Raw genomic sequence first — 57,671 nt, 5'->3', positions numbered from 1 at the left:
AATATCAATTTATATACGAAACAAAAAGCTGATAAATTAAAGCCTGTTACTGGCACTGCCATTACAGGTATAGTCACCCACAAAGAAACCCAACGCCCTATTCCAGGAGTCAGAGTCAGTATTGTTGATTCTTATGTAACCACCACAACCGATGATGAAGGCCGATTTATTTTAAGCCACCATGTACCAGAGGGTCCCGTAATGCTCAAAATATCCAAAGCTGATTTTACTACTAAAACCTATCCTTTATTTGTCAGTCTTGGAAAAATAGCCCATGTTGACGGCATCACTTTAGGCGGTGAGCTTTTCCAGCTTCAAAATCAAATTATAAACACCTTTGCAGAAGATCAACTTCACACGGACTATAATACCTTAACCAATAATTCAAGCTTCTATCAAGCCTCAAACGCAACATTTTTAAGAACAGCAGCTTACCAGTTTGGATCCGCGTTCTTTAAAGCACGTGCTCAAGACTACTCAGAAAGTAACGTCATGATAAACGGGGTGCCCTACAATTCACCGTTGAGCGGTGCAGCCGATTGGAATGGCTTTGGAGGAATTAGCCAAACCCTTGAAAACAACAAACTAGACTACGGTTTATCATTTTCAAAATACCAGGTAAACGGTAACTTAGGAACCTTAAATACCAATACTAGGGCCTCAGCTCAGCACGAGGGCGGACAAATAGCTTACCTATCTTCAAATCAGCGTTATCGTCATGGCATCCTGGCTTCTTATGCGACAGGAATATCACCAAGAGGGTTTTCTTTAGCCATATCTGCAAGCAAACGAACGGCCTTTAACTCCGGATATTTCGATGGTACAGATTATGACTCCAACGCCTTTCTAATAAGTGCTGAAACGCGTTTAAACAGTAACAACATTATCAATTTTAGCGGTTTTTTCAACAGTACGAATCGCGGTGGTAGGTCGGCGAATACTAATGAAGTCTTTGATCTTAAAAACTATAAATACAATAGTTATTGGGGAACGCTAAATGGAGACGATGTCAATGCCAGAACGCAAACGGTTTCAAATCCCTTTTTAATGTTGAACTATTATTTGAATTGGGGGGCTTATGTTAAAATTCAGACCAATATCGCTTACAATTTTGGTTCTAGCACCCGAAGTATGATAGATTTTCAAGGGGTGGAATTAGATAATTCTGGACAGATGACTAATTCTATTGGTGAGAATCCAGACCCCAGTCATTACACCAAACTGCCGAGTTATTTCCTGGCAGACGCCCAAAATCCAGATTATGAACATGCCTATCTGGCACAAGAAGCTTTTAAAAACAACGGACAAATTGATTGGACGAATTTGTTTAACACCAATATAAACAGTGGTTTAACCAGTGCCGCGTATGCGCTTTACAACCATGTTGTCAATCATGCTAAATTCGACATCAACAACATCGCCGAAATAAAATTAAATAGCAAGTTCGATTTAAATACAGCTATTGGTTATTCACATTTTGAGTCGAGTCATTATGCTCAAATGGATGATTTGCTAGGTGCCCAAAATTACCTCGATGTGAATTTTTTGGATGGTGACGGCGATAGCGCGCAGTCAAACTTACTAACACCAAACAGATTGGTTTCTAATGATGATATTTTCAGATATCAATATGACCTAAACCGTAGTGCCATAAACGGATCTGTTCAATTGCGTTATACCAACGAAGGGCTGCAAATGTTTTTAGGCATACAACTGAATCATTCCAACCAATTCAGAGTTGGAAAATACCAAAATGGACGCTCACCAAAGCTATCCTACGGAGCTGGGCGACATTATAGCTTTTTAGATTATAGTTTTAAAGGCGGATTTGATTATCAAATACATCCGAAGCACCAATTAGGAATACGCGCTTTGTTTGGCAGGCAGGCACCTACCCTTAATAACATCTTTTTAAATCCGTTTGAAAGCGATAACCCAAGTGATTTTCAAAACGTAACTACGGTATTCGAATTAGATCAGGCGCCAGAAATAATCCCTATTGAAGCCGCCCATAATTTTTCAACAGAATTAAATTACAGCTATCAATCTTCTGCTTTTGAAGCAACCATCACGGGATTCTTCACCTCACAAACAAAAGGTATTTCTAATAAACGATTTGTTGGAGACAGCGTCAACGGTCAAGCTTCCTCAACCATACAGGAAGTCATGAGTGACATTGATAAAAGATACATGGGACTCGAAATAGGGGCTTCTTATGAATTTTTTGATGGCTTAAAGCTTAAAACGGCAGTAGCCTTAGGTGATTTTATATACACCAACAACCCAGAATTACATTATGTCATTTCAGAAAGCGAGGTCATAAATCTGGGTGAGGTAGCGCTTCAAAACTACCACCTTTCCAACACGCCTTCACAAGTGTATGCCATCGGATTTGAATATCGAGATAAACACCAGTATTGGTTTGAGGTCACTGGAAATTACTTTGCTAATCACTACATCGATATCAATCCGTATTACAGAACTGCGGATTTTTTCCTAGACACTAGTGGTAGCGTTTTCCCAGATTACAAACCAGAATATGCCAGTTACCTATTGCAGCAAGACCGTTTAAACAACTACCTCAACATCAATCTGTTTGGCGGTAAATACTGGAAGTTAAAAGCTGACATTATAGGTTTTAAAGCAGGTGTTAATAATGTTTTAGGACAAAACTATGATCTAGCTGGATTTGAAACACCCGGACCATTAAAATACGATGCGCTTCTCGAAGATGCTACGCGCGAAAAACCTTTATATGGCAACCGTTTCTGGAAAGGCTACGGTGCCACTTACTTTCTAAACCTTTACTATAGATTTTAAATACATATAAACATGAAAAACAACCTATTAAAACCACTTGTTGTACTAAGTTTTTTAATCGCTCTGCTGTCTTGCGGCGATGACGACCTTATGGTTCCCGAATTAAACCTTGATGATCAAGAAAATGAAGAGATTACCGAAAACACGGTAGATGAAGATATAGACATCAGACATTTTACTACAACCTCTCTTTCCGACATTGAAAAACTGTATAACGGCGAGATTCTAGAATTTGCCACGTCATCTTTAGAAGCTCATGAACTTCTTACTAGTGGATACGTGATTTCCAGCGATGCAAGTCAAAACATCACACAACAAATTTTTATTCAAGATCAGGCCGAAAACCCTACCATGGGTGTTGTAATCCATGTGGCTTCCGAGCATATTTACAGGCAACACCAAATAGGCGTTGGTCATGAAATTCAACTCAAACTTCATGGTTTAGGACTTCAAAAAATTAACAATATTTATCACATAGGAAAATATACCAACGGTGCCCTTTCGGCCATTCCAGATGAAGAATTTGAAAATTACATTTTAAAAACCATCCAATCCCAAACCATCATTCCTAAACTGGTAACCATAGCCGAAATTTTACAAAGTTTAGATCCTGAAAGCACTAACAAACCGTTCCCCGCCATATTGGTAAGCCTAGATAATATTCAATTAGTGGAGGACGATTTAGGAAGTTTTTACGGTCAAAACGCCCAAAACAGTACAAACTTTAATCAAGTTATAAAAACTTTAACAGACTGTACCGACAATCTCAAACTAAGTCTACAAACCAATAGCAATTCAAGCTTTAGTGAGCACATCTTTCCTGAACTTAACGGTAGCATTACTGGTATTCTCTACGGAAATAGATTAATTATAAGAGATACCAATGATATCGATTTTACCCAAGAACGCTGCCAAACAGCATCTCAAAGTACAGAAGAAGGCATTGTATTCTCAGAAAATTTCGAATCGATTAGCACCCAAGAGGAACTCATCGCTTTAGAAGGCTGGAAAAACATTAATACCGCTCAGGACATTCCAGTTTATTGGTTAGCAAATGCTTATAACGATAACGTATATGCTGAAATTAGAAAAGGTGGCGAAAACGAAGCCTATGAATCATGGTTAATTACAAAACCCATAGAAATTGGAAGCAACAGACAATTAAAGCTATCTTTAGATATCAATATTAGGAACAGAAATAGTGATAATTTGGATATTTTTATTGTTGATGACGTCACTGACACTGAAATTCTATACAGTCTTGAAAACAACATCAATATGGTACCGCAAACGGAAAACGCAGCGTATGAATTCAGTACCATTGCATCTGTAATCAACATCCCAGAGAATCTAACGACTTTTAGAATAGGCTTTCGCTATAAAAAAATACTCTATCCAACATTAACCGCAACTACAGCATACAAAATCGATAATATTTTAATCACGGAAGAATAGAATAACGAAAACGAAAACAAGATGATTTAAAACCTTTTATAGATTACCAATAGCGTCCAAAACGCTTAAAAAGAGAAAGGGATTTTGTATCTCAAAATATTATTTTTGAGTTGCACAACAAAAAACAACCTTTCTCCATGACAAATATAACATTGTTCTCTCAGATAATCTCCAAATTAGACCGTTCTAGTTTTTCTAAACTTGTAAAAGCCAAGGGAATAGATAAACATCAAAAAGGATTTAATAGTTGGACACATTTAGTCTCCATGTTGTTTTGTCAATTTGCAAAAAGTCAATCCGTCCGAGATATAAGTAATGGACTTCGCTCTGCCACAGGAAACCTTAATCATTTAGGCATACAGAAAGCACCTTCTAAATCAACGATAAGCTATCAAAACAAACATCGAGACTGGACGCTTTATCGAGATTACTACTATGTTCTTTTAAAAAGTTTTGGACAGCACCCTCACTTAAAACGTGTTAAATTCAAAATTAAATCCAAGATATTTCTATTAGATTCTACAACGATAAGTCTATGTTTAAGTCTCTTTGATTGGGCAAAATACAAAACCCACAAAGGAGCTGTAAAAATGCACACCTTGCTTGATTATGATGGTAATTTACCGCACTATGTAAATATTAGCGATGGTAAAACAGCAGATAATAAAGGAGCTTACGATATTCCTTTGATTAGCCGTTCGGTTATTGTCGCAGATCGATTTTATAATGATTTTTCGTTACTTAACGTTTGGGACAGCAACCAAGTGTTTTTTGTAATTAGGCACAAAGAAAACATCCAATTTAAGAGTATTAAAGAAAAAGAATTGCCAGAAAATAGACATCATCATGTTTTAAAAGATGAAATCATTGAGCTAACAGGGGCTAAATCAAAAACAAAATACCCAAAGAAGCTACGTAGAATAGCTGTATGGGACGATAAAAATAACCAGGAAATAGAACTTATTACCAACCAAATGTCTTGGACAGCAAACACAATTAGCCAACTCTACAAAGCTAGATGGGATATTGAGATATTCTTTAGAGACATCAAACAACAGCTACATATTAAATCGTTTATAGGAACTTCTGAAAATGCCGTAATGATACAAATATGGACGGCTCTTATTACTATACTCATCCTAAAAGCCTTAAAAGCAAATGCAAAATATAATTGGTACTTGTCCAATTTAGTAGCTTTTATAAGACTTAACCTTTTTGTCAAAGTGGATTTGCAAAAATGGATTGATAGCCCTTTTAACGAGCAGCCTCCCCCAAACAAAATTATACACAAGGGGTTCTTTTTTGAAAAAGATAAAAAACATGGCTAATTACCAGTAAAATCGTTGACTTTTGATTAGATCAAAAATGTTTAGGACAGGATTGATAGATTACACTGAAAGGGTGACTATAAAAGGTTTCTTCATTAAAAATCATCCTTAAATAGCAATTAAGGGTAAAAGTTAAATTTTAAATATTAGAAGTGAAAATTGGTTGTTGGTTGTTGGTTACTGGTTATTAGCAAAACGCCTAAACCCAGACCATGTCACCCTGAGCTTGTCGATGGGCAATTAAGGGTAAAAGTTAAATTTTAAATATTAGAAGTGAAAATTGGTTGTTGGTTACTGGTTATTGGCTTAAAGCGTACGGCCTAAAGCAATAAACCTCTATGTTACAACAACTTCTTAGGGTAGAGATTCTTCAGTCGTTCCTCCTTCTGAATGACAGCATAACGCCTATTGCATACAGCTTAATACGTACCGCCCTGAGCCCACACCATGTCACCCTGAGCTTGTCGAAGGGCAATTAAGGATAAAAGTTAAATTTTAGATATTAGAACGAAAAAGAAAAACAATCATAGTTACAAAATTAAACAGTTGAACAACAACTTTAACTAAGACACGAATTACGCAAACTGACGGCCTCGTGAATGATTTACGGCATGATTTCGCACAATAGATAACAAATTAAAAATCGAGTAAAAAATCCTCAAGGATTTCTTTAAGTTCAAATATGGCGTGGTCAGTCCACAGTATTCTATAACCACTTTTCATAAATACCTTTCACATTTGAGTGAGAAGTTAATTCTCCTTTATTAGCATCTTGAATTCCTTTTTCAATTGATTTTTTTTCATCAGCTGAAATTTCGTTCCACCAATCGGTTTTTTCTTTATTCCTTAACTCCATAAGCTTGTCAATCAACATTTTGTCATTCAAAGTTGACAACCACTGAATTAGTTCTATTTTTTTATTTTCTAAACTTAAATCCATAATATCAAAGTTACAAATTTATTTTATCATTTAATTTTTGAACGATAGTTTTACTGTTTCACAGCATGAATACATGGCATATAGCATACAGCTTAAAGCATAACGCCTAAACCCAGCCCATGTCACCCTGAGCTTGTCGAAGGGCTATCAAAGTTAAAAGTTAAATTTTAGATATTAGAAGTGAAAATTGGTTATTGGTTGTTAGTTACTGGTTATTGACGTAAAGCGTACGGCCTAAAGCAATAAACCTCTACGTTACAACAACTTCTTAGGGTAGAGATTCTTCAGTCGTAACTCCTTCTGAATGACAGCTTAAAGCATAAAGCATAAAAATACAAAACAAAAAACAGCAGTTAAGCACAGCTCTTCAAAAGAGAACATGGCTAAAACTGCTGCTAAGATTATTACTTGTGTTTGACTTAAACCTAAATGTTTACCTGCAAATGAGTTAAAAAATTAAGGATTATAACCTCCTTGACCACCTCCACCTCTATTCAACGGTCCTACAGGGATATTTTCATTATCACCAAAAAAGTTCAAATTTAGAACACTGGCTTTAACTGTATTTTCATATCCTGTAGGCGCGATAAATAAGGTGTTTTGGCCTTCTTTTTCTGGATAAGCGGCTAAGTAAACACGAATACCGTTCATGTTGTAACCTTTGTCTTTGGCTTCTTGTTCGGCGTAGTCTAAATAATTACGTATATCTTCTAACGACCACCAAAACGATTGGTGTTGCTCACTAAACTTACTAGAGCCCGCTTTATTAAATAAGGTGGCATTTTTATCTTGCCAAGCCTGATGTAAATCTTGTGCTTCGTTTATAGTAATAACACCCTCTGGCTTGTAAAAAGAAGTGTTACCAGAGTTTTCGCTGTCATCTTTAGAACAGTTAAATGCCAAAAAGCCAAACACCGTAATAAGTACGATGCGCTTTAAATAAATTAGTTGTTTCATAATAAAATGTTGATATTTTTTACAAACATAATCAATTTTACTTACAGTTAGCTATTTCCTTTTTTCGCGGTCTACAATATATTAAAGCAAAGGTGAACATGCCGTACATGAATAGGTTGGCAAGAAGGTAAATGGTTCTTCTTAAAATAGCATAATCTTCATCTCTGTAAGAGCTTCCTATTTCATAGACAAAATAGACATCATAAAAGGTTAACGGGGTAACAACGATCCACCATAAAAAAATGGTAACGCTAATGTAAAAATTCAAATCCTTATAAAAATATAATAGTTTATCACTTTTTAAAATTTCAATAAAATACAATGAACTACAAAGGATAATAACAAATGCCCCAGCAAGTACAATACTATCATAAAACTCCGTAAAGAATATATCATTATTGACTATAATATAAATTATGGAAAAAACTAAAAAGCATACACCTGCTACCGTTAAAATAGTTTTATACACCTGGGTAACTAAAACTTTTCTAAAATAAAAAACATAAAATAGAACAGCCCCTATATCCCAAGTAATTGTTGTTTGCCAATGGTTCTTTTCCAAAACAGTTCCAACAAAAAAATATAAATATTTATCAGGATGAACCAATCCAGTATATCTCGATAAAGTTTCCATTAAGGCCACATAAATTAAGAAAATTGCAAAGTATTTAGCAGCAGTATATTTGTAGTTTTTATATAATATAACTACAGTTAAAACTACAAAATACTCTACAATTAGGCTAATTGAAAGAAAATTATTGTTTAAAAAATTTACCACAAATAATTATGAATTACGGATTGTAACCTCCTGACCCGCCTCCAGACCGATTCAACGGATCCACAGGAATATCATCATCATCACCACGTAAACTCAAATTCAAAGCGCTAGCGGTTGCTTTTGATTTTTTCCCTGTTGGTACGATAAACATGGTTGATAAATTCTTTTTAGCTTGGCCTTGGTTTTCACCATACACCCCTAAATACACACGTACGCCTGTCATGTCGTAACCTAAACTATCGGCTTGGTTTTTAGCATAAGCGATGTAGTTTTCAATTTCGTCTAAATCCCAAGAAGTAGAACGGGTGTCTTTTTTTCTACCTTGTTTTGCCGCTGCAGAGTCTACGGCTTTTTCTCTGTGCTTGGTCCAATTGTTATTTAATGTTTTGGCTTCATCAATAGTAATTAAACCTTTTGGTTTTACAATCTTTTGCTCAGCCACCTCTTCTTGAAGCGGTCTTGGACAAAAATAATAAGTAATAACGGCTCCTAAAATAAAGCCTAATACAAGTAGTACTAATTTTTTCATGTGTAATGGTTGTTGGTTTGATTAATAATGCCTAAATGTACTAAAAAGATTCTATTATGTAAGATTTTGATTGTTATGGATGGATGTGGTTTGTTTATATGTTTAATCGTGGGTTTGTTTAATTGAAAAGTGAAATGTGAAACGTCAATGGTTTCTTATTTTGTTAAATCGTTTAACTGAGACGTGAAACGTCAACTGTCAATGGTCAATGGTTTTTTATTTAGTTTAATCGTTGATTTGTTGATTTGTTTAATCGTTTAGGCGTTTAACTGAAAACTGCAACTGAAAACTAAAACCGAGACTGAAACCGAAACTTGTATAACTTCTACGAAAATCGTAACATTACCGTTACAAAATCACCTTCATGCAAGACGACAAAAATATTTCTGAATTTGAAGCCCAAGGGCAGCATATTATAGAAAACAAAGCCCTAAATTTTACTGCAGCCCTAATTCCTGTTCTGGTTTTAATGAGTTTTTTAGCCTACAACATTTTTTTTGCTAACGGCGAAATGTTTGGCGCATATTCTAATCAAATTATTTTATTAATTGGTGCGGCTACAGCTGCTGTAGTAGGTTTTTTAAACAAAGTATCCTACCAACTCATGTTGCAAGAAATATGGGAGAATTTAAAAAGTGTTTTTGTTCCTATTATGATTTTGTTTTTAGTAGGAGCCTTAGCCGGAACATGGCTTATTAGCGGCGTTATTCCTGCTATGGTTTACTACGGTTTACAGGTTTTAAGTCCGCAAATATTCCTACCCGCCTCTGTGGTTATCGCAGCGGTTATTTCTATAGCTACGGGCAGTTCTTGGACCACCTCGGCTACTGTAGGTATTGCTCTTGTGGGGATTGGTACGGCCTTAGGGCTTCATCCTGGTATGATTGCTGGTGCTGTTATTTCTGGGGCCTACTTTGGTGATAAAATGTCACCATTAAGTGATACCACCAACCTAGCACCTGCTATGGCGGGCACCGATTTGTTTACACACATTAGGTATATGGCCATTACAACGGTACCTACCATTGTGATCACCTTAATTGTTTTTGGAATTTTAAGTGCAACCACCGAAACTTCGGGAAATGCCGATGTTAGCGATTTACTACAAACCATAAAAACCACCTTTAACATCACCCCTTGGTTATTCGCGGTTCCTGTGGTGGTGGTTGGTCTCATATTACTAAAAACCAAACCTTTGGCCGCTTTATTGGCCGGGGTATTATTAGCTGCTATTTTTGCTTTTGTGTTTCAACCGGAAATTTTAAACGGCCTAGGAGATTCCAAACTTAACGCGGTAATCACTTCCATTTTAACAGACACCCAAATAAGCACCGATAACGAGAAACTCAATGAACTTTTTGCTTCTGGCGGCATGAAAGGCATGTTATGGACCATCTTTTTAATTATTTGCGCCATGATTTTTGGTGGTGTGATGGATGGTATTGGAGCATTAGCTCGTATTACTCAGGCTTTATTAGCCGTCGCGAGTTCTGTATTTGGCTTGTTTGCTAGTACGGTAATTAGCTGTTTGGGATTAAACATTATTGCTTCCGATCAATACTTAGCCATTGTGATTCCTGGGAAAATGTTTAAACAAGCTTACGCCGATAAACAATTAGCTCCAGAAAATTTAAGTAGAACCCTTGAAGATTCGGGTACCGTAACCTCGGTACTTATTCCTTGGAACACCTGTGGGGCTTATCAATCGGGCGTTTTAGGTGTTGGTGTTGGCGAGTACTTTATCTATGCCATTTTTAATTGGTTGAGTCCGTTTACCACCTTATTATTCGCTGCTTTAAACTTAAAAATAAAGCAACGTATACCATTTTAACCATATAATATCGCATATAATTTGTTTCTTTTTCGCCCATATTTCAATATAAAATAAAACCGTAGCTAAGGCTATGCTTGGATTTTCTATTTTATCTGAACAAAAAATAATTCAAATTAAGAATACAACATTATACAATTAAATTGGCATTCCCTCTAAATAACTGAAAACTATTCAGTTTAAATTTCACTATAACAAAAATCTATAGTTTGATAAATTTTTAGGATTTAATTATTCTAAAAAATCTATATTCTATACTACATTTGCAGAAGAAAATAATTAATAACTTAAAAACAAAAATATGTCATTAGTAGGAAAAAAATTCCCAGATTTAAACGTAGACGCCATGAACGAAATGGGTGATACTTTTAAAGTAAACGTTTTAGAAGCAGCAAGAGATAACAAGAAAAAAGTTGTTTTATTTTGGTATCCAAAAGACTTCACATTTGTTTGCCCTACAGAATTACACGCTTTCCAAGCGGCATTACCAGAATTTGAAAGACGTAACACCGTAGTTATTGGAGCTTCTTGTGATACGCCAGAAGTTCATTTCGCATGGTTAAGCACGCCAAAAGATAACGGAGGTATTGAAGGTGTTACTTACCCAATCCTAGCTGATAGCAACCGTAACTTATCTAGCATTTTAGGTATTTTAGATATTACTAACGAAACTTTTGACGAAGCTACTGGAACCGTACAAGTTGAAGGCGATAACGTAACATACAGAGCGACTTACATTATTGACGAAGAAGGTACTGTACAACACGAAAGTATAAACAACATGCCATTAGGAAGAAATGTTGGTGAATACATTCGTTTAGTTGATGCCTTAACACACGTGCAAGAAAAAGGAGAAGTTTGTCCTGCAAACTGGGAAGAAGGAAAAGATGCTATGCAAGCTAACGCTAAAGGTACCGCTGAATATTTAGCTTCACACTAAAAACACAAAACTCATGGTTCAAGAATTAGATAAAGACAATTTAGGCGAATTAGTTTCAAACAACGACATAGTTGTAGTACAATACTCTGCAACATGGTGCGGTAACTGCCGAATTATGAAACCTAAATTTAAAAAGTTAGCCACCGAAAACGAAAACATTACTTTCGTTATCGCTGATGCTGAAAAATTCCCAGAATCAAGAAAATTAGCTAATGTTGATAATTTACCAACCTTTGCTACTTTTAAAAATGGGAACTTTTTAAACCAAGTGCAAACCAATAAATTTGATCCTTTAAAAGATTTAGTCGATGAAGTTACCAGTAATTAAACATCTTACTCAATTTATTGAGGAGAATGACGAGGATTTCGTAATTGAAACCATCGAAACGCTAGAAGCTTTAACCGAATTATCGTCTTTAAAAGATGAAGAATTGGATGTTATTGGCGAGCTTATTTCTAACATGTATGGAGCCGTTGAAGTTAACAAAATGATCAAAGATGGCACGCCTAAAAAAGAAGCATTAAATGCCTTTATGAAGCGTGTTATGGGATCGATAGATAATTAATTTGAAGTGAAACGGTAGAAGTTAAAAGGGATTCGTAGAACGTGATTATTCTCTCGTGAAGCGTATCACCCTATAACCTCCAAACCTTAGATTTAAATTAGTTTTCCAAAACAAATCAAACATTTATAAAACAGTCTGGAATTTTATTCTAGGCTGTTTTTTTTGAGCTAGATTTTGGTTGTTGGGTAAGAAAATTGACTATTTATTATTGATTATTAACCCTCCTCTGAAACTTTGCACTACGGTGTCACACTGAGCTTGTCGAAGTGCAGCTAAATCAATATAGATTAGCTTCAATTTAAACGAAGTTACAAGCCTTCAGCATAAAGCGTACAGCCTATAGCCCAAAAAAATTGATTATTGATTATAGAATATTAACCCTCCACTGAAACTATGCACTACGATGTCACACTGAGCTTGTCGAAGTGCAGCTAATCAGCATAGACAGCTTCAATTTAAACGAAGTTACAAGCCTTCAGCATAAAGCGTACAGCCTATAGCCCCAAAAAATTGATTATTGATTATTGATTATTAACCTAGCATTGAAACCTGGTCCCAACTTGTCACACCACGCTTGTTGAAGAGTCTTCAAAGGTAAAAATTAAATTGTAGATATTAGAAGTGAAAATTAGTTGTTGGTTACTGGCATAAAGCATACGACCTAAGGCAAAAAACCATCATGAATCTATGTTTTACGACAAGTTATTGACGTAATGATTCTTCAGTCTTACCGCCTTCTGAATGTCACCACCTTTTTAACGCTGTAACCTTGTAACTTAACTTCTCGACTCCGCTCGAAGACCGTAGATAAAACCATGTCATAAGTATTCAGCATAAAGCCAAAAAAAATTGATTATTTATTATTGATTATTAACTTACTACTGAAACGTGGTCCCAACTTGTCACTCTGAGCTTGTCGAAGAGTCTTCAAAGGTAAAAGTTAAATTGTAGATATTAGAAGTGAAAATTTGTTGTTGGTTACTGGCATAAAACATACACCTAAGGCAAAAAACCTTCATGAATCTATGTTTTACAACAAGTTATTGAGCTAAAGATTCTTCAGTCGTTCCTCCTTCTGAATGACACCACCTTTTTAACGCTGTAACCTTGTAACCTTGTAACTTAACTTCTCGACTCCGCTCGAAGACCGTAGATAAAACCATGTCATAAGTATTCAGCATAAAGCCAAAAAAAATTGAATATTTATTATTGATTATTAACTTACTACTGAAACGTGGTCCCAACTTGTCACTCTGAGCTTGTCGAAGAGTCTTCAAAGGTAAAAGTTAAATTGTAGATATTAGAAGTGATAATTAGTTGTTGGTTATTGGTATTAAACATACATCCTAAGGCAAAAAACCTTCATGAATCTCTGTTTTACGACAAGCTATTGAGCTAAAGATTCTTCAGTCGTTCCTCCTTCTGAATGACACCACCTTTTTAACGCTGTAACCTTGTAACCTTGTAACTTAACTTCTCGACTCCGCTCGAAGACCGTAGATAAAACAATTGACTATTTATTATTGACTATTGATTATTAACCTACTACTGAAACGTGGTCCCAACTTGTCACTCTGAGCATTCTAAGTTAAAAACAAACTTTTAAGCAAATAATTTTACAAAAGGTTCCTCTCTTTTGGCTTCTGCAAATATTCTTAATACAAGTTTATTAGCTACAGCATTAATTACGCTCATAGCGACTGTAAACTATTTTGTGTTTTTGCTGTTAGTTAGTTTAAAAATGATTTTGAAATTCATAGGCAAAAAATTTACTTTTAAATTTTTATTTTATGAACTCAGACTTAGAAAAACAATTAGACGCCTTGATCGGCAAAATCAGCAACAAGGAGGACTTTGACCAGGTCAAGGAACAGTTGCTTAAACGTGGTATTGAATCACTTTTAAAAGCAGAAATGACTGCCCACTTAGGGTTTCAAAAAGGAGGTTCTGTAATTGAGAACAACCAGCGCAATGGTTTCTCAGAGAAAACTATCAAGACTCATAACGGCGAACAACGCATCAAAATCCCCAGAGATCGTCAAGCGAGCTTTGAGCCTGTTATTGTCCCCAAACATCAATCGATTAGTCAAGAATTAGAAGATTGTATTCAACTGCTTTACGCCAAAGGTATGAGCAATAGCGATATTATTGATTTTATTGAAAGTACCTATGGAGTGCAGTATTCCACATCACAGGTATCCATTATCACCAATCAATTATTGGAAGACATCAAACAATGGCAGAATAGACCTTTAGAAGACGTATATCCCATTGTCTGGATAGATGCTATTCATTATAAAATACGTCAAGAAGGCAAGGTAATATCTAAAGCCTGTATGATAGTTTTAGGGGTGAATACCGAAGGGCAACAAGATATTTTGAGCATGAGTATTGTGGAGACAGAAAAGGCAGCTGCTTGGATGTCCATTTTAGACGATCTGCGCTCTAGAGGCGTAAAAGATATCTTCTTTCTGTGTTCGGATAACCTCTCTGGATTAGATAAAGCTGTAGAAGCTATTTTTCCAGGTAGTATACGTCAAATATGTATCGTACATCAAATTAGAAACTCTTTAAAATATGTGAGCTATAAGGACCGTAAATCAATAATGGTCGATATTAAAGCTATTTATCAAGCCGATAATGAGAAATTCGCTTTAGAGGCTTTCGAAGTCTTTAAACAAAATTGGGAAGATAAATACCTCTCTGCCGTACAGTCTTGGGAAAACAATTGGGATAATTTGACCGCGTTTTTAAACTACCCAAAAGAGATTAGAAAACTTATATATACTACCAATATCATTGAGAGTTTTAATGCCAGTTTAAGAAAATATACACGCAACAAAAAAGTCTTTCCTCATGATGATGCAGCACTGAAATCCATATATTTAGCAGCTCAAAGCATCAGCAAAAAATGGAAGAAAACACGATTTAAATGGGGCCAAATTTACAATCAATTGTATATTTGTTTTCCAAACAGGTTATAATCTATATTATTTTAACCTATGAATTTTGAAATTATTTTTCAAAAACACAAAATTTTGGATAAACTCTGTCGAACCCATGTTGCATTAATATAAAAAATGAAAACCCTGTATAAGAATACTTCTTTTACAGGGTTTTATTTTTAGAGCGATTTAATAGTACCTATATAGGATTTACTATACATTTAAAATTAAGACCTCTTAAATTTTAATTTTTGTTTCTGTGAATCTACCTCCAGAACCTAGGACTATTTTATAGGTACCGTGTCCGTTTTCGGCTAATTTATAAACCTTTTCAATTTTACTGTCACCAGTTAGTATTTCAGAAACCAATAGTTCTTGGTTCATACTATTACCTTTAGTATAGTAAATGTTAACAGTTAAGTTTTTGTTATCAAGGTTCAATTTATTAATGTAAACCAAATCATCGGACACTCTTAAATAAGGCTTATAAAACAGTTTTTCTTGGCTCTTATTAAAATGAGCTACACCATTATTTAATGTAAAAGGAATTTCTTCAAACTCTAGATCTTTATCTACTTCAAATAGATAATTTCCGTCAGGTAAGAATGATAAATCAAAGTTTTTATTGTATTTACCTGTAGTTGAAATAGTTTCACTGTAAAGCACAGCACCATAACTATCTTTAATGGATACAGCGCTACCTTTTTTAGCATAATCTAAGGTTAAAGTTGTATTTGTTCCCTCAACATTTATACCACCAACTGGCCCTTCAGCAAAACTTAGCATAGTACCAAATAAAGCGAGCATTAAAAATCCTTTTTTCATGTTTTTGAAAGTATTATTCATAATATTAAAATTTATTTTTTCAATAGATTACGGTTTTTAAAAGCCTACAATGTTTAATATATTTTAAACAACATACTGGCATAAAAATCATAATTTATTATAATTATACTACAAATGTACGTGAACCATAAAGCTTAAATAGCGACATGACATGTCCGAATTTCACCACAGGCACTAACGATAAGGTAAATTGCTCTTTTGAAGTCTAAAATTCTCAATCCTGTACACTATTAAAGTAGTACAAACGATATAAAAGCGAAAACCCTGCGAAAAAATAGCTCCACAGGGTTTTTCTATATATAATGATTTACTTGGGTCTACTTAAATTTTCATAAACTCTTGCTAAAATAAAGATTAACTGCTGTAGGTAACCACACCTACAGCAGCCCATTAATCTTTAAAACCAAACTAAACTAACTTTATGAAAAAAATGTAATTACTTCTAATTACACTACAAATTTACAGAAGATTTAAGTCGTTTAGGGCGACATGGCGTGTCATCAATAAAATATTAAGCCACAACAGCTACTTCGCTAATACCGCTACTCTTTTTTGTGATTTGTATTTGCGCTGGGATACGTTCCTTTAAATTCTCTACATGCGAAATAATACCAATTAATTTCCCTTGCGATTGCAGTGATTCTAAAGTTGAAATCACGGTTTCTAGGCTGTTATTATCTAATGTTCCAAAACCTTCATCAATAAATAAAGAATCGATTTTCACATTTTTACTAGCCAAATCAGACAAGCCCAATGCTAAGGCTAAACTGATGATAAATTTTTCACCACCACTAGAAGTATCGACCAAACGTGCCTGATCGGTTTGGTAGTGGTCAATTAAATTAAAGTTTAACTCCTCTTTAGGCTTATAGGCGGCTTCCAACTGTAAAGAATAGCGTTTATTTAAATGAAATAAATGCACATTAGCAAGGTCGAGCAGCTGCTTTAAAGTTAAGCGCTGTACATAAACATTAAAGGCATCTTTGGAATTTCCTATTATTTTAAACAATTCTTTCCAAACGCTGCAAACAGACTCTTGTGCCTTAATACGCTTATAAACCTCCTGATTTCTATTTCGTATTTCTTCATCCTTTCGAAACGCTTCTTTAATTTCACCTTTTTCGGCTAGTAAGGTTTTATAGTTTTCATTAAAACCTAATAACTGTTGGTTACATTCAGCCTCACTAATGTTGAATTTTTTAGCGTTAAGTTGCGCCGTTTTGGCTTGTGCATTTTTAAGCTTTAAAGCCTCTAATTCAATAACACGCTTTTCTATGCTATGCTTAATCTGTTTAAATTCTCGCTTATTTGGCTCACTTAGCAATGCTTTTTCAAGCGCTTCTCTGGTATTAAACACACTTGCTTCCAGAACTTTACATAATGAGGTATTTAAGACCTCTAGTTCTGCCTTAAGCCTTTTTTGCTGCTTCATATTAGCTGCTGATAGTGTTTTTAATTCAGCTTCCTCCTTTTGCAGTTTTAGGAGCTGCTCTTTGCTTGTGTTTTCCTTTTTTTTAAGCTCATCAATATGAAGCTGCAACTGATGGCGTTTTTTTTCAATTGATATATCTAGCGGTAAAATTGACTCGCGACGTAGTTTTAGAGAAACATATGCTTCATTTAAACGCTTTAAGGCCTTATGTTTGGTATTTTTATTTTCTTCAATTTGGCTCCATATTTTTTTATTACCCAACAAGCGATCGTTTAAGCCTACCAGGTTAGCCTTTAACTTTTCTAATCGTGAATTTGTAATGGTGTACGTTGTAATTTGAGCTTCAATATTTTTAATAAACAACGCACTCTCCGAAATTACGGGCCATTTATAGTGGAACTTATTTAACTTATGTTTCAAATTATTTTCAAGGATCTCGCAAGTATCTTGAATTTTAATAATGGCTTTTTCTGAAGTAGTTATTTCTAATCTCGTATTTTTTCCTTTTTCATCTAATGCCGAAATTTCAGCATTTAACTTGCCTACTTCCTTTTCATGATTATTACTAATGGTCATGCACTCATCAAGACGTTTTTGTAAATCTTGCGCTGCTTTTATTTCATCACTTAAAGCTAGTAATTGTGAACTAAACGCTTGCAGTTTAGCTTTTATATCCTTTAAACCAAGCCCATCAGCTTCAATATTTAGTGATTTTATTTGAGAATTAACACGGTCGATCTCCGCTTTTTTTGATGCAATATGTTTTGAATTGCCATCCATTGCAGCTACAATTTTGGCATGCTTTATTTTTAATTGCGATTGACTCTCGCTAAGTTGTTTTAGAGTTTCTTTTCGGTTATTTAGTTCTAATTGCGCCTCAGAAACGCCTTTGGCTTCAAGATGTACGGTATAAGGATGCTCTAAAGAACCACATAATCCGCAGGGCTCACCAGCTTTTAAATGTGCGCGATCATTTTCATATTTAGAGATGCTTTTTTCTAAATCTAAGATTTTTTCAGCATCCTTAATAGCCACTTCTTGATGTTTTAATTTGTCATCAAGAACAAGTAATTCATCTTTTATAATTTTTAATTGCGAGGTATCACCTTTCTGTTCCTCTATAAGTTTTTTAAGCTCCTCCTCGTTCGTTTTAAGGTCTTGCGAAAACCTATTGAGTTCTTTCCACGTCCCTTCAATTTGAGTCACCTTCTTTTGTTCATCCAACAAAACAGACAGACTCTTTTTTTCTAACTGGTCTTTAATATGAATGATTTCCTTAGTAAAACCTTCTCCCGTTTCGAGCTTCGTTTTTAAGATTTTACTTTTTTCATCGTATTTAATTTGGGCTTCTTTGAGCTCCTTCTTTTTAAGAGCAAGATCCTGCTGTTTTTCCGATAAATCGGATTTATACACCTTTAAGGTTGCAAACTCCGAGCTCCAATTAGAAATTTCGAGCGCAACTTCAGAAAGAAATTTATTTTTTGATAAATAATCCGTGTCGTCTTTAATTTGACCTTCTGTTTGCGATATTTTCGCCTTTATTTCCTGGGCTTCAGCAGTAGATTTTACTGTATCCTTTTCCAGTGCTTTGAGTTCCTCACTTAACTTTAATGCATTCCCTGAAGCATGTTTGAGCTCGCTATCCAGTTTCCCCACTTCATCTAATCGGGGTTGCCAAGTAGAAAACTCCTGCATTGCCCGCTCTAAGTTTTCGGTTTCCTTTTTTGAAAGTGCTTCTAACTGTTTAATTTCAGGAGATATTGTAGACAATTTATCAGCAAGTGTTTTTAGCTCTGTAATATTTTCATTTAAACTTTTAGTATTCAAATTAATACTCCCAATAAGCTCACGATGGGGTTCTGCCTTTTCATTGAGTTCTAGTGCTTGAAATTTTAAAACATGCTTTTCTTTATGCTGCTGAATGATTTTTTCGTTTTCCTCCAACTTTAGCGTTTCCAATTGGAGTTTTTGCATGTTAAGATACCAATTAGCAATGGTTTCCATCGCCTCAATACGTTTTTTAGATGCTTCAATGTGCTTGTCTAGCTCCTTATTTTTTGTAATTAGCTCTGTTTTTCTTTCTTCAGAAATAATATCGGCATCATTAATTTCGGCTTGAATATCTCTTAATTTATTATCCTCCTTAGATTTACGGTCTAAAATACCCTGACCTATTTTTTTATAAATCCCCTCGCCCGTAATTTGTTCTAACAAACGCCCCTTATCGGCACCTTTAGCAGTTAAAAACGCCGCAAATTCACCTTGAGCAAGCATAACCGATCTTAAAAACTGATCGTAATTTAATTGAGTGACCTCGCACACCGTTGTAATAACCGCTCGTTTTTGGGAGGCCAAAATTTTATTGGTGCTTAGGTTTTTCAAACAAACTTCTTCCTGCGGATTAACGAGCTTTTTGCCATTACTACTCGCTAATCTAATGGCCCATGAGGCCTCGTAAACATAGCCTTCATTCTCAAAAACCACCCTACTAAAAGCATCATGTGCGCCATAGCTCACCACGTCGATTAAGGCCCCTTTGGTTCCCTTAAATCTTGGTACGTTATGGTACAAGGCAATAGTGATAGCATCTAAAATGGTTGTTTTTCCTGCGCCTGTAGATCCTGTAATGGCATACAAACCAACATCTTTAAACTGTTCGCTTTCAAAATCGATAACCACAGGAGTTTCCGATTTTAATGAATTGATATTTTGCAGTGTTATTTTTAATATCTTCATAACTCCCTCCTAATTTAATGTCCTTTAACCTCTTGAAAAATTTCATTAAACGCATCCCAAACTTCTGGGTTTTCATCTAAATTATACCCCAACTCTTCACATTTAAGCTTAAAAACGTTTGTTGGCACCAATTCTTTAATAGTTTTTGTGTTTTCTAGGAGTTCCTCAATACCTTTTACCATACGCTGATTTTTTAAAGAGATTTTTAGTATCTCGAAATCATATTTTTTAGCTGCACTCTTTATGCTATCGGTATTTACTGTGTGGTCTTCATCTAAAATCAACTCTACCCAAGACGTTAAGTCATAGCTGCTAGTAACCACGTTAGGGAACTGATTTATACATGTTGCGACACTTCCTTTTATTCGGTAAAACATTCTAAAATTAGGAATAACTACATCAGTTACTTCTGTAATTTTATTATCAGAAATATTTAAAACAACCACCTTTTTATCATATCCAACTTCGCTAAAACTTAAAACATTTGGGGAACCAGAGTACCTCACTTTAGGATTGCCTCCAATAATTTGTGGCCGGTGTAAGTGTCCTAAAGCGATATAATCGAATTCTTTAGGAAAATCTTCGGCACCTATATGTCCCAGAGTTCCAACATAAATTTGCTGTTCGCTTTCTGAAATAGACCCACCAACGGCAAATAAATGCCCCATGGCAATCATCGGGGCGTTGGCTTGATTTATATCTTTACAATGTGCTGCGGCTTGGTGGTAGTGATTTATAAGTGCGGTTTTATACTTATCGGTAAGGTCTTCAAATGATTCTCCTGCTACGGCCCGCCTAATATCACCATCTCTTAAATAAGGGATTGCAGCCACAATAAGGTGCTCGTTATTAATACAAATATTGAAAACCTCATCTTCAATATGTTCTGTAGCCTTGCCAACCACTTTTATAGATAACGCGTTTAATATGTGCTTCGGGGCGTTTAAAGTGCCAGGAGAATCGTGGTTTCCACCCGTAATTACAATCGATTTACAGCAGCTACCATTTAACTTGATCAAAAAATTATAGTACATTTCCAAACTTTGGTTTGATGGGGCGCCGGTATCAAACACATCTCCAGAAACCAGTAAAACATCAATACTATTATCAATAATATAACCCTCTAACCAATCTAAAAACAAGGATTGCTCTTCCATTTGAGATTGCTCGTGAAGGCGATGCCCTAAATGCCAATCGGCCGTATGTAATATTTTCATATCGTACTTTTAAGTTCTAAATTTAACGCTGTAATTTGTTCTATCACATCAAAAATATAGGTTTCAACGCAATTGCTATTCAAAAAGCGGTAAAATTACTGGCGGAGGTTAGCCTACTTAGAAAGACTAAAAAGATGATATACTCAACTATTGATTTATAAGCTAGGGTGTTTCTATGAAATTCAATTATATGGCCTACTTATTGGCTGCTTTAAACGTGATGCCTTATAAAAAAGTGATGCCCTTTAACATACTATGCATTTACGAATCGTTATTAAAACCGAAAACCCTGAGAATGTTACTATTCTCAGGGTTTTACTATATATAATGGTGTTATTGGGTCTTTTTTTAAGTTTCCATTTGATAAAGATTAACCGCCGTAGGGAACCACCCCTACAGCGGCTTAGTTAATCTCTAAAAACCAAACTAAACTAACTTATGAAAAAAGTAATTATTACTAATTACACTACAAATTTACAGCGATTGGAAGCCTTTTTATACGACATAAAATGTCATACCTGGATTTACAGTTTCTTAAGCTCGTTAATTTATGGTTTCGTAGAAAATTTTGTGATCAAGTCTTTAAAAGGTCCTTTTTAAATGAAGTTATTCCAGCGTTTAATCACTTGTAAGATACTCCATAGCAATGTCATAGTCGGTGAAAAACTTCATTTTACTACCCGTATAATTCACATATACTTTCATGAGTAAAGACACCAAGCCAACGGTTCCTACCATAACCGATTTTTTCACTTTTGGTTGTCCTTTTTTACCATACTCTTTAAGGACACGCATGGTAGAAGGCTTTATTTTAATCGATTTTACATCTGCAAAAACACGAACACTTTTGTCTGGTCTTTGCAAAACAAGATCTAACGTATCTGCAAAAAAATTAATAACCATTTCATCTGAAGACAGCTTTGAAAAATCCATATTAATGTACTCAACATTATTATGATGTTTCCATGTTGGTGGAGCATATGTTGAATCTGGTATGTTTTCTTTCAAGCGATCGAGTTTTTAAAAATCGATATCTAATATAAAACAAATTTTTATTTATAATGATACCGACCTGCTTGAACTAATGGTATTGTTTTCTATATACTAAGAGTGAAAAGTTTAATAAAAGCAATATTCTTGATGTTTTATAGCGAAAAGAAGCTTTTTAGCATGCATTAAATTGTCTGGTATTCTAAAAAAATTCACCTACTATAATGAACAATCTTACAGCAGGTGAATCTTTAAAAACCAAACTAAACTAACCATATGAAAACGTAATTACTTCTAATTACACTACAAATTTACAGCGGTTCAAGTTTTTTATTTACGACATGACATGTCCTAATTGTCTTTACTTAATCCTTAGTATGTCAATTTATGGTTAAATAGAAAAATTTGGTCCTGCAGTTTTTAGAAAGTTCATTTTAAAATAAGATAATCCAAACTTTTAATCCCTTTTATGTTACGCCTTAGCCTTAGCCTACTAATCAAAAAGAGCAACCACTCGTGCAGGAGCCGCCGAAGCGCCCACTATTTTTAAAGGAAAAACAGCTATTTTAAAACCTTCATACGGCAGGGCGTCTAAATTCACAAGCTGTTCCATGTGGCAATATTCTTTATCCCTACCTACTAAATGAGCCTCCCAAAACAGTTCAGAATTGTTAGTTTCCTTTGCTTTTTTCAGCATATGGGGCAAGGGCAAATCCCCCCCCCCAAGCATCAATACCCATTACCTTTATTCCTTGATCGATTAACCAAGCCGTGGCTTCGGCAGACATGCCCGTTCCTATTTTATGAAAATCTTTGGTGCCATTAAATTTATCCCGTCCCGTTTTAATCAAAACAATCATTCCGGGTTTAACCGTTAAATTATTTTGCTTTAAAAAATCTTCAATATCCTTTTGGGTAATAGGGTCGAAATCAGCTTTATGGGTCATATCGATAACTAATCCGTCACCAAAACACCACTCTAGCGGAACCTCATCTATAGTTTTCGATTTCTTACCATTTGTAGTTGGCGAATAATGCCAAGGTGCATCGATATGTGTGGTTGCATGAACGCCCATTTTTTCGATGATATCATCGGCCCAACCATTAAAATGTTTCGGAAACAATTTAAGCGGAAGCCCTAAAAAACGAATTAGTAATTTCGATTTTCGGTGTGGTTTATGTTTTATTTTAACTTTCATAAACCATGGGTCCGACTTATTGTACTGAATAGGTTTCGATAAATCTATAATTTTCATAGGAATTTTTTACTGCTTAATTGATTTCTTACCAATCCTGTCCTAAACATTTTTGATCTAATCAAAAGTCAACGATTTTACTGGTAATTAGCCATGTTTTTTATCTTTTTCAAAAAAGAACCCCTTGTGTATAATTTTGTTTGGGGGGAGGCTGCTCGTTAAAAGGGCTATCAATCCATTTTTGCAAATCCACTTTGACAAAAAGGTTAAGTCTTATAAAAGCTACTAAATTGGACAAGTACCAATTATATTTTGCATTTGCTTTTAAGGCTTTTAGGATGAGTATAGTAATAAGAGCCGTCCATATTTGTATCATTACGGCATTTTCAGAAGTTCCTATAAACGATTTAATATGTAGCTGTTGTTTGATGTCTCTAAAGAATATCTCAATATCCCATCTAGCTTTGTAGAGTTGGCTAATTGTGTTTGCTGTCCAAGACATTTGGTTGGTAATAAGTTCTATTTCCTGGTTATTTTTATCGTCCCATACAGCTATTCTACGTAGCTTCTTTGGGTATTTTGTTTTTGATTTAGCCCCTGTTAGCTCAATGATTTCATCTTTTAAAACATGATGATGTCTATTTTCTGGCAATTCTTTTTCTTTAATACTCTTAAATTGGATGTTTTCTTTGTGCCTAATTACAAAAAACACTTGGTTGCTGTCCCAAACGTTAAGTAACGAAAAATCATTATAAAATCGATCTGCGACAATAACCGAACGGCTAATCAAAGGAATATCGTAAGCTCCTTTATTATCTGCTGTTTTACCATCGCTAATATTTACATAGTGCGGTAAATTACCATCATAATCAAGCAAGGTGTGCATTTTTACAGCTCCTTTGTGGGTTTTGTATTTTGCCCAATCAAAGAGACTTAAACATAGACTTATCGTTGTAGAATCTAATAGAAATATCTTGGATTTAATTTTGAATTTAACACGTTTTAAGTGAGGGTGCTGTCCAAAACTTTTTAAAAGAACATAGTAGTAATCTCGATAAAGCGTCCAGTCTCGATGTTTGTTTTGATAGCTTATCGTTGATTTAGAAGGTGCTTTCTGTATGCCTAAATGATTAAGGTTTCCTGTGGCAGAGCGAAGTCCATTACTTATATCTCGGACGGATTGACTTTTTGCAAATTGACAAAACAACATGGAGACTAAATGTGTCCAACTATTAAATCCTTTTTGATGTTTATCTGTTCCCTTGGCTTTTACAAGTTTAGAAAAACTAGAACGGTCTAATTTGGAGATTATCTGAGAGAACAATGTTATATTTGTCATGGAGAAAGGTTATTTTTTGTTGTGCAACTCAAAAATAATATTTTGAGATACAAAATCCCTTTCTCTTTTTAAGCGTTTTGGACGCTATTGATTTCTTACTAACAATGCTATTTCCTTTAGCATAAAAAAATAAGTAAAGGATTAAATATATCGCTTTCATATTTACTAAAAAAATGGGAGCTATGCTTTGAGTCACCATTACTTACACATACTCAACATGTGATGTTTCACATCTGTTTTTCCATTTTTCCTTGTGCAGCTTAGTAGACCTGAATCAAACTCAAAACTTTAAACCTTCATTTCCGGTATCTTTTACAGACCTTTCAGGTTTTAAAAACCTGAAAGGTCTTTTACGAAAACACTTCTTTGAGTCGCAATCCTCAACTCCCGATAGCGCGGACTTTTAGTCCGTGCCAAAACCCACACCTCAATAACACTCATTTAACCCCAAACACCCTTCAAAGCTTAAAAGTAAATCGAACTATTAAAGTCAACTAAAAAAACATCAATTTGGAGATTATAAAAAATGTAACTCAGCATTGAGTCACCATTATTTACACATACTCAACATATGGTTTTTTACTTCTGCTTTTCCATTTTTCTTTTTGCAGCATGGGTTGTCTGCCATAATCGGTAGCGGGTTTACCTATACACATGTAGCCTAGACTTTTCCATGCTTTAGGCACATCAAAGAGCTTTTCAAATTTTGAATAATCTAAAATAGAAACCCAGCCTGCCCCAAAACCTTGTTCGGTAAGTGATAGCCAAAGGTTTTGAACCGCACAGGCACAACTCCACTCTAAAGTGCTTGTGTTTCCAATGGTGCCAATTGTAAAATTATCTAAGGTGCTACTATCGCAAAATATGGCAATGCCAAGAGGTGTTTCTTCAATAGCCTCAAGCTTAAACGTATTATAAAGTGTAGACTGGTTTTTATCGGTTATTCCCAGTTTAGCCTGTTCGTTCGAAGCATTAAACAAGGCTTTAATTTCTTTTTTCCTTGCAGTAGATTGAACAACAACAAAGCGCCACGGTTCTGAAAGCCCTACCGAAGGCGCTGCATGAGCCGCATCTAAGGCTTTAAGTAGTACCGCTTCCGGAACCTCAGCTTCTGTAAAATGCCGCGTATCTCTACGTTTATAAATACAATCGTATAAGTCCATAGTATCCTTTTTATAAAATCAAAATTTCATCTAAAGGTAAGACCTTTTTGAGCTTTCAAAAATTGATTTATATGAATTTTAAGGAACAACTTTTAACGCTTTCTATTGCGATAGAATAACATTAACAAGCGCTATAAAAATTTGCTATTCGTTTTGAATACTCTCAAGTAAAATTCTTGTTAAGTCAACTTCCTCTTTATTGGTTGCATAAAGATTGTTGAAACCCGTTGTGCATTTTAAATAATGTTAATTTTAATATTATTAATGTTTCTCCCAAAAATAAACTTATTGATATACTGAATAGTTGTTAAAGCAGTTATCTTAGCTACGATTCTTGTTTTAAAACCTTCAAAAGTTTTAGCATAATTGCGTCTTATCATAAATTGGTCACAAAGTTGTGAAAATAATGTTTCTATCCTTTTCCTCTTTTTTCTAAATACATAAGGCTGTACTTTGTAATTTTTTTGATTGCTTCTCATAGGTGTATTTAGCGTTATATTACAGGTTTCAAACAAGTTAAGCTGTATTTCTGTTGATAAATAGCCTTTATCACCAATTAATGTACAATCGCTTATTTGCATCTTAATATCTTTAAGATAATTAATATCGTGTACAGATGCTGGACTCAAATCGATACTTTGAAAGACACCATTTACAGAACAAACAGCGTGCAGTTTATAACCGTAATAATTAGAACTTTGAGCTGCACAATAACCTTTATCTGGAAATGCATAAGTGTTTTCTTTACAAATCTTTGAACGAGAACTGCGTGATAATTTACAAACTTCTAAAGGCATACTATCTACTACAAAATAATCTTCAAATTCATTAAAATGGGAAGCTAAGCTTAACCTGATACTGTTGAGCTTATTAACTAGTTTTCGTCTTCTTCTATTGTAGACACTTCTCTCTATTTTTGATAATAGGGAATCTGGAAGTTTTCTAAAAAGGTCATTTTCACTATCTATTCCCATAAATTCGGCAGTAAGACTCAAGCTGATAAGTTCTAAATCACTAAGCTTTGGTTGTCGTCTTTGATAACTTAAAAGTTGTTCTTTCGATATTTTTCTTAATACTTCCAATATTCTTTCGTAATTTGCACTCAAGTTGTTCATTATTAATGATTTGTGATTAAATCAATTTACTGATTTTCAGTAAGATGAACAACTTTTTTCTTTTAAATCATAATGCACAACGGGTTGTTGAAATAATATATGCTTAGATATATAAGCCAAGCTTTATTTATTTACAAGCTGTTTGTGGAACATATCTGCCAATCGTATTTCTATGTATTTAATAATTACAGCATCCGATTTTCCGCTTTTATGCATATTGAAAACTTTGGATGCATAACGTTTTTTTAAGGTTTTAACGGCTCCCTCTGGATTTTCCATATCCTCAAGCTGAAGATCCCGCGCTGTTAAGGATTCTAATAATTTTGTATGCGCCTCATTTCGCTTTTCTAGAATGGCTTGTTGTTTTAAATCTTGCAGATTTTTTTCATCAGCACTATTAATCTTTGCTGTTAAATTGACATATTCATATTTAATTTGACTGTCCATTTCTTTAGCTTCCAATACTAATTTTTGATACGAGCTAAAAAGCATCTCGTTATAAAATGCTGCAAATTCAAAATACTTATCTAGTGCTTTCAAGTAAGCCAAAGCAATTTCCTTATAGACTTTTTTGTCTTTACGCTCGGTCTCTTTTAATTGAGTTGCGAGTTTATTTAATTGATGTGTCTCTCCTTTTATAATATCTGTAAAACCTTCTTTTTCGGGTAATTCTAGTAATTGAGGAGTTATTTCTATGGGTAACCCAAAGAAATCATATTTACGATATCGAATACGTATGGAATCGTTTTCTTTTTTATCCCTTTTATTAATTTTAAATTTTGGTTTCTCGAGTCCGAATGCGTAATTATAGCTAATCGTTGCTGTAAACTCACTAAGGTTACCGTTGTTTCCACCATTTCTAAAAAGTTGAATGATGTTAAGATTTAAATTATGTCGTTCTTTAAGCGTGTAGCTTAAAGCACCTCTTAAATTCACAACATTTGTTTTTGCAGATATACTGTTAGAATTATTATATCCTACAGAAACCCTGGAATTAAGTGTTTTATCAAGAAAATATTTAGCAACACTCAACGTTGGTCCCCAGGTAGTTGCTTCTTCTCTACCAATGGTGTTGTAAGTACCATTAACAGATGTATTTACACTTAAATTTTGTTCTGTAAAATTAATGCTATGTGTGGCATTTAAATTATGAAATGTAGAAGCATCGCCAATACGTACAATCCCGCCTTGCTCATTCGCCACATCATTTAAAGCATAATTTAAACTGAGGTTTTGTCTGGATGTTTTTTTGTTGGATACTATGTAGTTGATATTAGCATTAGCACTTTGAGAGAGTTGCCTAAAATCTAAATTCTCCAATTCTTCGTCTAATAAATTGCCATCATTAATATCATCAAACTGGTTTGGTTTAACATTGGTAAAGGTTGAAAAATTGGAATAAGAGCCACCTATCGTTAATCGCTCCGATAGATTTAGATTGGCATTTATAGAACCTACCGTTCTATTGGTGTTGTTTGCTTTAAGATTATCTAAATCGTCACGCTGGTACCCAATGTTAATCGCCAAGGTTAGCTTATCGCCAAAAAATGAATTGGAAGCATCTAAGGTTATGTTTTCAAAATCGTTATTAAAAAAATACGCGCCTAAGGTTTCGTATCCAGGATCAATACGTTCGTAGCCTACACCTAAGTTAACTCTACCAACAGCATAGCCCAAACGTGATTTTACGGCACTATAATATTCTGTAGAAGCGCGGTTATTAAAAAAAGGCGCTATAGGTGAAAATGCCGTGTTATTTGTTTTTTCTGCACGTAAATCTCTTGTTATTACTGTGGAGGCATATTCTGCTTGTAGGCTAAAATTATTACCTAGCTTTATTTCACCTTCTATACTCAATACCAAGTTTTCTTCTGGTAGTACGCTCTTTACTTCGGGAATAGCATCGATAGAGTTGGGATCGTCCTTGGCATAAAACCCAATTAACCCTATTTTAAAACGCGCTTTCTCTAAATTGGTTTTAATACCATAGCCCATCCTATTATAAGCAGGGATGGTTCTAGGGTCACCATCATCGTTGGTAGCTCGTAGTAATCTTCCAGACATCGCGCTTATTTTAAAAGGGCCCGAAGGTGTCAAATCTACACCTGCTCCTGTAAATTGATGCCCGTTTAAGGTATAGGGCGAAAAGGTCATGCTTATATTTCCCACATGTCCTGCAATCCATTTGTATTTGGGATGCAAACTAATTCTATTAAAATCGAAAGGTAGTTGGTAGCCTAAATCTTGACCCTGATTAGAAATACTATAAGATATGGGAATAAAAAAACTATAAATATTTACGTTTAATGCCCCCTGTAAAAAGTAAGTGAAAGGAGCTCTGTTATTATTCTGGTTAGAATTATAATACACCCCACTGGCAGATACCTGACCACTTACCTTAATAGGCTTGCTGGTGGTTATGGTTTCGTAATCCAGTGTTTGACCTAAGGTTAGTAAAGGAAACAGTAATAAAAAAGGTAATATTTTTTTCAAATACCTTGCATTAGTAGGTTCATAATAGTTGGTTTGTGGGGGTAACAGGGACTGTAAACTATTTTGTGTTTTTGCTGTTAGTTAGTTTAAAAATGATTTTGAAATTCATAGGCAAAAAATTTACTTTTAAATTTTTATTTTATGAACTCAGACTTAGAAAAACAATTAGACGCCTTGATCGGCAAAATCAGCAACAAGGAGGACTTTGACCAGGTCAAGGAACAGTTGCTTAAACGTGGTATTGAATCACTTTTAAAAGCAGAAATGACTGCCCACTTAGGGTTTCAAAAAGGAGGTTCTGTAATTGAGAACAACCAGCGCAATGGTTTCTCAGAGAAAACTATCAAGACTCATAACGGCGAACAACGCATCAAAATCCCCAGAGATCGTCAAGCGAGCTTTGAGCCTGTTATTGTCCCCAAACATCAATCGATTAGTCAAGAATTAGAAGATTGTATTCAACTGCTTTACGCCAAAGGTATGAGCAATAGCGATATTATTGATTTTATTGAAAGTACCTATGGAGTGCAGTATTCCACATCACAGGTATCCATTATCACCAATCAATTATTGGAAGACATCAAACAATGGCAGAATAGACCTTTAGAAGACGTATATCCCATTGTCTGGATAGATGCTATTCATTATAAAATACGTCAAGAAGGCAAGGTAATATCTAAAGCCTGTATGATAGTTTTAGGGGTGAATACCGAAGGGCAACAAGATATTTTGAGCATGAGTATTGTGGAGACAGAAAAGGCAGCTGCTTGGATGTCCATTTTAGACGATCTGCGCTCTAGAGGCGTAAAAGATATCTTCTTTCTGTGTTCGGATAACCTCTCTGGATTAGATAAAGCTGTAGAAGCTATTTTTCCAGGTAGTATACGTCAAATATGTATCGTACATCAAATTAGAAACTCTTTAAAATATGTGAGCTATAAGGACCGTAAATCAATAATGGTCGATATTAAAGCTATTTATCAAGCCGATAATGAGAAATTCGCTTTAGAGGCTTTCGAAGTCTTTAAACAAAATTGGGAAGATAAATACCTCTCTGCCGTACAGTCTTGGGAAAACAATTGGGATAATTTGACCGCGTTTTTAAACTACCCAAAAGAGATTAGAAAACTTATATATACTACCAATATCATTGAGAGTTTTAATGCCAGTTTAAGAAAATATACACGCAACAAAAAAGTCTTTCCTCATGATGATGCAGCACTGAAATCCATATATTTAGCAGCTCAAAGCATCAGCAAAAAATGGAAGAAAACACGATTTAAATGGGGCCAAATTTACAATCAATTGTATATTTGTTTTCCAAACAGGTTATAATCTATATTATTTTAACCTATGAATTTTGAAATTATTTTTCAAAAACACAAAATTTTGGATAAACTCGGGTAACAAGTAATCATTCTTTATATAATAATTGTGTAATAAATTTTAGATGAAAAATCTAAATTATTTTTTGTTCTTATGCGCTCTTAGCGGTTTGTTTTATTTCTTATTAGGTATGATTTCACTCTCAAATACCGTTAGCGTTACAGCTTTTTTTAGTAACAACTTTATGACTCCATCATTCCTTTATGCATACCTTGATTGTCTGTTTTCATTACAGTTTCGTAATCTGCATAGTTCCTTGTACTACTATATTTCCAATCTATAAGATTAGTAACAAAACCTTGTTCTACAGGGTTGTTATGAATGTAATCCAACTTTTGTTTTATTACCTCAATAGGTTTGTTATACTGTTGCAAAAACTGTTTTTTTACTCACATTACTTTTTTTATTATCTGCTCTTTCCAACCCTTCGGCTTCGCTCAGGACAGGCTTCCACAATAGCCATTCTTTTCTGCTTTCTTCTGGATTTTCTTCTATTGCCTTTATTTTTTTAGCAGTAAATCCTTTAAAATCTCTTAGCATACCAGAAGGGTCATTATTTTTAGATCTAAAAACAAAATGGCAATGACTCGGCATAAAACAATACGCAAAAACTTCCATGCCCTTTTCTTTTCTGCAATACGTTACTGCCTGCTCTAAGATTGTAAAATAAGCTTGTCTTGTAAAAACATCTAACCAATACACGGTTGCAAAACTTACAAAGCAAGCTGCGGTTGTGATATGGAATTTATATTTTCTACTCATTTGTTTTACTTAACCTTATTGTTTTTCTCCTTTCTTATTACTCTACAGTCACGAACATTTATAGTTGTTATAATATATTACATCCTTCCCTAACTGTTAGCGTCACTAGCAAAACGCTCGCGCTAGCGGGGGCAGTTGTATTGCTCGGACTACAAGTCCGCGCTATCGGGAAACGCTGTTTGATTTGATTGATACGTATATTAGAGATGCTAAAACTAGACAGGCTTATGCTGGATGATTTGTTAGCGTCTCCTTTTTCATCTCTTCATATAAAGATATCACCTCTTTGAAAATTTCTTTAAGAATTTCATAGGTGTTAAACGAAGGCTTTTTCACTAATCCGTCAGATTTTATTCCTCTACTATATTCTATGGACTCACAAATAAGAGAAGCAGGGCCTCCGAACACTAAATTTGTACTATTATTTTTGCCTCCTAAAATAACTTCAACCACTCCATATTTAATAGATAAATGAAGGTTGAAGTCCCAATCGCTTACTGTGTCGGCAATACGGTAAAACTGTCCTTTAGATACAAAATTTGATTCATAACCCAATTCTCTAAGAGTATTTAAGACTACTTTTTTTTCTGTTTTTTCAAGTCTTTCTTCAATTTTTCTGGTCTCGTTACTCAGACTCTTATAACGCTCATAAAAATTGATACTACTAAATATTTTTACACCTATATTTTCCATTATTCTATCTTAAATCTTAAAGTGATATTTTTACTACTAGCTAAATTGATATAGTCTTGAATGTTACTTAAACTTTGATTATTAGATGGAATTTCTAAAAACATTTGACCTTGTAGTGTCTGACCATCAAGATATGGGCTGTACTTTGGAGAATTAATAGCTATCCCAGGACTATATTTAGAAACCATTTCATTCAAGTAGCTTTCAAATGTTGACAATTTAATATCTCCTAAGTCTGTAGCTTTCCTTGAAATAATCTCTCCAGGGTTTCCATTTGCTGGAGGTTTATATGAATCTACACGTTTTCCATTTCCTAAATGCACTTCATTATATGGATACCAATCATTATCAACTGCTTTCTTATTAAAAGCATTACCTCTCGCTAAAGGGGAGTCATTTAACCAATAATCTCTTACTTCTTTCCATTCTAGCCTTTGTCTTGGAACTTTTCCTGAATTAGTTTTTCTTGTTACATAAGCTAAATAATCAGCTTCAAGTATATCATCAATGAATTTACCAGAAGCATCTAACACATCATCCACCGACTTAGCCAACTTCCAACTAATAAACCCACCAGCTTTAATAATTTCCTGTGTTAATTCATTAACAGATTTATTTGTGGAATTTAAATAATCACTAACAATTTTTAGGTTTTCGGTGGATTGTCTTATTTCCTTTGAGCTATTTGATTGAGACAGGACGACCCAAGAGTCTGTGCCATGATCATCTATAAAATTTCTAATGCTTTCAAAGTCATTAACAAAGTTAGCTGAAGAACATTGTGAAAACCCGTTTAAAACACTTAGAATTAAGCTAAGTACGAATATAATTTTTTGCATTTTACTCCCTATTTTTTACTTATAAATTTCCCAAAAGGATCATTCTCACCTGCCTTTACCTCCTTTATTGCTTCATTCCAATAATCTAAAAAAGAGGAATCCAAAGGTTTTCCGTCTTTCCAATACTGGGCACCACTCAAAATATCTGTTATATCTTTATTTTTGGTAAGTTTATACCAATTCTTTAAAAACTGAAGCATAACTTCGTAGCTTTCTTTTTTGTTTAAGTCCATAATATATTTATTTACAAGAAAATTGAAATCTTGGCTTTATATTTATTCCAGCGCCTTTTATATTCCCTTTATATGTGTACACGTATATTTCCTTCTCTCCATCCCCGATAGCGCGGACTTGTAGTCCGTGCCTAAATCCACTCATTTAACCCCAAACACCCTTCAAAACTTAAGAGTAAATAGAGCTATTAAATTCAACTAAAAAACACCTTACTTACTTATGACTATCGTAGTTAATGAAAAAAATTACTTCTTTGTTAAAACTTCCTTGGTTATTACTTATTAGAAGGGGCACGGACTACTCAAGTCCGTGCTAGCGGGTTTATTGGGGAAAATTAATACAACCTTTTACTGATTAAGTGCTATGATTTCTTTTAGTTTTTCTTCTAAATCTCTTGAAAAGTTAGAATATTGAGTAATAGCAAATGAAGTTCTCAAATGTTCTTTCGCATCTTTTTCATTATTCAAAATACTTAGTCTTATTTTTTCAAAATACTCGTAACTTGAATAACCTTTATTTTTTAAATCTTCTATGAAAGCTTTTAACTTTTCATCTAATAATTTATTTCCTTTTTCATTATTTTGATTTAACGAACTTTCATTCTTATCACAATATTCTTTAAATTTAAATTGATATTCTTTCAGCTCAATATCTGTACAAGGCCTCAAGTATTTCTTATCTAAATAGCTCAGTTTAGCTCCGTCAAAATGCTCAAAATTCCATAACTCTAAGTTATAATAATCTCCTTCATCCATATCTAAAATAATTGCGAAAGTTCCTTTTTTATAATCTAAAATATTATTATTCAGTATACACAAATCAAATCTTTTCATATATTTATCTATTTAATCCAATCAACAAAAGGGGACGACAACAATAATTCATTTTTATTATCATTTTTTATTACCCGATAGCGCGGACTTGTAGTCCGTGCCTAAATCCACTCCTTTATTACACTCATTTAACCCCAAACACCCTTCAAAACTTAAGAGTAAATAGAGCTATGAAATTCAACTAAAAAACACCTTACTTTCTTATGACTATCGTAGTTAATGAAAAAATTACTTCTTTGTTAAAACTTCCTTGGTTATTACTTATTATTACGGGCACGGACTACAAGTCCATGATATCGGGGATATTTTTATTCCCTCTAAAAATATATTTTTTCTTCCCTAATTTGGTGAAATCAGAATAATTATCTGCCAATTTCCAGCAATTCTGTACTCGAATAATCATTTAGAAAACTAATTACAGTTTCTAACTTTTTTATGTCTTCTTCATTCTGCCAATTTTTCTTTTTAAACAAATTTCTATAAACGCTGATTAAATTTTGATAATCAGGATTATTTACTAATTTTGCTAAAATTAAACCATGATACCCACTTAAAGGATTTTCCGGATTTTCATTGATTAACTTATCTAATTGTTTCAAATTAGAGATAGCTATGAGTTCTGGAAACCCAGTAGTTTCAAAGTATTTTATTGTTTCATTTAAAGAATCATAAAGTTCATTCTCATTTGTAATTTTGTATTCTAAATTGGGATACCTACCTTCTTCAAATAATTGAATTTGATGAAAAGCCATGGTCAATGCATATTTATTTTCAGGAATATTATATTCTTCGGGAAATAATAGTCTACAAATTTTAGTAACTGTCTTATTTCCGATGCCATAAGAGAAATTTGAAGGAAATATATCATTATAGTCATAAATTGTGAACATAAAGGAATAATAGAAATCATCTTTTTTATTAAGATATCTATATTTCCACCTTTTAAAACCTATTTTAGAAAGTCTACTATCCAAAACAATACTTTTAATTTTTTCTAATTTTTTTTTATTCATTAATTCAATAATATTTTATAAATATTGTAATCTTTAATTTTATTGTCATTAACTAAAAACTCAATTTTAGGATCAATTTTTATATTTTTAGGTATAATGGGAGAATTAGGATTTAATAACTCAAAATAATCAGAAGCATTACTTCCTTTAGGTGTTATGTTTTCTACATTTCCTTCCCTAATAGCCTTGTAAAAAATTTTTTGGTTTTTTGTGCTTCTAATAGTAGATAGGTTATTAACATTTTGCTTACTTAAGTCAACTTTAAGACTACTTTTAGCATCAATTATTTTAAATTTACCACCACCAATATCAATAAGATTGTCTAGTCTACAACGCACAGGTTCCTGAATACCTTTGATTTTGATATCAACAGTTATTTGCCTACCAACTTTAGTGTATCCATAAGTTTTACGCAAATAATTTGTTACATTAACTTCATGATTCTGCCAGAATTTTTTTGCTTCAGTACTAATATCATTGTTGGTCGCTAGGATTTCAGCTTCATTTTCTGGAAAATCTTTAGCTTTTACGTTTACATCATCAAAGGAGTTATTAATTTTACCTTCAATATCAATTTTTTCTACAGTAGAGGAACCTCTATTATTTGGATTCTCGTCCCCATAGCCGGTAAACTCTAAATCTCCACCTCCATTGGCCTTAATTTTGTTTCTTAGCCTTTGTAAAAAGCTATTAATTTGGTTTGGGGAAATTCCTATTTCTTTAAAAATACCGTAAGCTAAACTCTTAAACGCTTCCTGTTGATCCTTGCCCAAGTCTTTAAAAACTCTTGCCCATCCATTTACAAATGCTTGCGGATTCTCATTAGCTAATGTCCTAAGTGTTTTAAAAAACTGCCCTCCCTGATGCAATCCGATTTTTGTAGCAGCACTAATAAATACTCCGTTAATACAAGATTTAGTTTCAAAAGTAAATTCATACTCTTCAGGATTTATTATTCCTTCGCTCAATTTTGTACCATTATAAACACAATCGACTGACAGTTCTACCAAGAATGGAGACTGAATTAAGCCTTTTACACCCTCATACGCAACATTCACAGGATTTACTCCAAGAATTGATTTACCGATATCTGCCTGTTGTTCAGGAGTACCAATCCAGTAATATATAATTCCAGCTTCAATTATGGTGGTCGCTGCCATTGCCTTGGAGGCATTAACCCCTCTTTCAACACTAATGACCTCAATGAGGGAAGGAATAACAAATTCTGCTGCTACTGGTGCTAGGATGGCAACATACAATGGAGTGACTATCATCATTTCTAGTTCTTCCATCCATTTGGACTTTGTATAATCTATGGGTCCCAATTTACCCATATCACGAAGAATACAAGGATTACGTCTTAGTACAGGCTCCAAAATTCTACTTTCCAATAAAGGTGAATATTCGGCTAATTTTAAAAGATCACCGCAATCTTCTTTATACTCATTCGGTGGTGGTATGTCGAGGCTAAAGTACTCTTGCAAAGTGATTACTTGCTTGGCTATCTTTTTTTGAAGTTCATCACTTCCAAAAGAAACTTGCTTATTGTAGAGATCTTTGAAAGCTTGATAATTGAATCGTTTTTCACGCTTACCAATATGCATGGAAATAGCCCATTTTTGATCCGTTGTAATCTCGTCTTTTTGATTGTAAATTATCCGGGTAGTCTTATGAGAAAAAGGCATAATATGATTAGGCTTCTCAGAAATTTTAGACATGTTTGAACTAGCATAGATTTCTTTGATTTTTTTTAAAAAATCGCGATTATATGTACCTAATTCCTTTTTTGCCCTTTCTAAATCTAATCCAGGATATGATTTGGCAGAGTTATTTATAAGACTATCGATAAAAACACGCCCTTTATTAAAAGTATTTATCTTCTTCGGCGCTAAGGGCTGAACAATTTCTCTGTCGGCTCCAATGAAGGCAACATAAATTTCAAGTTTACTACTTTGATTAATAAGAACAAGATAATCGTTTAGGATTTTAAGGTAATTCTTGTCGATTTCTACACCTTCTGTTAGAATGTTCTCAAACCCATCATAATTACGATTTATTTTGGAGATGTAAGATTGAAGATAATCTTTATCTTCTCCTATAAAATAAATATACCAATTCTTCCGAAAATTATCTTTTTCAATGTTGCTTTTGTTATAATCAATCAAATAATCTAACTGTTCAACACAACCTTCAATTACTGGGTCAATAGTTTCTGCATTAGCATTTTCCGTTAACAAAATAATAAAATTTAAAATGATCAGGGTTTTAAACATCAGTTTAATCATAATGGTTATATTTTGAAGGTATTCTTAATTAATCTATAAATCCATCTTAAAAATGGGATGGCAACCAAGACATGCACCACTATGGCGACATATCTCCCACTGGGTATTTTGGTAGCGATGCTTTGTATAAGCACTTTATATAATTTTGTTTTTGATGTTTCGTAATAATCAATATCTGTAAAATAGTCATAGTTGAACGCTAATTCATACGCTATCCAAATAGAAGCCAATGGAATTACAGATAAAACCAGAAGACCTATAAAAAAAGTTTTATAGTCTATACAGTCATCATCTTTCATTTTTGGGTGCTGCTCTTTCAAATCTTATAATTAATTAATATGGATTTATAACTTTCAATCAGTTTTTCTTTGATGTGTGCGATAATAACTTCATCAGATTGTGCAGACATTTCATTAATTTCCTTAATCAAATCAATACCAATCTCTTTAGATTTTTCTATTAGTGCTTGTATTGTTTCTTCATTTTCACTTTCCTCCAAAACCTGGGAAAATAAAGTAGAAAGTAAATCAATTTCAGATTGATAGAACTCCTTTATCTGATTACTAACAGTAGCTCCCTGGGTATTTTTGATATCTACAAAATCAATAAAAATTATATCTTCCTCATTGACGTATTCACCTATAACTTCATTGTAATTTTTAGTGTATTTACTCAAAAGCAACACCTCTTTTTCTTTTCCTTCCCGATATAATTCTTTTATTGCCTTTTTAATTATCCCCCTTACTTCTTTCTTGAGTTTTTCAACTTCTTCATTAGCAATATTTAAATTCCTTTGTGCATCTTTAAAAGAGGCACTGGCGTTCTCCATCTTTTCTTCCGCAGCTTCTTTTTCATCATATGTTTTGGCTTTATCATACTCCTCTTTCGCTACGTCATAACTTTGCTTCATCTCTTCAAGTTGATTTGAAGCTACTTCAATTTTAGTCGCTAATTGTTTAGGTAAATTTCCTTCTTTTACTAAATTTATAATGACATCTGTAAGCTTATTGATATTTTTCATCGTATCAGAATCTATATCGAGAGTTAAGGCTTGCTTGACTACATCTGTAAGACTTCCCAGTACGGCCACCTCATCACCAACATCATTAACGCCACCCCAATTTTTATCGTAATCTGTAAAAACCACACCTTCTGTGAGTTGGTAATCACTATTAATTTTTATGCGGTTAAAATTTACTTTAATCTTGGTGTTTTCTAGATAGGGTACGGTTATATAACCCCAGCCTGAGAAGAAGCCCCCTCCGCCTGCGGCACCTCCCCCAGAAGGGGAGGATTCTACGTTTCCAAAGGATACTTCCTTTACCGTTACTGGAAAATCGCCTGCAGTAAAAACATCATTAATAACAAGGGCTTCTAAAGGTTTTTTATTGGTAATAACTATTTCTGGCGTAATACCACAGGTATAGCTTGGGGTATCGCTAGCGGCTATCATGGTGGTAAACTCGTTAACTTGCGAATAGGTAAAACCTGTGTTTTCTTTACACATACCTCCAACTCGATACTCGTAGGTGGTACCAGGTTCTAAATTGTAAATAGAGGTTTGTTCACTGTATGCGTTATTCTCAAACCAAACAGCCCCCTCCCAACCTCCCCCTGAGGGTGAGGTGTAGTTCTTTTTACGGTATTGTACTTTATATTGTTGATGCTCGGCACCCTGCCATAATATTTTTTGGGTAGTTGGGTTTTGCGCTTCTGCTAGTAAAAAGCTTGGAGCATCGCAGGCGCCAGTGTAGGTAAAGTAATAAATCTCGCTATAGCCATCGTTTTTAAATACGGCGGTTTCGCTAATGCCATCTGTTACGATGGCGCGTACTCGCCAGCCATAATTTTTGTCTGGCAACAAGGCGGTTTCTGCAGGCCCATAAAGCAAGGTATTGGCATATGTCGTGGTTTGATACAGAGGCCTACTGGCTAAAAATGCAGCTTGAGGATCCATGCCAGTATCCCAAATTTCGGCTAATGTAAATTCGTACTGTACGTTGGTGGCATTTAAATGTCTAGGTGTCCACTGAAACACGATGTTTTGGGGGTCTCGTTGTGGAATTTGTTCCCCACGATTGGGTAGGTTTAAAAAAGGAGGAGCATTGAGTACCAAATAAGCTGTTGCGCAACTTTTTCGGGATAAGGGTTGCCCAGAGCGTTCATCGAAGACTTCAAAACAAAAACGATATAAGCCTTCTGGTAAAGTTTTATTGTATTGTTGTGGGGCAATGCCACTTAGATTTTGTAATGAAAAATAAGGTTGCAGGTCTAAATTGGTAAGCCGTAGCGGCATACCTCCATCTAGAATAATGGGATGAGCGCCTATAACAACTTCTGTACTTTGAATAGAAAGTCCCGCATTATTTTCGATATAGATTTTTAAAGTGACCCTACGGTTGGAATCTGCCACATCGGTTAATAACATATTAACAATTACGCGCTCTGATTGTGCCGTGCCGTATTCTGATAATTTAAGACTATAGGGCGGAATCATTTGCGGGTTAACCTGAACAGGAAAAACCTGAGCATGAAGCTGGAAGTGGCATAGCATCCATAATAAGATGATATAACCACTTTTGCTTATTTTACCTGTAAATTGCTTCATTGTTGGGGTTTCATGTTTTGAATTACTAAAATGCAAAACTTTAAACATAAAGTCTGCATTTTAGTTTATCTACTTTTTTACTATTATTGTTTTTCCAAATAGTATTTATAAGCTTTAAGTCCTGTAGACTCTTCTACAAAATATCTATAAGATAAAGTCACAATGCCAAGGTGCATCAAAATATCATCATCGGCATCGTCATCGAATTTTAGAAGATAATTTCCATCCATTTCGTCCTCATCCCATGTTCCTGTCAATTCTAAATCTAAATCACAATCATTTGTTTGTTCATTTAGGATCATTAGTGTCCGATAAAAGATTTAAAAAGCGGGATTTCCAAGATAGGATTTCCCGCTTATTTTGTATCTTGAAGTTATCACACATCCAAGATATGAATAAAAGTAAAAACTTTAGCGGACACCCCATAATCAAACAGGTATTAAATTTCATTTTGCCCAAAGATGTTCATCGGACAGCCAAAAAGCACAACAGCGATCGCTATACCAAAAAGTTTACCACCTATGAGCATTTGGCCACTATGGTATTTACCGTGATCAGTGGCTGTAGCTCACTTCGTGAGGTTTCCAGTATTATGCTTGCCTGCGAGGGAAAGATCAACCATCTAGGACTCACGGACTTTCCAAAACGCAGTACCTTGTCAGATGCTAACAGGAGAAGAAGCTCTGAAGTATTTGCCGATATTTATCATTTACTCTACAAACGTTACCATCGCTTTTTATCGGACAGCAGACCCTTAGAACCTGCAGTGAAGAACCTTAAAATCGTTGATTCCTCGACCATACCCCTATTTAGCGACATTCTTAAAGGTGTAGGAAGGAACCCGCTCAACGGCAAAAAGAAAGGAGGTATCAAGATGCATACTATGATAAACGCCATGGAAGACGTTCCTTGTCTGATTAAGTTTTCAAGCGCGGCCACCCACGACCACACCTTTTTAAAAGACCTGGAACTCAAGAAGGGCTCTTATGTGGTTTTTGACAAAGGGTATGTGGATTATGAGCAATACCAAAAATGGACACTGGAAGATGTTTACTTTGTGACTCGGCAAAAGGACAATGCTCGCTATACAAGCCTTGAAGAGTTTGATATCTCCAATAAAGTGGACGATGCTGTCCTAAAGGACGAAAAAATAGGGCTTACGGACAAAAACGGCAATGCTTTTTCCCTGAGGAGAATCGCTTTTTGGCACGAAAAGCACCAAAAAGTTTATGAGTTCATCACTAATAATTATGATCTTGACGCAGACAAAATAGCCGACATCTATAAAAATAGGTGGCAGATTGAGACGATGTTCAAGCGGCTTAAACAGAACTTTCCGCTAAAGTATTTTTTGGGAGACAATCAAAATGCCATCGAAATACAAATCTGGGTCAGTTTGATAATCCAGCTCATTATGCTTGTGATCCAAAGAAAAGCCCAAAGAAACTGGGCTTATTCCAATATGATGTCCGTCATACGATACCATTTGATGACATATATCGATTTGTTCAAATTCCTGAAAAACCCAGAAGCTAATTGGGAAGAGATTACAACCAAAAACATTGGGCAATTAAGCCTTTTTGACCCATAAGGAGGTTCTGTTTTCAAAATAAAGAGTACGATCAATAAAAAAGGCCAACACCAAAGCTTTTTTAGCTAATTCTGTTTTTTATCGGACAACAATATAAAAAAATGTAAAAAAAATACAGACGAATACTTTGAACAAGTATTTAACATCTAAAATTATGGCTAAACAATCAAATATTACACCTCAAGGAAAACCAACAAACAATCCGAACAGCACTCCCAATCCGAAAAGTAATAATAGTATGCCACGTTATCAGTCTCCACCAGATCCTCCTCCAAAAAAAGAATGATTAATGTTAATTTTTACCAACAATACATACTTCCTTAAAATTTTTACTTCTATATCCCAAAAAGTATATTTTTGGAAGACTTATGTCATTTTTTCGGTTTATGGTTATTCCTATGATTTAAATGGATGGTTAAAACGTATTTTGAATTATAGGTTTTCAATAGTACAAACACTTAAGGGATTAAGTCCATATTCAAAAATTCATCCTAAGAAATACTATTCATTGTAGTACTACTTTCATTTACTTTTTTAACTTTAAGGTTTCTTTAAGATTAAGCCACTAAAGTTTTCAGAAAACTAAAATAACCCCTTATTGGGAAGTAACAGACATTACCTCAAAATGACTAAAAAAACAACGAAAGCCGATATAAATTTCGAACAGGAATTATGGAAGGCTGCAAATGAACTACGCGGAGCCGTTGCTGAAAACCAGTATAAAGATTTCCGTATTCAAGAACTTAACGCAACAAATCTAAATTAATAGATTTGTAATTATGGTACGAAAAAAAACAGGTAGACTTACCCTTAAAGAAAGAATACAGATTGAGACTCTTTTAACTGAAAAAAAGAATAAATCATACATCGCTATAACCATTAACAGAGCTCGATCTACGGTTACAAGAGAAGTTAATAAATGGGTGCAAACAGATAGAGATAAATACTCAGCAGAACTAGCTCATTGGTGCGCCAAAGATGATTACCTAAACAAAAGAAATATTGATAAAATATCTAAGTACCCTAGACTTCGAATTTATGTCTATAGGGGCTTATTATCACAATGGACTCCTGAACAAATTGCTGGAAGACTAAAAGAAGAATTCCCAAATGATCCTATAATGTCTATTTCTCACGAATCAATTTATAGGTACATATATGCAAAGCCTCAAGCTAGTTTAAATAAAAAACTAATTAAACTCCTCGTACGCAAAAAAACAAGACGTAGACCCTCTAAAAAAAGACGCAGAACAGGATCTAAAATATTAAACCAAGTCAGTATAGACCTAAGGCCCGAGCATATTAACCTAAGAAATGAAATCGGACACTGGGAAGGAGATTTAATGATTGGGAAGGATCAAAAATCGGCTATTGGAACTATCGTAGAACGCAAATCTAGATATACATTAATTATCAAACTAAAAGCCAGGAACTCTAAGGAAATTGCTAAAATGTTTTCTAAAGAACTTAACAAACTAGATCCCATATTCAAAAAATCTATGACCTACGATAATGGAATTGAAATGGCAAGACACGAAACAATTACCAAGAAAACAGGTATGAAAATTTACTTTGCACACCCCTATTCTTCTTGGGAAAGAGGTACCAATGAAAACACTAACGGACTCATCAGAAGGTACCTCCCAAAAGGAACAGATTTTAACAAAATTGACTTAAATACATTCATCGAAATTCAAGAAAAATTAAACAATAGACCTCGTAAAATTATTGGATTTAAAACCCCTAATGAAGTTATGATAAAAGAACTAAAAATTGTAGCTTAGACTCATACAAAAAAAAGCAACGTTTGTTGCGTTAGAACCTTGAATGCAGCATTTCATTTTACCACTTATATTCCTAAAGCATATCTCTGAGCGCTATGAACTAAGACGTGACACGTTAACTCTGATGCTTAATGATCCTAAATCGGATTACTACACTCAAGACACAGAAGAACAACGCTATGTTTTAGAAGACTCAGACGAATACCTTTCTAAGAACACCTACATCATTCCTGAAAAAGCAACATGGCAATTTCTACAGGATAATGCTGAGCAGGACAATATTAAAGTTCTGGTTGACGATGCCTTCGATTTACTAGATGATACTCTAGCGACATACAGGCCAGACTTAAAAGGGATTCTCCCAAGAATATTTGTTAAAAGCCAGCTAACAGCGAAGCAGGTTGCTGGTTTAATAAACTTATTGGCTAATCCCAAACTTTCCGAAAAGGAAAACCCAGACAGTGACATTTTGGGTAGAGTGTACGAATACTACATTGGAAAGTTTGCCATCGCCGAGGGTTCTGGTGCGGGGCAATTCTTTACTCCAGGGAGTATAGTACGCTTGTTAGTCGAAATGATAGAGCCTTACGAAGGCAAAATATTTGATGCCGCCTGTGGTTCGGGAGGAATGTTTGTTCAGTCCTTAAAATTCCTGAAGGCTCATAATGGAGACAAAAAGAATATTTCAATCTACGGACAGGAGCGCTATGATGGTACACTTCGTTTATGTAAAATGAATCTTGCTTTACGTGATTTATCTTTCGATGTCCGTTTAGGAGACTCTTTACTGCAAGATAAGTTCCCCGACTTAAAAGCCGATTTCATTATTGTAAATCCGCCATTTAATGTAAGCCAGTGGCACCCTGAAGATTTACCAGAAAATGACCCACGATTATTTGGTCCTAGAGAAGAGTTCACTACCGATGGTAATGCCAATTATATGTGGATGCAAACGTTTTGGAGCCATTTAAGCGACAAAGGAACTGCTAGTGTGGTTATGGCAAATGGTGCCATGACATCGAACAATAAAGGCGAAAAAAACGTACGCCAATATATGGTAGACAACAGCATGGTAGATTGTATAGTGCGCCTCCCAGACAAGTTGTTCTTAACAACTGGTATTCCAGCCTGTATCTTTATTTTAAGTAAAAGCAGAGATGGTAAAGATGACATACACAGAGAGCGTAGCAATGAAATTCTGTTTATAGATACTTCTAAGATGGGCACCATGGAAAGCCGTAAGCTACGCGTATTTACCGATGAAGATGTTAACAAAGTTGCCGAAACCTATCATGCTTGGCGCAATGTTCCTTCTAAGGAGACAGCGCAATCTGTTAGCTATAAAAATATAGACGGCTACTGCTATGCTGCTACCCTGGATGAGGTTAAAAAACAAGACTACAAACTGACACCTGGCATTTATGTTGGTACCGAAGCTATTGAAGATGACGGTATACCTTTTGAAGAAAAAATGGAAGCTTTAAAAATTCAATTGCAAGAGCAGTTCGATATGGGCAATGAATTACAACAACAGATTTTAGATAATTTTAAAAAGATTTAATTTATGAGCCCTTTTGAAAGCAGCAATATAGATTTTAAAAGTTTAAAAAAAGTAGTTGGTCCTAAATCTGACCTTAAAAGCTTGTCTGAGACCTGTGTTTCTTTTGCAAATGCACAAGGAGGCTTAATTGTTGTTGGTGTAGAAGATGGTAAATTAGAGCCTCCGGTTGACCAAAAAATTGAACAAGATGTGGTGAATAAGACCATCTCGAGGTTAAGAGACTTAACAGATTCTGTTGGTATTGTAAACCCTGAAATTATTACTCATGAAAACGGGGGACAATATTTTAAATTTATAATCCACCCCTCTACACGCACTATTGCAACAACTTCTACGGGTAAGGTTTTTGTTAGGGTTACTGATAATTGTGTACCTGTTTCTGGAGAAGAACTTACCAACCTAGCCGCAGAAAAAAGTGCTTTTCAATGGGAGTTAGTTTCTATTGGTAAAGTAAAGCTAAAGGATGCGGACATAAACCAAGTTACTTATTTTGTTGAGCAAATACAGAATTCAAAATTTGTTTCAGATTTTATTAAAGAAAAATCTAACGAAGAAATATTAGAATTTTATCAATTAATTAATCAAGAAGGATTTTTAACGAATTTAGGTGTAATTTGGTTGGGTAAAGCAAACCAAAGGGCAAGGTTAAGTTACCCATTAACGGTGCAGTACATTGTATATAATGATTTTGAGGAAAAAATAAGAAAAAAAGATTGGCATTTTCATTTACATAACCCGAAAGAATTACTTATTGAAATTGAAAAAGAAGCTGTCGAATTAAATTATACAACCGAAATTTCAAGTGGTCTTTTTAGAAAACAAATAAGGAATTACCCAAAAGAGGTTATTAGAGAATTACTTATTAATGCTATTGCTCATAAGCGCTACACTATTTCTGGAGATATATTTATAGAAGTCTACCCTAACAGAATGGTTATTACTAATCCTGGAGGTCTACCTTTAGGTATTACTGCCAACAATATTTTACACGAAAGGCATAGACGCAACCCACACCTTATTCAAACGCTTCATGATTTAGGGTTAATGGAAGGTGAAGGTTCTGGATATGACTTAATTTATGAAAAACTAGTACGAGAAATTAAACCTTTACCAGTAATAGAAAGTTCAATAAATAAAACTTCGGTTACGGTATACTCAGGTGTAGTAGATAAAGAAGCTTTTGAAATTTTAGAATATATATCACAACACTTTAAATTAAGTCAAAAAGAATATATTGTATTAGGTTTAGTAGCCTCAGATAAAAAGATACTTTCAACACAATTATCTCTAAAATTACAGTTAACCACAGAAGACCGCTTAAGGAGTTGGATGGGTAGCCTATTAGAAAAATCCATTCTTACATCTAGGGGGATAAAAAAGGGAACAGAATATTTATTAAACCCAACCTTATTCTCGCAATCTAGATTAAATATAGCGCCTACTTTAAAAACCATTGACAAGGAGCAATTAAAGCATTTAATTATAGAGTATTTAAAATATAACGGGGAGCGTTCTAAACAAGACATACACAAGCATATTAAAGATGTAGAATTAAACGATATACAAAAATGTTTGTATGTGTTGGTCGAAGAAGGAATTTTACTTCCCTTGGGCGGTAGAAAAAACAGAACGTATAAATTGGCTAAAAAAAAATAAATGAAAAATAAAATTGAAAATAAAAATCAAAAAACTCAGTGTTTACAAGGGGTTTCTTTTTTATCTTTTATTTTTTTCACAAAGAAAACTTCTAATAAATGCCCGAAAACTGGAAAACATATAATCTATTTGATTTTATTAACCCGTTGTGCATTTTAAATAATGCTAATTTTAATATTATTAATGTTTCTCCCAAAAATAAACTTATTGATATACTGAATAGTTGTTAAAGCAGTTATCTTAGCTACGATTCTTGTTTTAAAACCTTCAAAAGTTTTAGCATAATTGCGTCTTATCATAAATTGGTCACAAAGTTGTGAAAATAATGTTTCTATCCTTTTCCTCTTTTTTCTAAATACATAAGGCTGTACTTTGTAATTTTTTTGATTGCTTCTCATAGGTGTATTTAGCGTTATATTACAGGTTTCAAACAAGTTAAGCTGTATTTCTGTTGATAAATAGCCTTTATCACCAATTAATGTACAATCGCTTATTTGCATCTTAATATCTTTAAGATAATTAATATCGTGTACAGATGCTGGACTCAAATCGATACTTTGAAAGACACCATTTACAGAACAAACAGCGTGCAGTTTATAACCGTAATAATTAGAACTTTGAGCTGCACAATAACCTTTATCTGGAAATGCATAAGTGTTTTCTTTACAAATCTTTGAACGAGAACTGCGTGATAATTTACAAACTTCTAAAGGCATACTATCTACTACAAAATAATCTTCAAATTCATTAAAATGGGAAGCTAAGCTTAACCTGATACTGTTGAGCTTATTAACTAGTTTTCGTCTTCTTCTATTGTAGACACTTCTCTCTATTTTTGATAATAGGGAATCTGGAAGTTTTCTAAAAAGGTCATTTTCACTATCTATTCCCATAAATTCGGCAGTAAGACTCAAACTGATAAGTTCTAAATCACTAAGCTTTGGTTGTCGTCTTTGATAACTTAAAAGTTGTTCTTTCGATATTTTTCTTAATACTTCCAATATTCTTTCGTAATTTGCACTCAAGTTGTTCATTATTAATGATTTGTAGTTAAATCAATTTACTGATTTTCAGTAAGATGAACAACTTTTTTCTTTTAAATCATAATGCACAACGGGTTTTATTAATATAAATCCAAGGATGCAATTCAACTCAAAGGAAGAGTTTTCTTTTGTTGAAATGAAAGACTTAGATTCTAATAACAAATCTGTTACCCCCTCAGATTTTAAAAAATTAAAAGGTGGTGCTAAATTTCAAAATGGAGATACATTGTTTGCAAGGATTACACCTTGTTTACAAAACGGAAAAATTTGCCAAGTAAAAGGATTAAAGAATAATAAAGGTTTCGGCTCTACCGAATTTCTGGTGTTTAGAGGAAAGGAAGGGGTTTCAGATTCGGACTTTGTTTATTATTTATCACGTGATTCATTTGTTAGACAATTTGCAGAAGCGAACATGATTGGAACCTCTGGAAGGCAGAGGGTTGCTAAAGAAGCTTTTCAAAATTTAGAACTCGAATTACCACCCCTCCAAGAACAAAAAGCCATAGCATCCATCCTCTCTGCTATAGACGACAAAATAGAAAACAACCTAGCTATTAACAAAACACTAGAAGATATGGCTATGGCCTTATATAAACATTGGTTTGTAGATTTTGCCCCCTTTCAAGATGGTGCGTTTGTAGATAGTGAACTTGGACAAACTCCTAAAGGTTGGGAGGTTAAGAAACTTGTTGATTTTTGCAACTTAACTATGGGACAGTCTCCAAAATCGGAATTTTATAACGATAAAAAAATAGGCTTTCCATTTCATCAAGGAGTTAAAGATTATGGAGAAAGATTTCCTGAAGATATTACCTATTCAACAGAAGGTAATCGATATGCAGAGGAGGGCGATATTTTATTTAGTGTTAGAGCTCCCGTGGGAAGATTGAACATTGCAAAAAATAAAATCATTTTAGGACGTGGTTTAGCATCCTTAAGACTTAAAAATCATTCTGAAAATGGTTTTCTATTCTACTTGTTAAAAAACAAATTTACTGCTGATGATATTATTGGAGATGGAACAGTATATAAATCTGTAAACAAAAAGGAAATAGAAGATTTGTATTTCGTACTTCCTGATTTCAAAATCATTGCAGAGTTCAATAAATTGATAGCAAGCATTGATAATCAATATTTGAGTAATTACACAGAAAACCAAACCCTTATTCAATTACGAAACACCCTATTACCAAAATTAATAAGTGGAGATATTCAATTAAAAGCAATTAGACAACAAGTCGAAAATGCTCTCTAAGTAAAAGCCTATGACCACAGAAGCCAATATAGAAAACGCCACCATAGACTGGTTAAAAGATCTCAAATACAATTATACCCTGGGAACCGAGCTGCCCCAGAATAATAAGGAAGTCGTATTAAAAGATCAGTTATTGGCTTTTATAAAAAAACAATACCCGCAGCTTCCGAATGAGGTTCAGCTATTGGCTGTTGCCGAATTCACAAATAATGTGGGTGCCGATTTGGAACACCGCAACCGGAACTTTCATTTAAAATGTACCAAGGGCATCGATTTTAATTACGAAGATGCTCAGGGTAACGAGAAAGCGGTGCACATCTATCCTATTGATTTTACAGTGTCAGGCAAAGACAACAATTCCTTTCTGGTAGTTAATCAGTTTAGTATAACAGGTAAAAATAAGCGTCGGCCAGATATCATCATTTACATTAATGGTCTGCCATTAATCGTATTCGAACTGAAGAACTGGTACGACGAAAACACCAACATAAAAGAAGCTCACAATCAGATACAGCATTACAAAAAGGATATTCCTGTATTGTTTGAATACAATGCCTTAACCATTATCAGCGACGGTAACGAAGCGCAGCATGGCATGTTTTCTTCAGACATGGAATGGTTTGCGCCTTGGAAAAGCATTAACGGTAAAGACACGGTAACGGAAGATGATTTCCAGATGCACACCTTGCTCTTTGGTTTATTTCCTAAAGAGCGCTTACTTAACTATATCAAGAACTTCATATTTCACGAAGACCATAACGGTTCTCTAATTAAAAAGGGTGCCAAGTATCATCAGTTTTTCGGCGTTAATTTTGCCGTAGAAGCAGCTAAAAAATCGGTTCGTCCTTTTGGTGACGGACGTATTGGAGTAATCTGGCATACCCAGGGTTCAGGTAAAAGCATTTCCATGGCCATATATACGGGGATTTTAAGAAGTCTCCCAGAATTGAAAAACCCAACTATTGTTGTTCAGGTAGACCGTAGTGATCTGGACATGCAGTTATATGAAAACTTTGTACTGGCAAAAGATTTGGTTGGAGATGTACAACATGCCGATTCGACTGAAGATTTACGAAAGCTTTTAAGTGCAGGCGCAGGAGGTGTCATTTTTACAACCATAGAAAAGTTTCGCTTGAAATCAGGTTCCGATGAGGTTTTAGGTGAACTGGAACACCCTGTATTATCCGAACGAGAAAACATTATTGTCATGGCCGATGAAGCGCATCGCACACAATATGGGCTTCTGGATGGCTTTGCATCTAACCTTCGTAAAGCCTTACCTAAGGCTTCGTTTATTGGATTCACAGGAACACCTGTTGACAGTAAAGATGCAGATACCGAAGAAGTTTTTGGGGAGGTGATACATACTTACGATATTAAACAGGCAGTAGACGATAATGCCACAGTAAATATTTTCTACGAACCACGATTAGCCAAATTACATCTCTGGAATGAAAGCATTGATAATGAGGTAGACGAAATCACTCAGGACATTGAAGATAACAGCAATTTAAAATGGGCTGCTGTTGAAGATGCTGCGGGAAGTGAAGATCGGGTAACTAAAATTGCTAATGACATCCTGAATCATTTTACCAATAGAATTTCTACTCTGGATGGAAAAGCGATGATTGTATGTATGAGTCGCAGAAACTGTGTAAAAATGCATAATGCATTAACATCACTTGATAGCTGCCCTGAAATTGCTGTGGTAATGACGGGTAATATTTCTAAAGACCCTGTTGAGTGGAATGAACATATAAGAACTAAAGATGCTACAGAAGCGCTAAAAAAGCGTTTTAGAAAAAACAACGACCCTTTAAAAATTGTTATTGTTCGCGATATGTAGTTAACTGGTTTTGACGCGCCCTGTGTACATACCATGTATGTGGACAAAATAATGAAAGGCCACAATTTAATGCAGGCCATTACCCGAACCAACAGAGTATTTAAAGACAAAAGAAACGGTGTTATTGTTGATTATATTGGTATTGGTGATAATTTAAAATCTGCTACAGATAAATACACGAAAGGTGGTGGAAAAGGCAAACCTACTCTGGACATGGAGCAGGCTTTGGAACTGTTCTTTAATCAGATAGAAATCTGTAAAAGCTTTATCCCTGAGAATATTGAATACTACGAATGGAAAAGACTCAGAGATGCTGATAAAGTTCTGCTAGTAAAACGAGCAGTAAACCACATCATAAAATACGATGAAGAAGCTAACGACTTTATGCTTGGAGAAAAAAAGCTTTCTGGCTTATTGTCTATCGTTAAAAGTCAGCCAGCCATTCAAGAGGCAATAGTCGATGTGCTTTTTATACAGCATGTATCTAAGGCTATTCGAAATGCCAAGTCTGTAAAATCAACTAGAAGCGAACAAAAGGAAAAAGTTAAAGAACTCATTAGTCAAAGTATAGACTCCGAAGACATCGTAGATGTATTTGCTATGTCGGGTATTGAAAAACCAGATATTTCCATTCTGGATGAAACGTTTTTACTGGGTGCAAAAAAACAAAAGGATGGCAATGCCTTGAAGATTGAGTTGATAAAGAATATTTTAAAAGACGAAATTAAACTTCGCCTTCACAAAAACATAAAAAAGTACACTTCTCTAAAAGAAGAGCTAGAAAAGGTTATAGATAAATATCATAATAATGCACTTGATAGCTACGCAACAATTGTAGAGCTTATAGACCGTGCTAAATCTTTGCAGGATGAAGCTAAACGTACAGACGAGTTAGGATTAAGCGAAGAAGAATTAGCCTTTTATGATATTCTTGCTGCTAAAAAGGAAATTATTAAAGAGGAAGGTCCCATTCAAGATATCGTCCATGCCGTAGTAAAAGCTGTAAAAGCTAATTTACAATTAGACTGGACAAAAAAAGAAAATGCAAAAGCCGCAATACGGTTGGCCGTAAAAAAAGAACTTCGTGGCAAGGTGTCTATTACTAAACTAAATGAAATCCTTCAGGAAATTATGCAACAAGCAGAAGGTCAATTTAGTGACTGGAGTGCGTAACCATGTTAAACTTGCAGGATAAATCTTAAAAATGAGTTCTAAAACAATTAAAAGTAAATTTTACAAATATCCAAGCTTAGAAGAAGGCAAAATCCAGACAAAATACATACCGAACTATGACAGTTTTCGGTTTAAAAGAATTAATGGTGTCACAAGTGTTTTAAACGGTGACCTAGAAACCAATGAAGTACATCGAAGAGACAATCTTTATAATTGGAATCGCGTTTTAACTAACAAACTATTTAAATTACATGAAACCGAATTATTTTTAAGAGTACATTTTGAAAGAGGAATTCAGGATAATATTATAGAAAGTAACGAAAGAGAATTAGTAGACGGGATCCAATTTCAATATTTTGTTGAAATCTATTACTATTTTTACTTTTCTTGTCTTGAAGTTTTAGCACAAATTTTAAATTGCTTTTATGATTTAAAATATGAAGATCATCAAGTATGTTTTAAAAAAAAGTTATTTAATAAAATACAAAATGATGACATAAAAGGTCTCCTAATTGAATTTAATTCAAGCATAGAAACCACTAGAGAATACAGAAACCATTTCACACACAAATTCCCTAAGAATGAAAATGATTTACGCACAAAATTAAGTCATTCTGATGGAAGGAACATGATTCATATTAGCATGGGAAATCGTGTTAAAAATGAAGCTTTTTTAAAAAACATAGAAGATTCCTCTAAATTACTTAAAATCTTACTCGATAAATTGAAACTGGAATTTGACGACGAGATAAATGAAAAAAATTAAATGGTGTAGTGCAATAAAACATTATATCTCTTCAATGATTGGACACTATCCCGTAAAGTGTGTAAGTTATAAATCGAGGGTTTAGCTTTTTTAAAGTTGAACCCTTTTTTCAAATATAGTTAAAAACTGGTTTAAAATAATGCCCCAGTTCCTAATAGGCATCGACCATTTTTTGGTAGCCTCTCTAAGGGCTAAAAAAGTGGACTTCATAACAGCCTCATCTGTTGGGAATGAGAGCTTGTTTTTAGTGTACTTTCTGATTTTTCCATTAAGGTTTTCAATAAGGTTGGTAGTGTAAATGATTTTTCTAATTTCAACAGGAAATTCATAAAAAGCAGTAAGCTCATCCCAGTTGTCTCTCCAGCTTTTAATAGCATAAGAGTACTTGTGTTCCCATTTCTGAGCAAAGTCCTCTAAAGCAGCTTTTGCTGCGTTTTTGGTGGGTGCATCATAGATATTTTTCATGTCTTTTGTAAATTCCTTCTTGTCTTTCCAAACAACATAGCGACAAGCGTTACGAATCTGATGTACCACGCAAATTTGGGTTTTAGATTCAGGAAAAACATTTTTAATGGTGTCGGTGAAACCGTTAAGATTATCTGTGGCCGTGATAAGCAAATCCTGAACGCCTCTGGCTTTCATATCGGTTAGTACACTCATCCAAAAGGCTGCCGATTCATTCTTACCCAGCCAAAGTCCTAAGACTTCCTTTTTACCATCTCTACGGAGTCCTACGGCGATGTACATGGTTTTGTTAATGACTTTAGAGTTCTCCCGAACCTTAAATACAATACCATCCATCCAAGTAATTAAATATACGGGCTCCAGGGGTCTGTTTTGCCAAGCAATAATATCATTGGTAACTTTATCTGTGATACGTGATATGGTAGATGTAGATACATCAAAATCGTAAACTTCTCGGATTTGCTCTTCAATATCAGAATTACTCATACCCTTGGCATAAAGGCTGATAATGACGTTTTCTATGCCGTCAACCATGTTTGTGCGTTTAGGAACCAGCATAGGGGTAAAAGAAGCTTCTCGGTCTCTGGGAACTTTAATATTAGTCTCTCCTAAAGCTGTTTTTATCCTTTTAGATCCATAGCCGTTACGGGTATTGCTATTATTGGATTGCTGATGTTTCTCATAGTCTAAATGAGCGTCAAGTTCTCCTTCTAGCATCTTTTCAATACCTCGCTTTTGGATGGATTTTAGAAAAGAGGTTAGTTCGTCTCCTGTTTTGAACTGTTTTAAAAAATCGTCGTTTAGAAAATCTTCTTTCTTCATAAGTGTGTAAATTTTAAAATTAAACAAAAAATATCGAGGGTTGCAACCCTCGATATTTTTTGTTTACACACTTTATGAGATACTGCCAATGATTGTCTTTTATATTTGACTAGGGTTTATCCAATCGTCTACCCGATCGTATAACAATTCAAATAATGTTCGTCTAGATAAAAAGAATTGAGCGTTCAAAGTCATGCCTCTTTTTAAGTTTCCCTTAAAACCATTTTTTAGTTTTAAATCTTTTTCATTCAAACTACATAAGACTTTAAAAATATACTTCTCATTATTAATAGATTCTATGTCTTTAGCAATTTCAATAACTTTTCCGGTTGCAGTTCCCCATTGATTATAATTGTAAGCATCTAATTGAAAATTTACAGAGCTATTTTCTTTTATCATTCCTATGTCTTTCGGTTGAATATAGCATTCTGCTATAAATGGCGTATTAGGAGAAATTACGGCTAATAAATCGCCTGAATTTATTAGACTCCCCTTGCTTAAAGGTTTTACATTTAATAAAACACCAGAAATAGGAGCCATAATACAATAATAGGATTTGTCATTTTCCAATTGTTCTTTCTGATTTTTGACTTCATATAATTCATTCTCATATTCTACTAAAGAAGACTGCCATTTATTTACTTCTTGCTTTTTAAATCGTTCAAGCTCTATTTCTAAGGCATTATATTCAAACTCTGTATTTTCAAATTCAACCTTTGCAATAACTTGTTTTTTATAAAGTAACTTATTTCTATCTAAATCTCGCTTTGCTTTTTTCTTCCTCACTAAAATTTCAGCTTTCTTTTGCTCAAAAACAATAAACTCTTTTTTTAGTTTCAATGTTTTTATTTTAAATGCTTTGGCATATTTTGAGTTAATAATGTAGTTCAAGTCATCCAATAGTAATTGTAATTCATTAATCTTACGATTCAATAAATTGCTTTTTATGTTCACTTCTGACATGTCAAGTTGTAAAAGGGTATCTCCCTTTTTAATATTTTTATTGAATTCTATGGATGAATAAATGACTTTACCAGAATTCATTATATTTATTGAAACCCTGTCTTGAACTGGTCTAATTATACCTCTGGCAGAGGTATGTATATCTACTTTTATAAAAGGTAGAGCTAGGAGCATAATTATAACTGACAATAAAATTATACTATAGATAATTTTACTTTTTGCGGCTATGGTATAGCTATGCACTTCCGAAAGATTGTCTGTAAATTCTTTTGGATAAATTTGATTCATTAATATTAAAATATTATTGTTAGCCTTGTAATCACTTACATTATAACTTTTATTTTATATTTACTATGAAAACTCCTCATATTTAGTTCAAAACAAAACTATTTATATTACAAAACCAATAGTTTAATGAATTAATTAAGCTATACTTTTGGGCAAAATAAAAATTAATCAGAAAACTCAAAATGTAGTTTTTTACTTTTTTCAAAGTAAATAGTTTGATTGTTTTGGTAATCAACAACTTACAGTTTCTGTAGGTTTATACTGTTTTTTGAGTGTTAAAAAACTTTCAAATTAAATCTTGAAAACATACTTTTGAAAGGCCTGAGTGATTTTAAAAATCAGACGTGATTTATTTAAGATTAGACGTAATCATTTATCTCTTTAGGCAAAAATTATATTAATTTAAAAATTTAATTATGACAACTTTACAAGAATTAGACACGAAAGAATTAAAAATCAAAGAATTAACTACTAAAGAAGCAAAGGAAATTCAAGGAGGAGCTATTTTTAGATGGACAGGGTTTCTTGACGGAATAAAAGGTAACGGTAAAATATGTTTCTTTTGTTAAAATAAACCTTAAGACCTCTTAGATTAAGAGGTCTTATTTTCTTAATATATGAATATCCTTAAATATTTTTTTTTACTCACTAGTTTTTTAAGCTTTTCTCAAGTAAGCATAGTCAATTCTGAAAATTTAAAACCAATATATTTTATAGAAATATATTCAGAAAGTGGTAATCTAATAGCCGTAACTAATTCAAAAGGGAAATTATCTAAAAAGCAAATCAACTTTCTAGAGCAAAGTAAAAGTGACTCTTTAGAAATTTATCATAGTGATTATAAGTCGAAAATAATACGCAAAGAAAATCTTTTTCTTGATGGGCATACTATCGAATTAAGTCCAGTTAATTTCGAAAATAGATTAGAAGAAGTTTTAATAAAAGCAGAAAAGAAGAGATTTGTTAAGCTAAAAAGTTACTTTAGAAGTATTCAATTTAACGATGAAAGAGTCCATTATTATATGGATGGAATCGTCTGTACTTATGTCGACACGAAAAATTTTAAAATTAAAATTGATATAATCTCCAATAGATCATTGCAAAACAAAAAAATTAAGCAGATTGATGAAAAAGGGATTATTCAAAGTGATTTTATAATAGCAGGAGTTCCTGATTTTAGAGAGTTTTATAATGAAGATCTCTTAAAAAAAACATATACCTTTAAGGCCTTAGAGGATTCTACCCAGATTTACTTAGATGAAGTTGCTGTTGGAAGAGTTAATGATCAGTTAAACAAAAAAGGTATAGAATTACAACTATACAATAGTTCAAATCCCAAAGTAATGCGTTTTCTTGGTACTGAATCTGTTCTAGAAAATTTATCGATAATTTCTGAATATAAACCAGTAGAATTAAAAAAAGTTAACTTTGGAGATATAAAAAACTTTAAGGAAATTAGAGAATACCGTATAAAACAAAAAAAAGCTAAAGATTATACTAATATTAGAGTAATAAATGAAATTTATTTTTTAAGCAAAGAATTCACAAATGACAAGAAAGGTAAATCTAATTTTTATCAGTTTCTAGATACTAGTAATTACAATGAAACCTTTTGGAATCAATATAAAAATTCAGTCCCTTCTTTACCAAAATCTGTCGAATCATTCGTATCTGAACAAATGATAGAATAATTATGGTAAGTAAAATCTCTACTGTAAGTCCTTAGCATCGTATGAAAAATATTAAAGTTAAACAACATGATATTTCAGATTGTGGAGCTGCATGTATTATTTCAATTGCTAATCACTATAAATTATTTTTGCCCTTAGCAAGAATCAGGCAGTTGGCTGGAACAAATAAAAAAGGCACGTCTGTTTTAGGCATAATTAATGCTGCACAAAAAATTGGTTTTGATGCTAAAGGAGTAAGAGCTGACAGGGAGGACTTGTCGGGACTGTAAACTATTTTGTGTTTTTGCTGTTAGTTAGTTTAAAAATGATTTTGAAATTCATAGGCAAAAAATTTACTTTTAAATTTTTATTTTATGAACTCAGACTTAGAAAAACAATTAGACGCCTTGATCGGCAAAATCAGCAACAAGGAGGACTTTGACCAGGTCAAGGAACAGTTGCTTAAACGTGGTATTGAATCACTTTTAAAAGCAGAAATGACTGCCCACTTAGGGTTTC

At 34.0% G+C, this 57,671-nt stretch carries 50 protein-coding genes and 2 pseudogenes (2 of these 52 only partly in view); 25 read left to right on the top strand and 27 right to left on the bottom strand.

Annotated features, from left to right (window positions below):
* The 3 genes from C1A40_RS12145 to C1A40_RS12135 form a co-directional block, all read left to right on the top strand.
* Positions 1 to 2,820, top strand: the 3' portion of a protein-coding gene (locus C1A40_RS12145; RefSeq protein ID WP_102996119.1) for a carboxypeptidase regulatory-like domain-containing protein. Its footprint begins 291 nt before the window's first position; the window shows 2,820 of its 3,111 coding nt (coding positions 292-3,111); its start codon lies beyond the left edge, outside the window; the stop codon is at positions 2,818 to 2,820.
* A 12-nt stretch (positions 2,821 to 2,832) separates the two neighbouring features.
* Positions 2,833 to 4,275, top strand: a complete 1,443-nt coding sequence (locus tag C1A40_RS12140; protein WP_102996118.1) for a DUF5689 domain-containing protein — start codon at positions 2,833 to 2,835, stop codon at positions 4,273 to 4,275.
* A 137-nt stretch (positions 4,276 to 4,412) separates the two neighbouring features.
* Positions 4,413 to 5,603, top strand: a complete 1,191-nt coding sequence (locus C1A40_RS12135; RefSeq protein ID WP_102996117.1) for an IS4 family transposase — start codon at positions 4,413 to 4,415, stop codon at positions 5,601 to 5,603.
* Between the two features lie 706 nt (positions 5,604 to 6,309).
* Here the strand turns inward: C1A40_RS12135 and C1A40_RS12130 are convergent.
* The 4 genes from C1A40_RS12130 to C1A40_RS12115 form a co-directional block, all read right to left on the bottom strand.
* The gene (locus C1A40_RS12130; protein WP_102996116.1) at positions 6,310 to 6,543 is read right to left on the bottom strand and encodes a hypothetical protein; all 234 of its coding nucleotides are present in this window, start codon (positions 6,541 to 6,543) and stop codon (positions 6,310 to 6,312) included.
* A gap of 456 nt (positions 6,544 to 6,999) precedes the next feature.
* Positions 7,000 to 7,500: a hypothetical protein gene (locus tag C1A40_RS12125; RefSeq protein WP_102996115.1), complete on the bottom strand. Its 501-nt coding sequence runs from the start codon at positions 7,498 to 7,500 to the stop codon at positions 7,000 to 7,002.
* A 37-nt stretch (positions 7,501 to 7,537) separates the two neighbouring features.
* Entirely contained in the window at positions 7,538 to 8,134 is a 597-nt protein-coding gene (locus C1A40_RS12120) for a hypothetical protein (RefSeq protein ID WP_241910403.1), read from the bottom strand.
* 157 nt (positions 8,135 to 8,291) lie between these two features.
* The gene (locus C1A40_RS12115) at positions 8,292 to 8,807 is read right to left on the bottom strand and encodes a hypothetical protein (RefSeq protein WP_102996113.1); all 516 of its coding nucleotides are present in this window, start codon (positions 8,805 to 8,807) and stop codon (positions 8,292 to 8,294) included.
* 364 nt (positions 8,808 to 9,171) lie between these two features.
* Between C1A40_RS12115 and nhaC the strand changes: the two genes are divergently transcribed.
* The 5 genes from nhaC to C1A40_RS12085 all read left to right on the top strand — a co-directional run bounded on the left by nhaC (position 9,172) and on the right by C1A40_RS12085 (position 15,128).
* Positions 9,172 to 10,638, top strand: coding sequence for a Na+/H+ antiporter NhaC (gene nhaC / locus C1A40_RS12110; RefSeq protein ID WP_102996112.1), 1,467 nt, complete (start codon positions 9,172 to 9,174; stop codon positions 10,636 to 10,638).
* Positions 10,639 to 10,939: 301 nt separating this feature from the next.
* A complete protein-coding gene (locus C1A40_RS12105) occupies positions 10,940 to 11,578 on the top strand; it encodes a peroxiredoxin (RefSeq protein WP_102996111.1) in 639 nt (212 codons plus the stop codon).
* Positions 11,579 to 11,591: 13 nt separating this feature from the next.
* A complete protein-coding gene (locus C1A40_RS12100; protein ID WP_068602290.1) occupies positions 11,592 to 11,906 on the top strand; it encodes a thioredoxin family protein in 315 nt (104 codons plus the stop codon).
* A complete protein-coding gene (locus C1A40_RS12095) occupies positions 11,887 to 12,144 on the top strand; it encodes a DUF6952 family protein (RefSeq protein WP_067146275.1) in 258 nt (85 codons plus the stop codon). The genes C1A40_RS12100 and C1A40_RS12095 overlap by 20 nt, the downstream gene beginning before the upstream one ends.
* Before the next feature lie 1,790 nt (positions 12,145 to 13,934).
* A complete protein-coding gene (locus tag C1A40_RS12085; RefSeq protein WP_102994202.1) occupies positions 13,935 to 15,128 on the top strand; it encodes an IS256 family transposase in 1,194 nt (397 codons plus the stop codon).
* Positions 15,129 to 15,326: 198 nt separating this feature from the next.
* Here the strand turns inward: C1A40_RS12085 and C1A40_RS12080 are convergent, their stop codons facing one another.
* The 3 genes from C1A40_RS12080 to C1A40_RS12070 all read right to left on the bottom strand — a co-directional run bounded on the left by C1A40_RS12080 (position 15,327) and on the right by C1A40_RS12070 (position 21,320).
* Positions 15,327 to 15,935 carry a hypothetical protein gene (locus tag C1A40_RS12080; RefSeq protein ID WP_102996109.1) on the bottom strand — a complete coding sequence of 203 codons (609 nt, stop codon included), beginning with the start codon at positions 15,933 to 15,935 and terminating at the stop codon, positions 15,327 to 15,329.
* A 511-nt stretch (positions 15,936 to 16,446) separates the two neighbouring features.
* Positions 16,447 to 20,103 (bottom strand): SbcC/MukB-like Walker B domain-containing protein, encoded by a 3,657-nt coding sequence (locus tag C1A40_RS12075; RefSeq protein WP_102996108.1) that lies wholly within the window; start codon positions 20,101 to 20,103, stop codon positions 16,447 to 16,449.
* Positions 20,104 to 20,117: 14 nt separating this feature from the next.
* Entirely contained in the window at positions 20,118 to 21,320 is a 1,203-nt protein-coding gene (locus C1A40_RS12070) for an exonuclease SbcCD subunit D C-terminal domain-containing protein (protein WP_102996107.1), read from the bottom strand.
* A gap of 438 nt (positions 21,321 to 21,758) precedes the next feature.
* Between C1A40_RS12070 and C1A40_RS18190 the strand changes: the two genes are divergently transcribed.
* Positions 21,759 to 21,920: a hypothetical protein gene (locus C1A40_RS18190; protein WP_158651350.1), complete on the top strand. Its 162-nt coding sequence runs from the start codon at positions 21,759 to 21,761 to the stop codon at positions 21,918 to 21,920.
* A gap of 18 nt (positions 21,921 to 21,938) precedes the next feature.
* Here the strand turns inward: C1A40_RS18190 and C1A40_RS12065 are convergent, their stop codons facing one another.
* From C1A40_RS12065 to C1A40_RS12040, 7 genes are all read right to left on the bottom strand, one after another.
* Positions 21,939 to 22,328: a hypothetical protein gene (locus C1A40_RS12065; protein WP_102996106.1), complete on the bottom strand. Its 390-nt coding sequence runs from the start codon at positions 22,326 to 22,328 to the stop codon at positions 21,939 to 21,941.
* 475 nt (positions 22,329 to 22,803) lie between these two features.
* Positions 22,804 to 23,007, bottom strand: a complete 204-nt coding sequence (locus tag C1A40_RS18540; RefSeq protein ID WP_241910402.1) for a cyclase family protein — start codon at positions 23,005 to 23,007, stop codon at positions 22,804 to 22,806.
* The gene (locus C1A40_RS12060) at positions 22,982 to 23,566 is read right to left on the bottom strand and encodes a cyclase family protein (RefSeq protein WP_241910401.1); all 585 of its coding nucleotides are present in this window, start codon (positions 23,564 to 23,566) and stop codon (positions 22,982 to 22,984) included. Before C1A40_RS12060 ends, C1A40_RS18540 begins: the two co-directional genes overlap by 26 nt.
* A 109-nt stretch (positions 23,567 to 23,675) precedes the next feature.
* The gene (locus C1A40_RS12055; RefSeq protein WP_102995256.1) at positions 23,676 to 24,845 is read right to left on the bottom strand and encodes an IS4 family transposase; all 1,170 of its coding nucleotides are present in this window, start codon (positions 24,843 to 24,845) and stop codon (positions 23,676 to 23,678) included.
* Positions 24,846 to 25,399: 554 nt separating this feature from the next.
* Positions 25,400 to 26,008 carry a 5,6-dimethylbenzimidazole synthase gene (gene bluB / locus C1A40_RS12050; protein WP_102996105.1) on the bottom strand — a complete coding sequence of 203 codons (609 nt, stop codon included), beginning with the start codon at positions 26,006 to 26,008 and terminating at the stop codon, positions 25,400 to 25,402.
* Between the two features lie 236 nt (positions 26,009 to 26,244).
* Positions 26,245 to 27,123, bottom strand: coding sequence for an IS982 family transposase (locus tag C1A40_RS12045; protein ID WP_102996082.1), 879 nt, complete (start codon positions 27,121 to 27,123; stop codon positions 26,245 to 26,247).
* Positions 27,124 to 27,246: 123 nt separating this feature from the next.
* Positions 27,247 to 29,616: a BamA/TamA family outer membrane protein gene (locus C1A40_RS12040; RefSeq protein WP_241910400.1), complete on the bottom strand. Its 2,370-nt coding sequence runs from the start codon at positions 29,614 to 29,616 to the stop codon at positions 27,247 to 27,249.
* A 141-nt stretch (positions 29,617 to 29,757) separates the two neighbouring features.
* On the opposite strand from C1A40_RS12040, the gene C1A40_RS12035 reads away from it, so the two are divergent.
* Positions 29,758 to 30,951, top strand: a complete 1,194-nt coding sequence (locus tag C1A40_RS12035; RefSeq protein WP_102994202.1) for an IS256 family transposase — start codon at positions 29,758 to 29,760, stop codon at positions 30,949 to 30,951.
* A 233-nt stretch (positions 30,952 to 31,184) separates the two neighbouring features.
* Here C1A40_RS12035 and C1A40_RS12030 read toward each other — a convergent pair.
* The 10 genes and pseudogenes from C1A40_RS12030 to C1A40_RS11985 all read right to left on the bottom strand — a co-directional run bounded on the left by C1A40_RS12030 (position 31,185) and on the right by C1A40_RS11985 (position 40,571).
* Positions 31,185 to 31,764: pseudogene (locus C1A40_RS12030) on the bottom strand (transposase).
* A 225-nt stretch (positions 31,765 to 31,989) separates the two neighbouring features.
* Positions 31,990 to 32,457 carry a hypothetical protein gene (locus tag C1A40_RS12025; protein WP_102996104.1) on the bottom strand — a complete coding sequence of 156 codons (468 nt, stop codon included), beginning with the start codon at positions 32,455 to 32,457 and terminating at the stop codon, positions 31,990 to 31,992.
* A complete protein-coding gene (locus C1A40_RS12020) occupies positions 32,457 to 33,296 on the bottom strand; it encodes a hypothetical protein (RefSeq protein ID WP_102996103.1) in 840 nt (279 codons plus the stop codon). The genes C1A40_RS12025 and C1A40_RS12020 overlap by 1 nt, the downstream gene beginning before the upstream one ends.
* A gap of 8 nt (positions 33,297 to 33,304) precedes the next feature.
* Positions 33,305 to 33,529 (bottom strand): hypothetical protein, encoded by a 225-nt coding sequence (locus C1A40_RS12015; RefSeq protein ID WP_102996102.1) that lies wholly within the window; start codon positions 33,527 to 33,529, stop codon positions 33,305 to 33,307.
* A gap of 348 nt (positions 33,530 to 33,877) precedes the next feature.
* The gene (locus C1A40_RS12010) at positions 33,878 to 34,363 is read right to left on the bottom strand and encodes a hypothetical protein (RefSeq protein ID WP_102996101.1); all 486 of its coding nucleotides are present in this window, start codon (positions 34,361 to 34,363) and stop codon (positions 33,878 to 33,880) included.
* Between the two features lie 362 nt (positions 34,364 to 34,725).
* Positions 34,726 to 35,376, bottom strand: coding sequence for a hypothetical protein (locus tag C1A40_RS12005; protein WP_102996100.1), 651 nt, complete (start codon positions 35,374 to 35,376; stop codon positions 34,726 to 34,728).
* Positions 35,376 to 37,661, bottom strand: coding sequence for a hypothetical protein (locus tag C1A40_RS12000; protein ID WP_102996099.1), 2,286 nt, complete (start codon positions 37,659 to 37,661; stop codon positions 35,376 to 35,378). The genes C1A40_RS12005 and C1A40_RS12000 overlap by 1 nt, the downstream gene beginning before the upstream one ends.
* A 5-nt stretch (positions 37,662 to 37,666) precedes the next feature.
* Positions 37,667 to 37,981, bottom strand: coding sequence for a hypothetical protein (locus C1A40_RS11995; RefSeq protein ID WP_158651349.1), 315 nt, complete (start codon positions 37,979 to 37,981; stop codon positions 37,667 to 37,669).
* Positions 37,978 to 40,317, bottom strand: coding sequence for a fibronectin type III domain-containing protein (locus tag C1A40_RS11990; RefSeq protein WP_158651348.1), 2,340 nt, complete (start codon positions 40,315 to 40,317; stop codon positions 37,978 to 37,980). The genes C1A40_RS11995 and C1A40_RS11990 overlap by 4 nt, the downstream gene beginning before the upstream one ends.
* Before the next feature lie 35 nt (positions 40,318 to 40,352).
* Positions 40,353 to 40,571 (bottom strand): hypothetical protein, encoded by a 219-nt coding sequence (locus C1A40_RS11985; RefSeq protein ID WP_102996096.1) that lies wholly within the window; start codon positions 40,569 to 40,571, stop codon positions 40,353 to 40,355.
* An 89-nt stretch (positions 40,572 to 40,660) separates the two neighbouring features.
* Here C1A40_RS11985 and C1A40_RS11980 point away from each other — a divergent pair, with 89 nt between their 5' ends.
* The 6 genes from C1A40_RS11980 (at position 40,661) to C1A40_RS11965 (ending at position 46,861) form a co-directional block, all read left to right on the top strand.
* Positions 40,661 to 41,860 carry an IS4 family transposase gene (locus tag C1A40_RS11980; protein ID WP_102994434.1) on the top strand — a complete coding sequence of 400 codons (1,200 nt, stop codon included), beginning with the start codon at positions 40,661 to 40,663 and terminating at the stop codon, positions 41,858 to 41,860.
* Positions 41,861 to 42,014: 154 nt separating this feature from the next.
* Positions 42,015 to 42,146 carry a hypothetical protein gene (locus C1A40_RS18660; RefSeq protein ID WP_277871376.1) on the top strand — a complete coding sequence of 44 codons (132 nt, stop codon included), beginning with the start codon at positions 42,015 to 42,017 and terminating at the stop codon, positions 42,144 to 42,146.
* 312 nt (positions 42,147 to 42,458) lie between these two features.
* The gene (locus C1A40_RS18185; protein WP_158651347.1) at positions 42,459 to 42,626 is read left to right on the top strand and encodes a hypothetical protein; all 168 of its coding nucleotides are present in this window, start codon (positions 42,459 to 42,461) and stop codon (positions 42,624 to 42,626) included.
* 13 nt (positions 42,627 to 42,639) lie between these two features.
* Positions 42,640 to 43,644, top strand: a complete 1,005-nt coding sequence (locus tag C1A40_RS11975) for an IS30 family transposase (RefSeq protein ID WP_102994224.1) — start codon at positions 42,640 to 42,642, stop codon at positions 43,642 to 43,644.
* Between the two features lie 43 nt (positions 43,645 to 43,687).
* Positions 43,688 to 45,205, top strand: coding sequence for an N-6 DNA methylase (locus C1A40_RS11970; RefSeq protein WP_102996095.1), 1,518 nt, complete (start codon positions 43,688 to 43,690; stop codon positions 45,203 to 45,205).
* Between the two features lie 3 nt (positions 45,206 to 45,208).
* On the top strand, positions 45,209 to 46,861 hold the full coding sequence (locus C1A40_RS11965) for an ATP-binding protein (protein WP_102996094.1): 1,653 nt from the start codon (positions 45,209 to 45,211) through the stop codon (positions 46,859 to 46,861).
* A 155-nt stretch (positions 46,862 to 47,016) separates the two neighbouring features.
* On the opposite strand, the gene C1A40_RS11960 is transcribed toward C1A40_RS11965, so the two are convergent.
* Complete coding sequence (locus tag C1A40_RS11960; protein WP_102994439.1) at positions 47,017 to 47,895, bottom strand: IS982 family transposase; 879 nt, start codon at positions 47,893 to 47,895, stop codon at positions 47,017 to 47,019.
* Positions 47,896 to 48,001: 106 nt separating this feature from the next.
* Between C1A40_RS11960 and C1A40_RS11955 the strand changes: the two genes are divergently transcribed.
* The 5 genes and pseudogenes from C1A40_RS11955 to C1A40_RS11945 all read left to right on the top strand — a co-directional run bounded on the left by C1A40_RS11955 (position 48,002) and on the right by C1A40_RS11945 (position 52,944).
* A complete protein-coding gene (locus C1A40_RS11955; protein WP_102996093.1) occupies positions 48,002 to 49,159 on the top strand; it encodes a restriction endonuclease subunit S in 1,158 nt (385 codons plus the stop codon).
* Between the two features lie 10 nt (positions 49,160 to 49,169).
* The gene (locus tag C1A40_RS18535; RefSeq protein ID WP_241910399.1) at positions 49,170 to 51,005 is read left to right on the top strand and encodes a type I restriction endonuclease subunit R; all 1,836 of its coding nucleotides are present in this window, start codon (positions 49,170 to 49,172) and stop codon (positions 51,003 to 51,005) included.
* Positions 51,006 to 51,017: 12 nt separating this feature from the next.
* Positions 51,018 to 51,128, top strand: a pseudogene (locus C1A40_RS18805) (type I restriction enzyme subunit R domain-containing protein); the annotation flags it as partial.
* Entirely contained in the window at positions 51,129 to 52,178 is a 1,050-nt protein-coding gene (locus tag C1A40_RS18530; RefSeq protein ID WP_422395611.1) for a DUF3387 domain-containing protein, read from the top strand. It begins immediately after the preceding pseudogene.
* Between the two features lie 31 nt (positions 52,179 to 52,209).
* Positions 52,210 to 52,944 carry a Cthe_2314 family HEPN domain-containing protein gene (locus tag C1A40_RS11945; protein ID WP_102996092.1) on the top strand — a complete coding sequence of 245 codons (735 nt, stop codon included), beginning with the start codon at positions 52,210 to 52,212 and terminating at the stop codon, positions 52,942 to 52,944.
* Between the two features lie 90 nt (positions 52,945 to 53,034).
* Here C1A40_RS11945 and C1A40_RS11940 read toward each other — a convergent pair whose 3' ends face one another.
* Both C1A40_RS11940 and C1A40_RS11935 read right to left on the bottom strand, forming a co-directional pair.
* The gene (locus C1A40_RS11940; protein WP_102996091.1) at positions 53,035 to 54,231 is read right to left on the bottom strand and encodes an IS256 family transposase; all 1,197 of its coding nucleotides are present in this window, start codon (positions 54,229 to 54,231) and stop codon (positions 53,035 to 53,037) included.
* A gap of 99 nt (positions 54,232 to 54,330) precedes the next feature.
* Positions 54,331 to 55,482, bottom strand: coding sequence for an HlyD family secretion protein (locus C1A40_RS11935; protein ID WP_102996090.1), 1,152 nt, complete (start codon positions 55,480 to 55,482; stop codon positions 54,331 to 54,333).
* A gap of 416 nt (positions 55,483 to 55,898) precedes the next feature.
* Here C1A40_RS11935 and C1A40_RS18180 point away from each other — a divergent pair, with 416 nt between their 5' ends.
* The 4 genes from C1A40_RS18180 to C1A40_RS11920 all read left to right on the top strand — a co-directional run.
* Positions 55,899 to 56,051 (top strand): hypothetical protein, encoded by a 153-nt coding sequence (locus tag C1A40_RS18180; protein WP_158651346.1) that lies wholly within the window; start codon positions 55,899 to 55,901, stop codon positions 56,049 to 56,051.
* Positions 56,052 to 56,099: 48 nt separating this feature from the next.
* A complete protein-coding gene (locus C1A40_RS11930; RefSeq protein ID WP_102996089.1) occupies positions 56,100 to 57,173 on the top strand; it encodes a hypothetical protein in 1,074 nt (357 codons plus the stop codon).
* A gap of 41 nt (positions 57,174 to 57,214) precedes the next feature.
* Entirely contained in the window at positions 57,215 to 57,442 is a 228-nt protein-coding gene (locus C1A40_RS11925; protein WP_102996088.1) for a cysteine peptidase family C39 domain-containing protein, read from the top strand.
* Between the two features lie 84 nt (positions 57,443 to 57,526).
* On the top strand, positions 57,527 to 57,671 hold the beginning of the coding sequence (locus C1A40_RS11920) for an IS256 family transposase (RefSeq protein WP_102994979.1). 1,049 nt of this gene lie beyond the right edge of the window; only the first 145 of its 1,194 coding nucleotides appear in the window; the start codon lies at positions 57,527 to 57,529; its stop codon lies off the right edge, out of view.

It is taken from the genome of Tamlana carrageenivorans, from assembly GCF_002893765.1.
GTDB classification, from domain to species: Bacteria; Bacteroidota; Bacteroidia; order Flavobacteriales; family Flavobacteriaceae; genus Pseudotamlana; species Pseudotamlana carrageenivorans.
Note: the sequence above shows the minus strand (reverse complement) of the source record. Positions and strands in the feature narration are given on the sequence as shown.

What these genes read in the sequence shown, in the direction of transcription:
- C1A40_RS12140 (WP_102996118.1), top strand. Translation starts at nt 2,833, where the DNA reads ATGAAAAACAACCTATTAAAACCACTTGTTGTACTAAGTTTTTTAATC.
- C1A40_RS12135 (WP_102996117.1), top strand. Translation starts at nt 4,413, where the DNA reads ATGACAAATATAACATTGTTCTCTCAGATAATCTCCAAATTAGACCGT.
- C1A40_RS12130 (WP_102996116.1), bottom strand. Translation starts at nt 6,543, where the DNA reads ATGGATTTAAGTTTAGAAAATAAAAAAATAGAACTAATTCAGTGGTTG.
- C1A40_RS12125 (WP_102996115.1), bottom strand. Translation starts at nt 7,500, where the DNA reads ATGAAACAACTAATTTATTTAAAGCGCATCGTACTTATTACGGTGTTT.
- C1A40_RS12120 (WP_241910403.1), bottom strand. Translation starts at nt 8,134, where the DNA reads ATGGAAACTTTATCGAGATATACTGGATTGGTTCATCCTGATAAATAT.
- C1A40_RS12115 (WP_102996113.1), bottom strand. Translation starts at nt 8,807, where the DNA reads ATGAAAAAATTAGTACTACTTGTATTAGGCTTTATTTTAGGAGCCGTT.
- nhaC (WP_102996112.1), top strand. Translation starts at nt 9,172, where the DNA reads ATGCAAGACGACAAAAATATTTCTGAATTTGAAGCCCAAGGGCAGCAT.
- C1A40_RS12105 (WP_102996111.1), top strand. Translation starts at nt 10,940, where the DNA reads ATGTCATTAGTAGGAAAAAAATTCCCAGATTTAAACGTAGACGCCATG.
- C1A40_RS12100 (WP_068602290.1), top strand. Translation starts at nt 11,592, where the DNA reads ATGGTTCAAGAATTAGATAAAGACAATTTAGGCGAATTAGTTTCAAAC.
- C1A40_RS12095 (WP_067146275.1), top strand. Translation starts at nt 11,887, where the DNA reads ATGAAGTTACCAGTAATTAAACATCTTACTCAATTTATTGAGGAGAAT.
- C1A40_RS12085 (WP_102994202.1), top strand. Translation starts at nt 13,935, where the DNA reads ATGAACTCAGACTTAGAAAAACAATTAGACGCCTTGATCGGCAAAATC.
- C1A40_RS12080 (WP_102996109.1), bottom strand. Translation starts at nt 15,935, where the DNA reads ATGAATAATACTTTCAAAAACATGAAAAAAGGATTTTTAATGCTCGCT.
- C1A40_RS12075 (WP_102996108.1), bottom strand. Translation starts at nt 20,103, where the DNA reads ATGAAGATATTAAAAATAACACTGCAAAATATCAATTCATTAAAATCG.
- C1A40_RS12070 (WP_102996107.1), bottom strand. Translation starts at nt 21,320, where the DNA reads ATGAAAATATTACATACGGCCGATTGGCATTTAGGGCATCGCCTTCAC.
- C1A40_RS18190 (WP_158651350.1), top strand. Translation starts at nt 21,759, where the DNA reads ATGAAAAAAGTAATTATTACTAATTACACTACAAATTTACAGCGATTG.
- C1A40_RS18540 (WP_241910402.1), bottom strand. Translation starts at nt 23,007, where the DNA reads ATGCTGAAAAAAGCAAAGGAAACTAACAATTCTGAACTGTTTTGGGAG.
- C1A40_RS12060 (WP_241910401.1), bottom strand. Translation starts at nt 23,566, where the DNA reads ATGAAAATTATAGATTTATCGAAACCTATTCAGTACAATAAGTCGGAC.
- C1A40_RS12055 (WP_102995256.1), bottom strand. Translation starts at nt 24,845, where the DNA reads ATGACAAATATAACATTGTTCTCTCAGATAATCTCCAAATTAGACCGT.
- bluB (WP_102996105.1), bottom strand. Translation starts at nt 26,008, where the DNA reads ATGGACTTATACGATTGTATTTATAAACGTAGAGATACGCGGCATTTT.
- C1A40_RS12045 (WP_102996082.1), bottom strand. Translation starts at nt 27,123, where the DNA reads ATGAACAACTTGAGTGCAAATTACGAAAGAATATTGGAAGTATTAAGA.
- C1A40_RS12035 (WP_102994202.1), top strand. Translation starts at nt 29,758, where the DNA reads ATGAACTCAGACTTAGAAAAACAATTAGACGCCTTGATCGGCAAAATC.
- C1A40_RS12025 (WP_102996104.1), bottom strand. Translation starts at nt 32,457, where the DNA reads ATGGAAAATATAGGTGTAAAAATATTTAGTAGTATCAATTTTTATGAG.
- C1A40_RS12020 (WP_102996103.1), bottom strand. Translation starts at nt 33,296, where the DNA reads ATGCAAAAAATTATATTCGTACTTAGCTTAATTCTAAGTGTTTTAAAC.
- C1A40_RS12015 (WP_102996102.1), bottom strand. Translation starts at nt 33,529, where the DNA reads ATGGACTTAAACAAAAAAGAAAGCTACGAAGTTATGCTTCAGTTTTTA.
- C1A40_RS12010 (WP_102996101.1), bottom strand. Translation starts at nt 34,363, where the DNA reads ATGAAAAGATTTGATTTGTGTATACTGAATAATAATATTTTAGATTAT.
- C1A40_RS12005 (WP_102996100.1), bottom strand. Translation starts at nt 35,376, where the DNA reads ATGAATAAAAAAAAATTAGAAAAAATTAAAAGTATTGTTTTGGATAGT.
- C1A40_RS12000 (WP_102996099.1), bottom strand. Translation starts at nt 37,661, where the DNA reads ATGATTAAACTGATGTTTAAAACCCTGATCATTTTAAATTTTATTATT.
- C1A40_RS11990 (WP_158651348.1), bottom strand. Translation starts at nt 40,317, where the DNA reads ATGTTTAAAGTTTTGCATTTTAGTAATTCAAAACATGAAACCCCAACA.
- C1A40_RS11985 (WP_102996096.1), bottom strand. Translation starts at nt 40,571, where the DNA reads ATGATCCTAAATGAACAAACAAATGATTGTGATTTAGATTTAGAATTG.
- C1A40_RS11980 (WP_102994434.1), top strand. Translation starts at nt 40,661, where the DNA reads ATGAATAAAAGTAAAAACTTTAGCGGACACCCCATAATCAAACAGGTA.
- C1A40_RS18660 (WP_277871376.1), top strand. Translation starts at nt 42,015, where the DNA reads ATGGCTAAACAATCAAATATTACACCTCAAGGAAAACCAACAAACAAT.
- C1A40_RS11975 (WP_102994224.1), top strand. Translation starts at nt 42,640, where the DNA reads ATGGTACGAAAAAAAACAGGTAGACTTACCCTTAAAGAAAGAATACAG.
- C1A40_RS11970 (WP_102996095.1), top strand. Translation starts at nt 43,688, where the DNA reads ATGCAGCATTTCATTTTACCACTTATATTCCTAAAGCATATCTCTGAG.
- C1A40_RS11965 (WP_102996094.1), top strand. Translation starts at nt 45,209, where the DNA reads ATGAGCCCTTTTGAAAGCAGCAATATAGATTTTAAAAGTTTAAAAAAA.
- C1A40_RS11960 (WP_102994439.1), bottom strand. Translation starts at nt 47,895, where the DNA reads ATGAACAACTTGAGTGCAAATTACGAAAGAATATTGGAAGTATTAAGA.
- C1A40_RS11955 (WP_102996093.1), top strand. Translation starts at nt 48,002, where the DNA reads ATGCAATTCAACTCAAAGGAAGAGTTTTCTTTTGTTGAAATGAAAGAC.
- C1A40_RS18535 (WP_241910399.1), top strand. Translation starts at nt 49,170, where the DNA reads ATGACCACAGAAGCCAATATAGAAAACGCCACCATAGACTGGTTAAAA.
- C1A40_RS11945 (WP_102996092.1), top strand. Translation starts at nt 52,210, where the DNA reads ATGAGTTCTAAAACAATTAAAAGTAAATTTTACAAATATCCAAGCTTA.
- C1A40_RS11940 (WP_102996091.1), bottom strand. Translation starts at nt 54,231, where the DNA reads ATGAAGAAAGAAGATTTTCTAAACGACGATTTTTTAAAACAGTTCAAA.
- C1A40_RS11935 (WP_102996090.1), bottom strand. Translation starts at nt 55,482, where the DNA reads ATGAATCAAATTTATCCAAAAGAATTTACAGACAATCTTTCGGAAGTG.
- C1A40_RS18180 (WP_158651346.1), top strand. Translation starts at nt 55,899, where the DNA reads ATGACAACTTTACAAGAATTAGACACGAAAGAATTAAAAATCAAAGAA.
- C1A40_RS11930 (WP_102996089.1), top strand. Translation starts at nt 56,100, where the DNA reads ATGAATATCCTTAAATATTTTTTTTTACTCACTAGTTTTTTAAGCTTT.
- C1A40_RS11925 (WP_102996088.1), top strand. Translation starts at nt 57,215, where the DNA reads ATGAAAAATATTAAAGTTAAACAACATGATATTTCAGATTGTGGAGCT.